We start from the raw sequence: 57,671 nt of genomic DNA, 5'->3' as shown, positions 1-57,671 counted from the left end.
AACGGTTTTAGATAAGAATCCAAAACCGATGAATTTAAAGTATCAGACCAATGATTCGCTGAACTACATTGGTTACGTTATGAGTCAGGTCGCAATGACCCGGTTAAATGAAAAGATTCGGGCGAACGTGACGAACGCATACGCGACGACAATGTTCAAAGAATTGAAGGTGCTGGGTAAAGGAATGACTCAGGCAGCCGACGAGGCGACCCAATTAGACAACGGTTTAGTAACCTTACAAAATGGGGTTAACCAATACGTTGCTGGAGTTTCCCAAGTTAATAATGGGGTGCAAACCTTACGAATGGGAGTAGCTCCACTTGCTGCTGGTGCTCAACAATTAGCTAGCGGCAGTACCACCCTTGCCAACGGAATTGCTCAATACACCGGCGGGGTTGGTCAATTAGCTACGGGGTTAAACACTTTAATGGCTAATTCCGGTCAGCTGAATTCAGGTGCGGGTCAATTAAGTTCTGGCTTGAATACTTTACGGAATAATTCCGGTTCCCTACGCGCTGGTTCCAGTCAACTTTCGGCTGGTGCTAGTCAGTTGAACAACACCGTTAATAGTCAACTGGGGAATTTACCAGTGAATGACTTAATGGGTGCGATGGATAAGGCTCAAGCATTGCAACAAAGTATGACCCAATTGCAGACCGGCTTAACCCAAGCCAAGAGCGCCTTAGCTGGTGTTCAAGAAAGTGCTGGGAAACTAGAAACAGCTGCTGGGTCTCTGGGCGGAGTTAGTCAAGCTGGACAGCAATTAGGTAATGTTGCTAGAAGTGATGCCAATATTGCTGCACAATTAGGCAAACTTGCTCAATTAACGAGTGATAACTCAATTAAGGCGCAATTAGGTTCATTAGCACAAGATGCTGGTAATAATGCTAAGACTCTTCAAGGGGTCGGAACGGCACTGGGTGAATTGAACAGCCTTGGTTCAGCACTTCAAGGAATGCAAGGTCAGCTCAAGAATTTATCATCAATGAATGATTTATTGAACAATGCTGATACCACCATTAGCCAAGCAAATGGTTTGCTAAATACGTTGAATGGCTACAAGCCAATGCTTTCTCAAATGCCAGATACGTTGAAGCAACTTCAAGGCGCAACAAGTCAAATTGCTGCTGGTGCTAACACCTTAAATGGTGGCGTGCAACAATACACTAATGGTGTTGACACTGCCGCTGCTGGTTCAAGTACCTTAGCCAGTGGAGTTAGTCAATACACTGATGGAGTTGCCCAAGCAGGCGCTGGTGCCGGTCAATTAACTGCCAACTCTGGTCAGCTGAATTCAGGTGCTGGTCAACTTGCGAGCGCCCTTGGCCAATTAAATGCCCAAGTACCAACGCTGGTTGGCGGGGTTAACCAATTAGCAGCCGGAACTCAAAAGCTGGTTGACAATTCACCAGCCTTAACCCAAGGGATTACGAAGCTGAACGCCGGTGCCGGTCAGTTGGCTTCTGCTCTTGGTAAGGGTGCCAAGACGGTTAACGGCATTAAGCCAACCAAGAAGACGGCGAAGATGTTTGCTGAACCAACCCGGGTTAAGCACAAGAGTTACAGCTACGTACCAAACTATGGTCACGCTTTAGCACCATATGTACTCTCAGTTGCCCTTTACGTTGGTGCCTTGATCTTTAACTTTGTTTACCCAATTCGGCGGGTGGCAATTCAAGGTCGTTCGCCATTAGCATGGTGGGCAAGTAAGGTAGTTCTCGGGAGCCTCATTATTACCTTGATGGCAATTGCCGAAGGTGGCATTATGATGGCCCTTGGTTTAACGGTGATCCACGTTCCATCATTCTTCGGTACTCTGATCCTGTTTGGGTTAGCTTCGATGGCCGTTGTCATGTTCTTGTCAATGACCTTCGACAATCCGGGCCGGTTTATCGCCATGGTTCTGTTGATGCTCCAACTTGGTGGTTCTGGTGGGACTTTCCCAATGGAAGTCACAATGAAGTTCTACAATGTCATTCACTTCGCATTGCCGATGACCTACTCAATCCTCGGTTTGCGTGATGGCATTAGCGGTGGTCTTGGTGAACACTACGTTGCGTTCTGTAACAGTGTCCTCTTAGGCATTGCCATCGTCTTCTTCTTGCTGTTGTTAGTTGCCATGATTTGGCTGCAACATCACCACTTTGCTGGTAAGTCTGAATTGGATCATAATCAAGAATTACTTGGTGAAGAAAAAGATGATGACGGAATGCACTTGCAAGACCGTGATCAAACAATTTAAATGCAATAAGGATTCGATGATTATCATCGAATCCTTATTTTTATACATGAAATTAAAATAAATTTGAATAAATTTCAAAAAACACTTGATTTTATTCAGATCGCTAGTTATTATATACACATAATTTGAATAGAAATACGAAAACGGGGGATAAAATGATGCTACGACGTATAATTATGAAAATTGAGTTGATAAACATGTAGGAATAATTGCTGGAGGAAGAGAAAAATGAAATTTAAACATTTAAAAAAGTCGGTTTTAGCTGCATTGACCATTATGATTGGGTTGAGTACCGTGTTAGCAGGTTGTGGTGCCAAGCAAGACAATAGTGTGCAATCCATTAAAAATAAAAAGGAACTGGTTGTTGGGACATCTGCTGATTTTGCACCATATGATTTTCAAATTATGAAGAATGGTAAGCAACAGATTGTCGGTTATGACGTTTTGCTGGCCCATGAAATTGCAAAGGACATGGGGGGTTAAAAAGGTCAAATTCGTTAATATGGCATTCCCATCACTAATTAACGAGTTGCAAAATAAGAAAGTGGATATCGCTATGGCAGGAATGGCTTATACACCACAGCGTGCCAAGGTAGTGTCCTTCTCCGAAAGTTACCACGATGGTGGTCAGGTTCTGCTGGTTTCACCAAAAAATAAGGATAAATATGCCAATATTGCCGCTTTAAAGGGTGCAACACTGGGGGCACAACAATCTTCTGAACAAGAAAAGATTGGTAAGAAATTGAAAGGTGTTAAGCTGGTCACCGAAAGTTCTAACAATACCTTAACTCAAGAGTTACAAAATGGTTCGATTGATGGCCTAATCACGGGTGAAGATACTGCGGAAGCTTACGCTAAGGAGCACCCAGACAAGTATGCGGTTGCTAATAACATTAGCTTCAAATACAACAAGAAGGAATCGGCAACCCGGGTTGCAGTTCGGAAGGATGATAAAGCACTTCTCAAAAAGATTAACGCTACCATCAGCAAGGACAAGAAGAATGGTACATTGGACAAACTTTACAAGCAAGCGCAAGATATTCAAGTAGCGAATAATAAGTAAAGAGGGATTAATCATGACGAAGGAAGAACAATTAACGGTTTTAAAGAAGATTATTAGTATTCAAACGGTGAACGAAAATGAAGCCGAACTGGCTAACTATATTGCCAGTCTTTTCCAACCGTACGTGGGCGCGGGGGTTAAGATTGAAAAAGTTAATTATGCTCCTGGTCGTGATAATCTGGTCGTTACCATTGGTAATGGTGGCAAAGTGCTTGGCTATTCAGGACACATGGATGTGGTCGCACCAGGTGACTTAGCGGCGTGGGATACGGATCCTTTTGAACCGGTGGTTAAAGATGATAAGCTGTATGGCCGGGGCGCTTGTGATATGAAGAGCGGGTTAGCTGCACTGGTGGTTGCCCTGCTCGAAATGTTAGAAAAGGGTCAACAACCTGCTGGAACCATTAAGCTGCTCGCAACGGTTGGTGAAGAAACGGGGAACTATGGTGCTGCTCAGTTAACTAAGTTGGGATATGCGGATGATCTGGATGGCTTGGTAATTGCGGAGCCCCAGGATGATTTACAAGCCATTACCTACACTTGCAAGGGGGTTATTGATTACCATGTAACCTCCGTTGGTAAGGCTGCGCACAGTTCCCGGCCAGAAATGGGGATTAACGCCATTGATAATTTGCTTGAATTTGTCCAACAGGCGAAGGCAGCGTTGGCCGAGTTCGATCATTCAGATCCAGCGTTAGGTAAGTTAACGCACGTGATCTCTTTGATCAATGGTGGTGAACAAATTAATAGTGTGCCGTCAGCAGCTACGCTTGGTGGCAACGTGCGGACAATTCCGGAATACCCAAACCAAATTGTTTATGATGAATTAGAAAAGATTATCGACCAGCTTAACCAGCAGCCGGGCTTTGATCTGAAGATTAAGTACACTTTCCCGGAAGAACCAATGGGTGGTGATCCTGAGTCACCATTAATTAAGCTAGCTCAGGCGGTGGCTAAAAAGTCATTGGGAATTACCCCACAGCCAATCGCAAGTACGGGGGCCAATGATGGACAAGAATTTACGCAGGCCAAGAAGGATTTCACCAGTATCATCATTGGACCCGGCAGTAATATGTCGCACATGCCGAATGAATACGTTAATTTATCAGCGTATTATAATGCAATTCAATATTATCAAGATTTTGCCCAATCATTCTTTGCTTAAAACTTCGTTAAGTGAACTGGTTTCTCGTAACTGGTTCACTTTTTTGTTTTCGAAATCGTGGTATACTAGACACTGTAGAGTTTGTATTTTTCTGAAAGGGGAAACATTCATGAAAATCATTATGTATGGCACGAAGCCAATTGAAAAATCATATGTTGAAGCATGGGAAAAGAAGACTGACCACACCGTTAAGATGGTGGCAGACCTGCTCAACGATGATACGGTAGACATGGCGCAGGGCTTTGATGGGGTAGTAACTCAGCAAACCCAATCACTAGGTAGCAGCGATGTCTACAAGAAACTGGCCAGCTTTGGCATTAAGCAGGTTGGTTTGCGGACTGCTGGTTATGACATGGTGGACTTAGATGCCGCCAACGCCAACGGCATCACCATTACCCGGGTATCAATTTATTCACCACGGGCGATTGCCGAAATGGGTGTGACCCAAGCAATGTACTTAAACCGGAAGATTGGTTTGTTTAACCAACGGATGACGGATGACCATGACTTCAGTTGGGCTCCCGACCTCGTTTCCAATGAAATCTTCAACTTGACGGTGGGAATTATTGGTTTAGGTCATATTGGAGGCGCAACTGCCCAAATTTATAAGGCCTTAGGTGCCAAGGTAATTGCTTATGACCCATTCTACGATCCAGAACAAGAAGCCTTTGTAGATTACACTGACTTAGACACGGTACTTCGTGAATCAGACATTATCAGTCTGCACACGCCATTGTTCCCAAGTACCAAGAACATTATCAACGCTGATTCATTGAATAAGATGAAGAAGACGGCGTACTTGATTAACATGGCGCGGGGTGGCTTGGTTGATACTCAGGCATTAATCAAGGCCTTACAAGATGGCGAAATTGCTGGTGCCGGCTTGGATACGTTGGCTGATGAAACCACCTACTTCGGTAAGAAGGTTAGCGCAGACCAAGTACCAGAAGACTACAAGACGTTGGCAGCAATGCCAAACGTAGTGGTTACACCACACGTGGCCTTCTTTACTAAGACGTCCGTTCGCAACATGGTTGAAATTGCGTTGAATGATACAGTCACGATTGTTAATGGTGGCAAGACCCGGAACGCAGTTCGTTAATAAAGATCCTTAAGTACAATAAGGGGGAGCGTGACAGAAGTCATTTATGACTTCGTTTTCACGCCCCCGCAAGCACAAATAGGCCTCCAGAGTTCGGCTTTGCCGAGCACTGGAGGCCATTTGTGTACTGCGCTGTTCGCTTTTTATTAAAGTAATCGGGTTTGTGTCACAGCCTCCCTTACTTTTATTCTACGACATACTGACTAAAACGTTGCAAGTCCCGTGGACTAATTTCAACCTGCAGTAATGTCCCATCATTTTGATAATCGGTATCAGTAATATTGGCGTGTTCATTAAGGTAGGAAACGACATGCCCGTCCGTGAATGGAATCAGTAATTTGGCATCTACGTAGTCATCGAAGAGGTGATCCTTGATTGTCTTAATGAAGAGGTCCAGTGATTTTTCATCCTTTGCCGAGATGACAAGGTGGTCATCACCCTCCATCGTTGGATATTCAAAATCGGTTTTATCAGCTTTATTAAAGACGTAAATCATTGGGATATTATCAATGCCAATTTGGTGAAGCGTTTTTTCCGTCGTTTTAATCATTTCGTCTCGGTGAGGATCGGAATAATCAATAATTTGGATTAGCAGGTCTGCCTTGGCAGCTTCAGTCAAAGTTGATTTGAAGGCTTCGGTTAAATGGGTCGGTAATTTGGAAACGAAGCCAACCGTATCGCTAAGGATGAACCGTTTTTGATCGGGAAGCGTTAACTGGCGCACACTGGTATCCAGCGTGGCAAAGAGCATATCCTTTTCGAAAACTTCCTTTTCCCGGGAAATACCGTACCGTTCAATCATCTTATTCATCAACGTGGATTTTCCAGCGTTAGTGTAGCCGACGAGGGCGGCGGTTGGGATGGCGCTCTTGTCGCGTAAAGCGCGCTTTGTGGCTTCGGATTTATTAATTTCTTTTAACTCGTGGCGGAGGTGGCTAATGTGTTTTTGAATGACCCGCCGGTCCATTTCAATTTGCGTTTCTCCGGCACCACGGTTGGCAAAGCCGGCACCACCACCGGTTTGCTGGTCTAAACGCTGGTTTGCTGCCGTGTGCAGACGGGGAAGTTGGTATTCCAATTGTGCAATTTGGACCTGAATCTTGGCCTCTTTAGTTTGGGCCCGCTTGGCAAAAATTTCCAAGATCAGTGCCGTTCGGTCAATGACCCGGACGCCCACTTCATCATTGAGATTGCTGAGTTGACTTGGTGAAAGTTCGTCATTGGTAATCACCGTGGTGGCTTCTTCAGCTGCCGCAATGTTTTTAATTTCGTCAATTTTACCGGAACCAAAGTAGGTGGCGGCATTTGGCCGATCGAGCACTTGGTCGATTCGGTCGACAACATCCATTTGATTAGCTTGAGCAAGTTCTTTCAATTCCGTCATGGAATAGTCATAGTCTTCTTGACCAGTATTTAAACCAGTCACGATCACTTTTTCGTCAGCTTGTATGGTGGTATCCATTGATGTGTATAGTCCCCCCTTACTTATCTGGAATTTGTAATTGATTATAAAAGTCAACGGTGGTTGAGTCGTTAGTTAAAGTTAGTTTGGTAATCGAACCATTCAGCGGTCCTTCAGAGTAATCGCCGTCACCAAACCGGTCAACGATTGCTGAAATAGTCATACCATGGGAAACAACCACGCTTACACTGCCATCTGGAAGGGCACGCAGGCGGTCGAATCCTTTATCAACGCGCGCCCAAAACTGCTGGTGATTTTCCGCATCATGGAAAGGATCACTTTCGGCAATCATGTTTTGCATCTTGGTTAATCCATACTTGGCAATGATTTCGCGAAAGTTGATAAACTTCTCAGGAGCACCAACCATGATCGCACTTTGGTCATCATCGGCGCCCTCAAAGTAGCCAAAAAACTCTTCACGAAAGGCTGGCTCTTGAATCGGTGCTTGAATTTTTTTCGTCGGATGATTTTTGAGAATGATGTTGGCGGTATCCACAGTTCGTTTGAGGTCACTGCTAAAGAGATAGTCAAAATCTAAATCCGCAAGAGCACGACCTGCTTGAGCTGCGTCGGTCCATCCTTTTTTAGTCAACGGGGTATCAGACCAACCTTGCATTCGGTGATACTTATTGAAAAACGTTTCGCCATGGCGAATAAAATAAACGGTATTTGCCATCGTGCTCCTCCTTTTGCAACCGTAGTATTATTAATATTTTAACATACTACAGGGGAGTTATTTGATCATATTCCGCTTTTTAATTACCCGTCGGCGCAGGAGTCGGTTAATGGTTAAGATCAATGCTGGTAACATTAGAATGATAATGAGCAGTAAGAGCAGCATTGAGAAGTGCTCCTTAACGAACGGAATGGTGCCAAGGTAATAGCCAGCGAGGGCTGCCAGCAAAACCCAGAGGAGGGTGCCGAGAAAATTACCCACCACGAAACGGGAGAATTTAAAACCAGCGGAGCCAGAAATGAGCGGGACAAAGGTCCGAATAAGCGGAACAAAACGACCGAAAATTACCGCCACGATGCCATGGCGTTCAAAGAAATCGTGAGCCATTTGCCAGTTAGGTCCCATGACCTTTTTACGTAGCCAGGGCCACTTGATGAGCCGTGTGCCAATCGTATAATTCACGATGTCACCGATAAAGGCTGCCGTAAAGAAGCCGGCAATCAGGACGCTGATTTTGATGGAATTGGTATTAAGGGCCGCCAGTGAGGAGGCAACGAAAATCAATGATTCACCGGGAAGCCATGGAAAGATGACCAGACCAGTTTCCATAAAGGTGATTAGAAACAAAATGAGGTAGCCCCACGCACCAGTCGCGTTAAAAATTGGGATGATTACTTCTGGAATGTGCGTTAAGCCATAGATTAATTGTTCCATCTGGGCGGCCTCCTTTAAACGGTAATACTAATTCAATTGTACCTTTCTTTTGTCAAGAAAGGTCAAAAGATGGCGAGCTTTATAACTTTTTTACGCTTTTCAGTCTGTCGTTGTTGACAAAATGATATAATAGATAAATTAAAAATACGTAAGGGAGCATGGATTGTGGCAGAACAAATTATTGAAAAAGAACAGGCCCATCTCGACCACGTGGTGGAAGAGATTAAAAAAGCTGAGCAAAAGGCTGCGAAAAACATTTCAACCGCTAAAAAGGATATTAATAACCTGAGCAAGCAGTTTGACACAATCCACATGAATACGACGACTTATTCGGGCATGATGGATACCGCAATGTCCGTGCGAGCACAGCAACAAATGTTGGATGAACGGGAGAACAGCTGGCAGCACGCCGCAGACCATTTGTCGACACTTCAACGTTTGGAAGCCAAACCGTACTTTGCACGAATTGATTTTCAAGAAAAAAAGGGTGGTCAGCCAGAAACAATTTACATTGGTTTAGCCTCATTCTCTGACCAACCAGACCACTTTTTGGTATATGATTGGCGGGCGCCGATCTCTTCAATCTACTATGATGGTGAACTTGGTGATGTGTCCTACGATACGCCGGATGGTCAAGAAACGGTCAATGTCCAACTTAAGCGGCAGTTTCAAATTGAAGATGGCACCATTGTGACCTTATACGATACGGACGAAGCGGTGACTGATCAAATGCTGCTCTCAGCATTAAGCAACCACTCCAGTACCAAGATGAAGAGTATTGTATCGACGATCCAAAAGGCCCAAAACGCGATTATCAGAAACACCAAGGATGACTTGCTCTTTGTTCAAGGGGCTGCAGGTTCTGGTAAGACAGCGGCCGTATTACAGCGGGTGGCATGGCTTTTGTACCGTTACCGGGGCAACTTATCAGCATCACAGGTGGTGCTATTTAGTCCTAACCAGCTTTTTAATGACTACATTGACCAAGTGTTGCCCGAACTGGGTGAACAAAACATGGTTCAGTTAACCTACTACCAATACGTGAACCGGCGAGTGCCACGCTTAAAGGTGGCGACTCTGAAGGAACGGTTTGAACAGAGTGATCAAGATTTAAACGATCGGGCAGTCCGTTTGCTTAGCAGTTTAGATTATTTCCACGCTGTCACCAATTATGCCAAACGCTTAGGTACTGATCAGCACTTACGTTTTCGTAATCTGATGTTTGGCAAGCAGGTATTTGTGCCAAAAGAAAAGATTAAGGAAATCTATTACTCCTTTAATCGTACTTACAAACTTGGCAATCGGTTAGATGGAACTAAGGAAGAATTGACCAAGTACCTCAACCGTCGGATTAGTTCTGAAATGCGTGCTAAATGGGTTGAAGAACAAATTCAAAGCATGAGCAAGGAAGAGCTGAATGCTTTATATGCACAACACCCCAAGGCGTTCGCTAATGATAACGAGGAATATCGCTTCTTATCCCGAATGATTGTTATCAATGCCTTTAAGCCGATTAAGCGAGCCATTGATCATAATCGGTGGTTAAATATTAATGCTCAGTATGTCCACCTTCTACGGGTAACACCGAAGATCATTAACCTTGCTAAATATAGGATTACTCCGGATGAATGGACACGTTACGTGGACCAACAAGTAGCAGCATTAAAGAACCGTCGGATTAGCGCAAATGGCATTTCCGTCTACCTATACTTGTATGACTTGCTGACTGGTAAGCGCGGGGAACGGGAAATTCGCTACGTTTTTGTTGATGAAGTTCAAGACTATGATGCTTTTCAATTGGCATACCTGAAGTTCTGTTTCCCGCGTGCCAAATTTACGTTGCTGGGGGATTTGAATCAGGCTATCTTTACCCATGAAAATAGTAAGACTTTGTTGAAGGAATTGGGAACGATGTTTGATCCAGAAAAGACAAAGGTTGTTCAATTGACGAAGTCTTACCGCTCAACGAAACAAATTACCGACTTTACCCGGGAAATATTATTAGATGGGGAAGCCATTGAAGCGTTTGAACGGCCTGGTGAATTACCGGAAGTGATCATTAGTAAGGATGAAACGGCAGCCGTACAGGACGTGATTACAAGCTTGCAACAGTACCAAAAAGAACACGATAAAATTGCGGTCATTGGGAAAACCTTATCAGACAGTGAACAAATTGCGACCGCTTTAAAGAAGCAGGGAATTGACAATACTCTGATCCGGACAGAGAACCAACGTCTGGTGGATGGCATCATTGTTGTCCCATCTTACTTGGCGAAAGGGTTGGAATTTGACGCGGTTGTTGTTTGGAACGCTAACGATCACAAGTATTCTTCGGACGATGAGCGGCAGTTGCTCTACACGATTGCTTCACGGGCAATGCACGCACTGGTGATTACAGCGGTTCATCAGCCGACCCACTTACTTGATCGAGTCACCCCATCCCTCTACACAATTCGTGACAATTCTTAAACTTTTGGCAAAGACCGTGAGAAGAGCGTTGCGGATCCGCTAGTTTAGGGTATGATGGTAAATGTTGAAAAAGATGACGGAGGAAGAACTTCAATGAACACAGCGTTGAAAAAGATTAGGCGCGGCCTAAATACCAAATTAGGCTTTTTCATATTTTCAGTACTGCTATTCGCGGTCAAAAGTTATTGGGCGTATAAAACTAAGTTCAACTTAGGGGTTAAAGGTGGCGTTCAAGAATTCTTGCTAGCCTTTAATACACTGCCAGCCGCGATTATTTTACTTGGGATTGCCTTGTATTTCCGGGGACGACTGTCTTACTGGTTGATGAGTATCATTAATTTTTTGCTCTCGACCTGGTTATTTGCCAATATCCTGTATTACCGGGAATTTTCGGATTTTATTACTTTTAATGTTATTAAGGGTAGTGGGGCCACTTCCAATAACCTCGGGAAGAGTTTCTTGGGGATTATGCGGCCAAGTGACTTCTGCGTTTATCTGGACGTGATCGTGGTGATCCTGATTTTATTGTTCCACGTCCTGCGGGTAGATATGCGGTATTTCAAGATTCGCTATGCCGCTACTATTACGGTGATTGGTTTTGCACTCTTTGGTGCCAACCTCGGTATGGCCGAGGGCAACCGAAGTCAACTGTTGACGAGAACCTTTGATAACAACTATATCGTTAAGTACCTCGGGCTGGAAGCTTATACGGTCTACGATGGAATTAAAACGACGCATAATAGTGCGATTAAAGCTCAGGCCAGCAAGAAGGACATGGCGCCTGTCCAACGCTGGATTAAGAAGAATTATGCTGGGCCAAACATGCAATACTATGGTAAAGCCAAGGGGAAGAATATTATTATTATTCACTTGGAGAGTTTCCAGCAATTTTTAATCGACTACAAAGTTAATGGTCAAGAAGTGACACCAAATATTAACAAGCTGTATCACTCGGCAAATACTTTGTCTTTTGATAATTTCTTCCACCAAGTTGGTCAAGGGAAGACCGCGGATGCTGAAATGATGTTGGAAAACTCATTATTTGGTTTGCCAGAAGGTTCGGCCATGGTAACTGACGGAACGACGAATACATTCCAATCTGCACCGGCTCTTCTTCATCAGAAATTGGGTTATACAACTGCATCGTTCCACGGGGATGTCCCAAGTTTCTGGAACCGGGATAATGCCTATAAGTCCTTTGGTTACGACTACTTCTTTAGCAAGGAATACTACCCAACCACGAAGAATGGTGAAATCGGGTATGGGATGAAGGATAAGATCTTCCTCAAAGATTCAGTCAACTACCTGGATCAATTGCCACAACCGTTCTACGCTAAGCTGATTACGGTTACGAACCACTATCCATACTTGCTGGACAAAAAGAATAAGACAATTGATGCCCTCAAAACTGGTGACGATACGGTTGATCCATACGTGCAAACTGCTCACTATCTGGACCAGTCTGTTGGGGAATTATTGAACTATCTGGATAAGACGGGGCTTCGGAAGAATAGTGTCCTGGTTCTATACGGAGATCACTACGGGATTTCTAACAATCACCAACCGGCAATTGCTAAGTTGTCTGGAAAGAAGTCCGTTAATAATTATGATTTGGCGATGTTCCAAAAGGTGCCATTTATGATTAATATGGAGGGCCTGCAAAGGGGCGTTAACCACACGTATGGTGGTGAAATTGATGTCTTACCAACGTTGGAAGACTTGTTAGGGATTAGTTCCAATAAGTATATTCAATTTGGTCAGGACCTCTTGTCTAAGCAGAATAAGCAAATTGTACCGTTCCGGAATGGTGATTGGGTCACACCAAAGTATACTAAGTACAATGGCGATTACTATTACACCAAGAGTGGGAAACAAATTAAGCACTTATCAAAGAGTCAAAAGGCCACAGTCGACAGGATCCAAAAGTGGGTTACAACTGATCTTGGACTTTCAGATAAGGTAATGAATGGGGATCTGTTACGGTTCTACAAACTTCCGGGATTTAAGAAAGTTAATAAGAAAGAGTATTCTTACAACCTGAAGAAGGCTTTGAAGAAGCTAAAGACCGATAAGAAACGGAAGAATAGCGTTCGGGCACAGAACGGTGGTAAATCAACCCTTGATGATTACACCACCGATGCACCAGAGCTCCAAAATAGTACTAACCGGAAATTCCCTAAATAATTAATAAAGGCATTCTCGAAGCGAGAATGCCTTTTTATAATTGATCAAATTTAAGTTGATGACGATGATTAAACGGGCGGAAGAACCACCGGTAGGCAGCAATCAGTTGTGCCAGTTTAAAATCCTGGTTCGTTAAAATAGCGTAGGTTAAACCATCCTCAGTGACGCGGTGACGACTATCATAAAAGCCGTGCTTATGATAAAAAGCCATTCGCCGACGCCGTTGTTCTGCGTTGGCGGCTTGGTCGTTTAATGGTTCCGCGTCCAAGACGATTGGGACCTCAGGTCGTTTGGCGTTGATCCAGTCCAGGATTTGCCCACCATAGCCTTGTGAATGTAGATTGGGATTAACCGCCAAGAAGAATAAGAAGTCGAGTTGATGATGGTGGATTACATAGCTGAAACCGACCAGTTGATTATCATCGTAGTAAGCCAGAAATTCTGCATATTTTGACTTTGCTTTCCACATCAACCAAGACCACTTGACCTGCTCCTTGACTGGAAAAGAGTCATGGTAGAGTTGTTTGATTTGTTCGTAGTCCGTTAGGTGTTTACTGACTGTTTGGGCAGTAAGTGACACAATATCCCTCCTAATTTGTCCTACATTCTACCGAAAAGGCTTCAGAAAAGCAAATTCCACCATTGATGAACAAATAATGGTAAAATATAGCTATTGATTTAACGATTCGAGGAACAACAATTATGGATGAATGGCTTAACTATGACCAATTCGATCGGGCAACCTGGCACAGTTTTTTTCCGAGCAAACGGGTCATGCTGACGCAGGAAAATTTGGATGCAATCAAGTCACTGAATGACCAGATTTCACTCAATGACGTCCAAGAAGTGTACTTGCCGTTGATTAAACTGCTTCAGCTTCAATACCAGAATTACATTCAAATGCAGCTTCAACGGCTGACGTTCTTAAAAAAACCGTCCCGACGGATTCCCTATATTATTGGAATTGCGGGTTCGGTGGCGGTTGGGAAAAGTACGACCGCGCGGTTGTTGCAGATTCTCCTCAACCGTTTGATGCCTGATCAGCAGGTTGAACTCATTACGACAGATGGTTTTCTCTATTCAAATGCGGAGCTAAAAAAGCGCGGCTTAATGGCACGGAAAGGTTTTCCGGAGTCATATGATATGGAGCGTTTGTTAACCTTTTTGAATGATGTGAAAGCCGGAGCAGCAAAGGTTGAAGCACCAACTTATTCGCACAATACCTATGATATTTTGCCGGACCAGCCACAGATTATTGAAGAACCAGATATTTTAATTGTGGAAGGGATCAATGTTTTACAATTACCGACCACCCAACGCCTCTACGTTAGTGACTTTTTTGACTGGTCAATCTATGTTGATGCGGACGCTGAATTGGTTAAGCAGTGGTACCTCGAACGGTTTGGCTTGTTACTAGAAACGGCATTTCAAAATCCGGACAACTATTACTATCCTTATACCAAGGGAAAACGAGAAGATGCTTTCGCAATGGCCCGCCGGGTGTGGGATGAGGTTGATTTGCCAAACTTGCGAGACTATATTTTGCCAACCCGCAATCGTGCGGACATCATTTTACATAAAACTCATCATCATAAAATTGATCGCATTTATTTACGTGAAGACTAAAAAAAGCAGGCGTTTGCCTGCTTTTTTTATGCACGGAATGTAATGACAAAACTGATTAATCCAGATTGATAGGATGCCTTAATTTTACCGTGAAATTGAGTCACGATTTGTTGGGCCATGGAAAGGCCAATCCCAAACCCGCTCTGGGATTGAATATGGTGAGCTGTATCAGCGCGGTAGAAGCGGTTAAAGAACTTGTTATAATTAACGTCTTTTCCTGCCGCATAGGAGTTAGAAATTGTTAAAACAACGTTTTTAGAACGCTTGGCTTTACGTAAATTTAGTTTAATCACGCCCTCAGGATCGCAATATTTATTGGCGTTATCAAGGAGAATGTTGATTAATTCTTCTAGTCGAGATTCTTCTGCTTGGGCATGAAGGTGTGGCTGAATATGAACTTGAAACTTTTGGTTGTTTTGCATCGCCACACTCTTGAAACTATCAGCAACCCGTTGACTGATCTCACTGATGTTCACACTGGTAATCTCGATTGTTGGTTGTTCTTGAATCCTGGCTAACGAGATTAAGTTATTGATGAGCCGAGTGAGGCGCGTGACTTGATCGCGGGTACTTTGTGTCCATTCATTTTCGCCAGTGGTCAATTCCTGCATTTCTGTATTTGCGGAAATGACGGTTAACGGGGTTTTTAACTCGTGACCAGCATTCGTAATAAACTCTCGCTGACGATGTTCAGCTTCGATGATGGGCTTGATGGCACGCTTGGAAAAGGCAATGAGAACTGTTGTATAGAGTACCAATACGATCATGCCAAGTAAAATACTGACTCGCAGAATTTCGTGGGCCTCAGACATTAGCAGGGATTCATCCAAGAAAACGACTTGGGTGGCCCGCTGACTTTGTTTGATTCGGTAAGCATAACGGGTTCCCCGATAGGTAATCACGCCCCGTTTATTTGACCGTTTAATCACGCGCCGGGCTAATTTCTTAATGGCAGGGGGCTGAACAGTTAGAATATGTTGGTTATCAACCCGGATGGGATCTTGGTTCGCGGGAATCTGGGCGCTAAAGTAGCGGTATTGAAACATTCCTTCCCGTGTCAAACGGGAACTAAAGAAGCCGCGTGGTTGCTGGGGTACCTTATTATTTTGCAATTTACCGTCATTTTCGACCAGCATATTTAGGATGGCATTGACTTCATTTTGCGAGTGGGTAAAAACAATTGCCGAGATACTGCCAATAATGGTAAATAAAACAACCACGAGCGCGGTTGTCGAAACTACAATAAATTTTCTTTGAAAGTGCCGAATCATGGAATCACTCCTTAACTATTGAGTAATGGTAAATGGTCCCGTTTTATCTCCAGTAATGGTAACTGTCGAACCGACCGACTCGAGCTTACGGCGGAGGTAGGAAATGGTGAACCAAACGTCTTCCGTATCTGCGGTTTCATCATCGTCATCCCAAGTATGGTTGAGAAGTTCAGTGATAGATAGCTGTTTGTTGGCATTTAAAATGAGGTATTGCAGAAGGCGAGCCTCCTTGCTAGTAAGGCTAATTGAGTTATTGCTGACCAAGGTTTGCTGATTGTTATCAATGGTCAAGTCGCCAAATTGCAGAACGTCCTGGTCGAGTCCTTCATTACGCCGTTCGAGTGAACGCAATCGTGCTAACAGTTCCTTAAGGGAAAAAGGTTTGGTCATATAGTCATCGGCACCAGCGTCGAGACCAGTTACTTTGTCATCGACTTCAGACATGGCCGTCAACATCATCACGTAGGTTCGATCTCCTGTGGCCCGGATTTCTTTCAGGGCTTCGAGGCCGGTTTTAACCGGCATCATAATATCAAAAATCATGACATCATAGGCGTTGTCCTTGGCCAAGTCCACGGCACGTTGGCCATTTTCAGCGTGGTCAACGTGGTAACCCGCGTTGGTCATCGCCATGGTCAGGACACGGGATAATTGGGCTTCATCTTCCGCTAATAAAATTCTCATGTTACTCACCTGCTACTTGCTTTCGTTAATTAATTGCCGAATGGTTTGCATCTGAACGTCACACGAGGTGAGCTGATCTGCACACCGTTTTAATTCTTTCCCAATCCGTGCGGCGTTTTGAATATTATGTTTGTATTTCATTTCATGCTCAAGACTGGCCCAGGAATCCATCGCAATGGTGCGGAGCTGAATCTCTGCGAAAAAGTGACCGGGAACTTGACCATCAATATCTTGGTATGGAGTCGTGAGATCCAAAATGACGTGATAGCTACGGTAGCCATTCGGATTTGCGTTAGTAATATAATCTTTTTCTTTCACAATTGAGCACCAATCTGCTTTGCGCAGAAGGCTAAGGCAGTGGTCAATATCATCAATGAAGTTGCAGACAATTCTGACCCCAATTGCATCTTTACACTTACGCAGGGCGGAAGTAGTGGTAACGGGGTAACCTTTACGTTGGCATTTTTCTGCCATGCTGGCGGGTGTTTTAATCCGGCTAATCAGATGTTCGTAAAGTTTAGGTTGATGAAGGTCGATCGCCTGTTGATTTAATTGTTGAATCTTGGCGAGAAGGTCCTCCATGACTTGATTGAGTGTATCTTCATAATCACCATAAATATTCATATACTGATTCCCCTTTTAATTTGGCATTATTATACCAAGAAAAATCATTTTACGATGACCGGAACGATGATTTAAGATGAATTTAGGAAATCCCAAACAAGGGGCCAAGCTTGTATTGACCCGCTTGGGTAAACACCGTACAATAGTTTTAAGTTTTGAATTCAATATAAAGGAGTGGGACAAGTGGCGAACATCGATTTAGATGCTTTTGATAAAATCTTAGTGCTCGACTTTGGTAGTCAATATAACCAATTGATTACCCGGCGAATTCGTGACTTTGGGATATACTCAGAGCTGATGTCGCATAAGGTCAGTGCGGAAGAAATCAAGAAGTTGAAGCCAAAAGGGATTATTTTCTCTGGTGGGCCAAATTCCGTTTATGCAAAGGATGCCTTTAAGGTAGACCCAGAAATTTATCAGTTGGGGATTCCGATTTTAGGTATTTGTTACGGGATGCAATTGATGGCGTATGATCTGGGCGGTAAGGTTGAATCAGCAGATGATTCTGAATACGGCCGGGCAGATATTGAAGTAACAGATGCACAAGCAGCGATGTTTAAGGACTTGCCAGACAAACAGTTTGTATGGATGAGTCATGGTGATCGGGTCACAAAGGTGCCAGATGGTTTTACTGTTACAGCAACCAGCAAGAATTGTCCAATCGCGGCGATGGCGGATGATGATCGCAAATTATACGGTCTTCAATTCCATACTGAAGTTCGGAACACTGAGTATGGCTTAGATATTTTAAAGAACTTTGCCTTTGGTGTTTGTGGTGCGGAAGCTAACTGGTCGATGGATGACTTTATTGACATGCAAGTCGACAAGATTCGTGAAGAAGTTGGCGACAAAAAGGTCATCTTGGGTCTTTCCGGTGGGGTTGATTCTAGTGTGACCGCAGTCTTGCTGCATAAAGCCATTGGTGATCAGCTGACTTGTATCTTTGTTGATCATGGTCTACTTCGGAAGAATGAAGCGGATCAAGTGATGAATGCTTTGAGCCGTGACTTAGGGGTCAACATCATCAAGGTCGATGCGAGCGACCGTTTCTTGGGTAAGCTTAAGGGTGTTACTGATCCAGAGCAAAAGCGGAAGATTATTGGTAAAGAGTTCGTTGAAGTCTTTAACGAAGAAGCCAAGAAGATGGATGACGCTGAATTCTTGGCCCAAGGAACGCTATATACCGATGTAATCGAATCCGGGACGGACACTGCACAAACGATCAAGTCTCATCACAATGTTGGTGGATTACCAAAGAAGCTTGGGTTTAAGCTGATTGAACCACTCCGGAGTCTCTTTAAAGATGAAACGCGTGAGCTTGGTGAAAAAATAGGAATTCCGCATGAATTAGTATGGCGGCAACCATTCCCTGGCCCCGGATTAGGAATTCGGGTAATTGGTGAAATCACTCCGGAGAAGTTGGAGATTGTTCGAGAGAGTGACGCCATTTTACGTGAAGAAATTGCTAAGGCTGGCTTGGACGAAAAAATTTGGCAATACTTTACGGTTCTGCCGGGAATCCGTTCAGTTGGTGTCATGGGTGATGGTCGGACTTATGACTACGCCGTTGCTATTCGGGCGGTAACCTCGATTGATGGGATGACCGCTGACTTTGCGAAGATTCCATGGGACGTCTTACAAAAGATTTCGGTTCGGATCGTTAACGAAGTAGAGCACGTTAACCGGATCCTTTATGATGTCACGAGTAAGCCGCCTTCGACAATCGAGTACGAATAGTTTTCGTACTTTAAGAGTCTTATTAAGTTTAAAAAGCAGCAACAGGAATTCCTGTTGCTGCTTTATTTAATGAATCCAATGTCACTTACCAATGTAATCCAACCCCGCCTTAAAGAACTGACAAATGTTCAAGACGATCAACATTCGAAAGAATAATCCGCCACTGATGGGATGCAGGTGAAAATGAATCACTTCAAAAAGAATTACGAGAATTAGATATAAGAGATTCGCTCGTAAAATATCTTTTGCCCAGTGGTGGTTTAAAATGTAGTACCAAGTTCTAATTAGATAGTTTTTCATTTAATTCATCCTAGTTTAAATTAGCTAAAATTACGGTAATAATAAAGAAAATGATGGCGGTTAAGTAAGAGATTTTTAAATTTTCACGCATTGTATGGGACTCCGATTGACAAACGAAAATACTTTCATAAAATTGAATAACGTATATCAATTATCACATATTCAGAAATAATAAGAAAGTTGTTTATTCTATGACAAACTGGAAGAAAAATCTAATTTACTGCTGCTTCTGTGTGGTAGTGCTTTACTCTGGCGCGGTACGACCGTTGACTCATCAAGCTTCCCATGTTGCGAAAAGCCGGACCAGTCAAACTGCTAATGAAAAAACGCCGCGCAGTCACCACTCAAAACATCATCAACAGGCAGCGGTCGAGCGATCGATGCGCCGTCCTATTAACTGGAAAAAGTCATCGGAAACAAAACCATACCCCGATTTAACGAAGGTTAAAAATTTTAACGTCTTAGTTAAGATCAAAAAGAACCGAACCTATCTGCGGGATGGCAAAAAGGTTATTTACACTATGTATAGTTCGGCGGGGAATTACCACCGTGATGCGCAAACAGGTAGGCAGACTAGTGATACGCCGACGGGAACCTTTTATGTTCAGGCTGAACGGGGCGCCAACTTTTTTAATAGCAGTTTAAATGAGGGCGCTAATTATTATGTTTCGTGGCTGAATCATGGTGAGTACCTATTTCATAGTGTCCCCACCAGTGCGGATGGTTCATACAACCTTAAAGAAGCCAAAAAACTCGGTAAGTCAACTGGCTCCCATGGGTGTGTCCGCCTATCAGTGGCTGATGCCCAATGGATGATGGAACATTTGCCGGTTGGCACCAAGGTAACAATTGAAGATTAAGAAAATGTGAGAGTTTCAGAGTTCGGTAACGCCGGACAATGGGGCTCTTTTATTATGTTTGAAGTGGATGAAATGATTGATGGTACCGCCCCTTTCATAATGATAGTAATGCTTTACAATTTAATTAATAGAACTATAATTATCAATGAATAAGTAATTACGCATTTCAAAGGGAGGAGACCAGTAATGCTCTCAAAAAATAATTTACGGTTACTGGGTGAAAGAAATGCCCAGCAACACCAACGGTTCGGCTTACGAAAACTGACGATCGGGGTCGCATCTGTCCTTTTAGGAACCACCTTTATGATTGGGACGGCACATGCCGCGGTTAATCAGTCATCAACACCGACAGCTACACCTGTCGCACAGCAGGTTCAACCAACGCCAATTACAAATGATCGAACGATCAATTATGACAATGATTTATCTAAAAATGATCATCAACTGGGGACAACTACGCTCCAAACGACTACCACTCAGCCAGCAACCGTGCAGGCAGTTACAGAAAACAAGACGCAAGACGTGACAACGCCAACCTTTTCTGGAATGACTAATTGGGAACCAAATAATACTGCTAAAAAGTGGACGGGAAATGCGGTCGATGCTCAATATAAGGCCGGTGACCAATCGACAATTAACTATGTAATTCAAAGCTGGGGTGGGACAAATGTTGCCAACTCTACTGACTTTCAGGGATCTAGCAAATATTTAATTATGATTCCAGCGGGCTTTGATACGCAAACTCTCACACCAAACCGTCGTGATGCCGCTTTAGGTTACCAACTGCAAGATTTGGGTTTAGTTGGTCCAAATGGCGAGCGAACGTTTATGCTGACTTTAGCGCAGACCCCCAGCTATAGTGCACCCTTAAATATTTCTGCCACTATCAGCCCATTAGCAACGGCGGGCGGTGCATACACTTTATATAACCAGTGGTCACCATTACTAATGCCCCTTAATGACCACATGAATGCCACTGGCGAAAGTGGCACTGGAGGTGGTACGGGCACAATCACGCTTAAAAATGGGACTACTTACACGTATGTTCGTGACCTAACAAGTTTTAATAACGTCCAGTGGTGGGATAATGATTCCAAGCCTGCCTATACAATCGTACCCGGAGCACAGCAACTAGCTGCGGGTAATTACAAGGTTACCGGTGTTAAGTCTAATAAAGTTGATGCGACTCAAACTGGCCAGGCGGGGTATGAAGAAATTGACCCAACTATTCAAGTTACCGGGACGGTTCAAAATGGCGATTATATTGATTTCCACCTCGGGATTCCTTACCATGATGGGCAAACTGGCGCAACCAAGTACGTTGCTTATGACCATAATCTGGCTAAAGAATTTAAGGTTGCCAATGTTGGAACTGTTTATAACATGGGTGATTACTACCGATTAGTTTTTGACAACCAACTTGGCTTGCTTAACAACCCAACCTTTACCCTCCAATTAAAGTGGGGTGCTAATGGTCAGCAGGCTTCTTTGAATAATTGGCAATCAAACTATGTTTATCAAACTACCACTGATCCAGAGAAAGATCACACTCAATTTAAGTACACGCCAACCAATGACGTCACCATTAATGGCCAAACGATGGCCAGTGGCTTTACCGTCAATGGGCAATACATTTATACTGCGCAACCAATTGGGGTTGGTAACGCACAAATCGGTGCTGGGACCTCCTATTCTACTAACCGGACGTGGAATCAGAAGGGTGATGTGCGAATCAACACTCAGTGGAATAACGTTCAAAATGCCAGCCTCTCAACCAAGGACTTGGGTGACGAATTTGACATTCGGACAACCATTAATAAGGACCCAACTGGACAGATTAATTTTACCTTTACCAGCGCCAATGATTTAGAAAGGGCAATTGAAAAGTCAGTTGCGGCAAATGACCAGCAATCGTTGGCAAATGAAGTCGTTAATGATGGACAAACCTATGTCAAAATGAACAGTAAGGCTGGTGAAAAACCAAAAATTAAGGCGACAGTTACAATGACGGTCACCACTGACGCCAAGAATCCAAATCAAGAGACGGCGATTTGGCACGTTAAATTGACCAACTTGGAACCAGAAAAGAACCCGAAGATTGTTTTGAAGGGTTCAGTACCTGTCGTTACAGCTTCTGCCAATAACTTTACCATGCCAGATGGGATTACTTCCTATGATCAAGATATGGCAGCAGCCAAAACGGTAGCAACAGGTACGTATAATGGTGCGAAAACGAATAATACAGCTTTGATGAAGGCTCTGCAGACTCTTCCGGTCGCCTTGCCCCAATTTGTTTCATATCAAAATGGTCAACCCAAAGATTACTCTGGACAATTTGGGGCGCCATGGACTGCTGGCATTGCTTATGATGGTAACAATACCGTTGATGGTGGAGGCTCGGCAGCCGACCTCGTCACCAATACACTCAGTTTCAAAGATATTGATTCAGGTCAGGCCGTGGCCAATGATGTTTCATACCAAGGCGCGACTGGCGCGACGGTTAAGTTCGAAGGTGGGCAAACCGTTTACGATGGCCTGAAAGGGTATCACTTTGTAAAAGCGGTGAGTGTGCACAATGGTCAAGAAGCGGTCTTAACAAACTTTGATCCGGATAAACTAGCGGACTTTAGTTTTGGAACTGCTGGTAAGAACCAACCACACGAATTCATTATTTACGTTCAAAAAGACCAACCGGTTCAACAAACGGCGAGTGTTACTGAGGTTATTTACTATAAGTTTGGTAATAAAACTGGTGAAGATGCCAGTCCGTCATTTAAGAAGACTGTTAACTATACTAAAACTGGTGATGGCGACTGGCAGGCTGATAGTACCTTTACTAAGGTAGTATCGCCGACAATCACGGGTTACACTGCTAACCATGATTACGTTGACGCACCAAAGCCAACTGATTTGAAAGATGGTGCACAAGAAACTGACACGTACTATGTTATTTACACGGCTAATGAGCAAACGGCCCAAATTAAGTATGTTGATGATACGACTGTGAAGACGTTAAACACAGATCGTGCCACTGGTTCATATAATTCACTAATCAATTTTAAGAACGATCCCACTCAACAAATTGCGGACTACCAAAAACAACACTATATTTTGGTTAGCAAAGACTTTAATAATAGTCCAAAGTATCAAGTAGATAACCAGAAGAATTGCTTCACAGTTCACTTGAAACATGATCTCCAGAGTGTTACTAAGACGACCGCTAAGACCCGGGCAATCAATTACTTCTTTGCGAATGGTAAATCTGCAGCTAATTCAGTCGAACAAACGGTTACGTTTACGGGGACTGCTCAACGTGACTTGGTTACTAACCACACTAGTGATTACACGTGGAAGGTGACTACCGGGGATGCCAACTTTAAAGCAGTAACGTCGCCGAAGATTGCTGGCTATCATGTTTCAACTGTTGAGAGTTCTACTCCTGATCAAGTTGACGGTCAGAACGTTCGTGCAATGGTGATGACGCCAAACTCAGATGATGTTGGAGTAACTGTCTATTATGCCGAAAATCAGCAGGCCAATTTAAACTTTGTCGATGATGAGACGGGGAGCTCCATTCACCCAGCCATTGCCGTTAATGGTGAAGCTGGTAAACCAATTGATTTTGGTGATGTTCAATCAATTGTCGATCAACTTGCTAAGCAGCATTATGTATTGGCAAATGTGACGAACGATACACCGGCTACGACTGCGTTGATGGTATTAGCAACAGTGGATGCTCAGCAAATTGCTGGTGCCACCGTTACGAACTGGCAAACCCTCTTTGGTAACTTTACGGATGCCGATCAGAGTTTCACGATTCACTTTACCCATGCCCATGGTCTGTTAAGTGCTCAACACCAGCGGACGGTGGCAGAAACGGTTAACTACCAAGACCAAAAAGGGCACCAGCTGGCAACGCCCCACAAGATGACATTGAGTTTTAACGGTACTGGCTATCGTGACCTTGTCACAAATCAAGATATCATTAGTGGCTGGAAGCTTGCTACCGGTGAAGAGGATAACGGTAGTTTTGCGAGTGTTGCTAATCCACAAATCAATGGTTACCACGTTGTAGCAGCAACCGATGACCATGGTAATGATGTTTTAGATACCGCGACTAACCAGGTTAAGGCGCAAACCGGGATTACACATACTTCACCAGATATTCAGATACTGGTGACCTATGCTGCCGATCCGCAACCGACTCAGCCAACTAAACCTTCAGAACCCGTTCATCCAACTGAACCAACACGACCAGTTGCTAATGAGCATCCTGAAGAGACGCGACCAGTAGTTGTCCATGCGCAAGAAACACCAGCTGCCATATCCCGCCAGAATGTGGCTCAGCGCGCTTCTGCTCTGCAGAAGAAATCGACTACGAAGACGAAAGTGAGTGTGAACAGCCTACCGCAAACGGGAAATAGTGATTCAGTAGCAATTATTGGCTTAGGAATTGCCTCATTGCTCGGAACATTAGGTTTAGCAAGCCGGAAACGTTCAACAAAGTAATTTCCTTAAGAGGAAAAGTCACGAATGTGAAATAGGAAAATGATGAATGAATTAGTCTGCTATCATCAAGGTTAATTAATGATATTTGTTATTAATTAACGGATGAAGTAAAAATTGATTTATTATTCAAATTGCCATATGATAGATAAAACACGCTTTTTAACGTGTTTTTCTTTTGAAAAAATTAAGGTGTTAATATGGATAATAAAGCAACCCATCGAAAAATTGAAATTTTACGAATGATTCGTTGGTTCTTTTTTTGCTGGATCTGGATGTTTGCCTCAATCATTAATAGTTTGTCAGCTTTACGCGGCCCTAGCCTTGCAGAACAAATTACACCACTGATTTTAATTTTTGCCCTGCTCCTTCTGATCCCGTATCTAATTAAATGGTTGCCGGCAGAGATAGTGTTGGTCGCTCAAGCGGCCGTGATTATTTGGCTCGGCTCGACGATGATTGACCAAAGCCAGGTTATCTTTGAAATGGCATGTTTACCAGTTTTACTCTTTCAGGAATTAACGGTATTAGGGAACTACAAATATCCACCAGTGGTAACGATTTTGTATGTTGTGCCGTTTTTTACTGGTCACAAGGATTGGAATATTTGGCTCTTATTATTAGAAGCAGTGTTGACCGTTGTAGTTTTGACGTATGCGGCCTATTACAGTGTCTATCGCCGTTTTTATCAAGCTGAAGAATTGACACAAACCAACCATAAATTGAACCAGGCCAATGCCAAGATTGCGGAATTAACTTCGCAACGGGTGCGACAGGAAATTGCGCGTGATTTACATGATACGTTAACCCAAGATATTGTGGGGATTAACATGCAATTAGCGGTAGTTAAGCACTTGGCTGATCAGCAGGATTATCCGAAAATGCGTCAAATGCTGGAACGGACAGAAGGGATGACATCATCAGCGATTAAAGAATCCCGTCAGTTAATTCAACAATACCGGAAGACAACTGAAGATCAACCGCAGCGGTCGTTGAAACAGGCGATTGTGCGGTTAATTAACGATATGCGGGAGAATTACCAGTTGCAAACAAAACTGCAATTTACGCAGGATTTGTTAATCGAGAATGAAAAACTGCATGATATTAGTCAGGTCGTTAGGGAAGCCTTGATGAATGTGGTTAAACACGGTCGGACTACACAAGCGGTGGTTGAGGTTCACCATGATCAGAAATGGTTAATAATTACGATTATTGATCACGGTCGTCGTTTTGTTCCACCAACAAAATTAACGAATCACTTTGGATTGAAAAATATGGATGAACGCGCTACTAAACATGGCGGCCAGGTTACGGTTGAATCTCTTAACGATGGGGTCAAGGTCGTGACCCGGTTTAAACTTGAGGAGGAAACTTTATGAAACACACAATCATGATCGTTGATGATCATCCCATTGTTCGAGAGGGACTCAAACAGGTCATCGAAAGTTACGATGATTTAGCAATTGTTGCGATGGCCTCGGATGGTGAGGAGGCCCTGAGAAAACTAGATGAATTAGATAGTTTCCCAGAATTGGTAATTGTTGATTTATTGATTCCCAAGATGGATGGAGGATCTTTAATCGACCAGTTAGTCGGTAAGACTGAAATTATGATTTTATCAACGGAGATTGATCCACGGATTGCACGGCAAGTAGTTAAGAAGGGAATTCGTGGTTACCTATTAAAAGATGAAGATCCCTACAAGATTGCGGACAGCATTGAAGATATTCTCAGGGATCCAAACTATATTGCGATCAGTCGGGAAGTTTTGTCATCAGTGCTGAAGGATGAAGAACACGGTGGTGACGTCGAACTTTCCGCCCAACAGATTAAGTTGCTGAAGATGATTGCGGATGGTAAAACAAATGCTGAAATTGCGGAAAAACTCTTTGTCACCACCCGGACGGTCAAAAACTACCTTTCTTCCGTTTATGAATTGCTAAAGGTGCATAATCGGGCGCAGGCAATTGCGGTTGCAGTGAAAAAGGGTTTGATTTAAGGGCATTGCAGTTCTGGTCATTAGTGGTATATTAATAGTTAATCTATGCCGAAAAACGGGGGAATTATAATGAGTAAGTATGTTGTTGAATTAAGTGCAGAAGACTTACAAATGTTGAAGGATTGCCATTCCAAGAATCCTTCCATTATGAAGTCATTAAATAACGCAGAAAAGAAAGACTAATGCCAACGACAATTTCCCGGGAAATAACGGGGAATTGCGTTTTTTTATTTGAGGTGAGGAATAATGCGCCGAGTCTTTGCGGTCGCATTAGCGGTTGTTTTAAATTCAATTGGTCATTCGATGACGATCGTTACAAACATGGGAAGTATGCCATGGCCGGCTTCAATCGTTAATATCATGCATACCCTGCAGTGGACCATGACAGAAACTATTTTTTCCGAGGGACTCGTGGTAATTATTTTGAATGCGCTTATTACTGGCCGGATTATTTGGATAACCCTTGGCAAGGAATTTGCTTTTTTGATTCCGTATAGTATTTTAATGCAGTGGTTTGCTGGATGGTGGCGACACTTCGGGATTGATCGTTTGCCAATGGCATGGCGCTTCGTTTTTGATCTGTTGGGTTTGGTGACGGCATTTGCTGGTTTTGCCATTTATCAACGTGCCCGTTGCTGCCATCCGCACGATGATTTATCAGTCACGCTGAAAAAACATTTTAACGTTCACTTTACAATGGGTTTTAACATGGTCTTACCCATCATCATTATTGTGATCTGTGTACTGCATAACCATGCCTTGTATGCAGTGCATGTGGGGACGATCGTTGGTTTACTTATTCAGGCTCGCATCGTTAATTTTTGTGATGCGCATATGCCAGCCTTTTGTCGATGTTAGGGAGTGAAATCATGATTCCAATGTATGTCGTGGATGCCTTTACTGATGAACTATTTAAGGGTAATTCTGCTGCGGTTTGTTTAGTTAAAGAGTGGCCACGGGAACAACTAATGATGAATATTGCTAAGGAAAATCGTTTTTCTGAAACTGCCTTTGCAATTCGTCGGGATGCAAATCACTATGCATTACGGTGGTTTACTCCCGGTGGTGAGATTGACTTATGTGGGCATGCCACTTTAGCGACGGCCTTTGTGATTTTTCAAGAAGCAGCCCCAGCAGATAGTGATACCATTATTTTTCAAACGAAGAAAAGTGGTCAGCTCGCAGTGACTAAAAAGGCTAATCGCTATGAAATGGCATTTCCATCGTATGATCTTAAAGCAATCCCAGTGACTGCTGAAATGACGGCCGCATTTGGTGCTCAACCACGTGAAGCTTATCTTGGTCGTGACCTGTTATGTGTGTATGAAAATCCGGAAACGGTTATTAAAATGAACCCTGATCAAACGAGGCTGGCTCAACTACCCGGTCTTCTTCAAAATGTGACGGCTAAAGGGCAAAAGTATGACTGCGTCTCCCGCTCCTTTGCACCTAAATTGGCGGTGCCAGAAGATCCAGTTTGCGGCAGTGGTCATTGTCATATTATTCCGTATTGGGCACGCAAGTTAGGCAAGAATGAACTAGTGGCTTATCAAGCTTCTGCCCGAAGCGGCGTTTTGTATTGTACATACGCTGGGAAAACCACTAAATTGGCGGGAAAAGCAGTTCGATATTCTACAGGCCAATTAAACTTGTCAGAAAAAAGTTAGGGTGGTCCTTTGCTTTTATATAATAATTCAGGTAAAGTAGAATTAAAGAGTTCAAGCTATGGCAGAGCAAATTGCCGTAGCTTTTTATTTTGAGGAGGGGATTTTTTGGCAACAAATCAAAAAGTAAGCGGACGAACGTACGGCGCCATTTTTTCGGTCGCCCTACTAAGTTTTATTGGAATTTTAACGGAGACCGCCACCAATGTGACCTATCCAGAACTGTCGCGGGTATTCAACATCTCGCTGGATACTACCCAGTGGATTACCGCCGGCTACCTATTAATGGTTACGATTGTAATGGGTACCACCTCTTTTCTACTCAAACGGGTTCTTGTTAAAAGACTGCACTTGATTGCCGTAGCCGCTTTTATTATCGGTGACATTATTTGTGCAGTGGCAGGAAACTTTCCGGTTTTGCTGTTTGGCCGATTTGTGCAGGCGGCCGCGACTGGTTTGTCGACCCCGATGATGTTTCAACTGATTTTCACTAACATTCCACGGTCCAAATTAGGCTCAATGACGGGAATTGCTGCGATGGTAATTTCGTTTGCGCCGGCATTGGGGCCAACATATGGTGGATTAGTTGCCACGGCGCTATCATGGCGGATGATCTTTTGGTTAGTGCTGCCCCTTGCGATTATTTCTCTAGTATTAGGGCAGTGGTTGATTACTAATATTCCGTTGGCAGAGACGAAGCCATTTAGTACGGGGAGCTTTATCCTCTTGGCACTGGCAATGATCATCTGGATTTATGCTCTGTCAATTATCGGTAAAACTGGGTTCGATCTTAAGTTCTGGGCATTCTTGTTAGTCGCATTAGTACTCTTTGCTGGATTCGTGAAGGCCAACGGGAGTGGGACAACGTCCTTAGTAGATCTAGGGATTTTTCGGAATTTGCCCGTGGCCCTTGATGGCTGGAATTACTTTAATTTGCAGTTCATCAATATTGGAATCTCCTTGGTGATTCCAGTTTATGCTCAATACACGTTACACGCGTCTGCGTTTGTCTCGGGGGTTATTTTGCTGCCGGGGGCAATATGTGGAGCGATTATCTCACCATTTGCTGGTCATCTGGCAGATCAGTATGGTTTTAAACTGCCAGTGCTATTAGGGAATGTTTTATTCGTGATTGGTGGACTGGTTTTTTGGCTACTTCAGTCTCACCTAACGCCCCTGTTAATGATGGTATTGTTCATTATTCTGCGAACCGGCTTTAACTTTGCCTTCTCAAACACGATTTCAAATGCAACGGTCAATGTGGCTGCGGAAAGTGCCGCGGACGTCAGCTCACTTTTTAACATGATTCAACAATTCGCTGGTGCAACGGGGGTTGTATTCCTCGCATCGTTAATGGCGATTTTTCAGAATCATGGGACCGGATCGATGGCCCAACGGACCTATGTAGGTGGACAACTTGATTTTATTATGACCGTAGTTTTGACAATCCTCACATTAGTGATTTCATTCATTAATTATCACCATCAAGATCAGCACTAATAATGTATTTTGGTTATAAACATTAATCAGTAATAGGTATTTCACATTTGTTAACCAACGAACTATAATGTAGTCAGTAATGTTGATAGCAGTTGATAAATGACTATGGTTAAACAAAGAAAGGAAGCTCTAATCATGAAGAACGCGATTTTAGCTCAAGCTGGCGAAATGAAGATTATTGATTCACCAAAGCCAACCATTCAAAAGGATGACGACGTGATCTTGAAGGTCGTCCGGGCCTGTGTTTGTGGATCTGACCTGTGGAATTTCCGTGGCATTAACAAAGTTGAACCAAATTCGGAAAACTCTGGGCACGAAGCTTTAGGAATTGTTGAAGAAGTCGGCGATGCTATTACCACCGTTAAGCCAGGCGACTTTGTAATTGCACCATTTACCCACGGTTGTGGACATTGTGCAGCCTGTCTTGCTGGTTTCGATGGCGTTTGCCAAAGACCATAGTGATAACTTCTCTACTGGAACCCAAGCGGAATACATTCGTTTCCAACACGGTCAATGGGCATTGGTCAAGGTTCCTGGTCAACCGAGTGATTACAGTGAAGGAATGCTGAAATCTCTATTAACACTTGCCGATGTTATGGCGACTGGTTATCATGCTGCACGGGTTTCAAATGTTAAACCTGGCGACACGGTGGTTGTCATGGGTGATGGGGCCGTTGGCCTTTCCGCAATCATTGCGGCTAAGCTCCGTGGTGCTAGTCGAATTATTTCAACTAGTCGGCACGAAGATCGTCATCAGTTAGCGGTTGAATTTGGTGCCACTGATAATGTTGCTTCACGTGGTGACGATGCCGTTAAGGAAATCATGGACCTTACTAATGGGAGCGGCGCAGATGCTGTTCTTGAATGTGTCGGGACAGAACAATCAACTGAAACGGCAATGAAGGTCGCTCGCCCAGGAGCTGCCGTTGGTCGAGTTGGATTACCACACATGCCAGCAATGGATATGACGCAATCCTTCTATAACAACACCACGATTGCGGGTGGACCTGCTTCTGTTACTACCTATGATAAGCAAATCTTATTAAAGGCAGTGTTAGATGGTAAGATTAATCCTGGCAAGGTCTTTACAAAGACCTTTACCCTTGATCAAATTAATGATGCTTACCAAGAAATGGCGGACCGGAAAGTCATCAAGTCATACGTTAAAGTTAGTGATTAATTAAATAAGCTTAATCGGCTTTCAGGGGCGCGGTAAACCGTGACCTTGAAAGCCTTTTATGTATAGTGCTATACCGACTTGCGATCCTCACAAAATTTTAATTTGAGAATTGTTTTTTACCCCAATCCCGTGTATGCTGATTAGGCATTAGAAAAAGAGGAGTAAAAAGTGAGTCGAAAACAAAAATTTTTATTATCAATCATGGTTCTAGGAACGTTCTTTGGAATCATGTGTTCTACGATGATGAACATTGCCCTGCCGACTTTAATGCGGGACTTTGATTTATCATCTGCGCGGGTTCAGTGGGTCAGCAATGGGTATATGTTGGTTAACGCCCTTATGATCCCGGTAAGTGCGTACCTGATTAAAAAGTATTGCTACCGCAACCTGTTCTTAATTTTCACCGCGATTTTTGGGGTTGGAACGGTGATTGGTGCGGTGGCGCCGACATTTAATATCATTGTTGCAGGGCGAATGATTCAGGCCATTGGTTCTGGAATTATGATGCCACTGGTGAATGTGATGGCTATGAAGTATGCCACGGATGGTCATCAAGGAGCAGTAATGGGGATTGTTGGTTTAGCGTTTAATTTTTCACCAATTATTGGTCCTTCGGTGGCTGGGTTAATTTTGGACTTCTTTAGTTGGCGCTATTTATTTATCTTAGTGCTACCATTTATCTTGATTACGTTAGTATTATCGTGGATTGAGATGCCAAGCTTGGCCACAAAAGAAAACCCGCAATTTAACATTACGGGTTTGATCACTTGTAGTATTAGTTTATGGTTCTTGTTAAATAGTTTCTCTAATTTTGGTAGTCAGCCATTCCTGAGTTTCGGTGTTGCCGGTGCACTATTCATTGGCTTATTGGCCTTAGTGATTTTTGTGGGTACCCAGTGGCACAGTCAACACCCATTCGTCAACTTACGGATTTTCCGTCACACCCAATTTACGTTAGCGGTGATGGTCAACTGTCTATTAGTTTCAACGATGTACGGGAATACGATTTTGCTACCATTGCTGGTACAAAATGTAATGAACCAGAGTGCCTTTGTTTCGGGACTGGTAATTTTGCCAGGCGCCTTGTCAACTGGTTTACTATCACCAATTAGTGGAAAGTTGTTTGATCGCTACCCCATTCGCTGGATGGTGACCTATGGATTGGTAGTGGATCTTTTTGGGACCGCCATGCAAGCGTTTATTGGTGTCCATAGCGGAGCAGCTTTTGCGGCGTTCTGGCAATTTGTCCGGCAATTTGGGATCGTAATGTTATTAATCCCGCTCCAAACGGAAGCATTGGCGATTTTACCGAATGACCAATTACCGGATGGGGTAGCGATGTTTAATACGACCCGGCAAATCGCCGCAAGTTTCGGCATGGCGTTTGTGGTCGCAATGGTTAACTTGACGGATCACCATTATCATATTGGAACATCTGCAGTCGGGATTCAGGTTGGGTTCATTACCTGTTTTGCAATTCTATGTTTTGCGCTGGTCATTGCCCAATTTTTCCACACTAATCGTCAGGAGTTTCAACATTCAGAAATGGGAAGGGAGTAATGAGATGATGAAAAAAGGATCGTTAATTGGAATTGTCGCAGCTGTGATCGTACTGCTTGGTGGTGGTGTAGCGTTCGCTAAGCAACAAGCTGCTAAGCAGTGGGTTAACTCGACAACACCAACCATTTTTATTCATGGTTACGGTAGTAGCTATCATGCCGAAGAGTCGATGGTAAAGGCTGCTCAAAAGGCCGGAGTAACAAAGAATGTGGCTCTAGCACGAGTTGATAAAAACGGGCAAGTCAAAATTTCCGGCGATAAGATCGCGGGACAACGTAACCCAATCGTAGAAGTTAATTTAGCCAATAATAAACAATCAGATATGGCTGAAGGCGCGAAGTACATTCGCAATGTTATTCAAGCATTACAAAAGCGGGACCACATTACGAAATATAATTTTGTGGCGCACTCCATGGGTAACATGGACGCCTTCAGTTACTTAAATGACTATGGTACGCAGTCTGGAATGCCAGAGCTGAAGAAACAAGTAGTCATTGCCGGTGGTGGTTTATCTGGTTGGACACGTGACAGTGCCAACGTTGAAAAGATGCGCTCGCATATGGATAACTTAAAAAATGTTTACCCGCATGCGGATGTCCTCGTCATTGGAGGTAACACTGGTAATGGGTCAGATGGACGGGTACCAAATGCGGCAACGCGTTCAGTCCGGGAGATGCTCGGTGACCGGCCAGCTTCATTCCGAATTAAGATGTTTGAAGGTAAGCAGTATACGCACAGTGGCTTGCATGAAAATAAACAAGTCTTTAAGTTGATTAATAATTTCCTTTGGAAAAAGAACTAAATAATCAGGGGTCTGAAACCGATTAAGCTTCAGACCCCTTTTAGTTATTCATTATTTTTCAAATCTTCAAGGAAATCTAAATGTTTCTGCACGAACTTTGGATCGACATCAATGAAGAAGTAAGCGGCCGCAGATGCGAGAGCAACGAAAGCACCAAGTAATAGTGTTTTAGCAGTAAAGTTTGTGACCATATAGCAGGAAACTAACAGAGCAAATGCAGGAATTAAATATTTCCCGGGTAATGAAAAACCATGGTTAGGAAATTCATTTGAATGTTTGAACTTAATTACCGCGAGGATTGATGGAACATACTGGATAAAGGAAGCTAGAACAGTACAGTTAACCAGGAAAAGGTAGCTTTGGGTACAGAAGAGGAGACAAATAATAGCGGTTACCCAGATTCCAGTGACTGGAGCATCGTGCTGGTTCTTTTTTCCAAAAACCTTTGTAATCATACCGTGTTCATTGGCGAGTGAAGCTACTAATGACGGCGTATTAAATGATGCACTGAAGGCCACGCCAAAGATACTAATGAGCATTCCACAGATAATGAGGTAAAAGCCCCATTTACCAACGCCCATCCCAAAGGTATTCGCTAACGGGGTGGAAAAACCACCGAGTTTTTGACCAGCGATACCGACGGCGACAAGCATCATTAAGGCATCAAGAATGGTAACACTAACCATGACTGCAATGAGGACCCGTGGAATATTCTTTTCCGGATTATTCATTTGCTTGGCCGCAATTGGTAAAAATGAAAAGCCCGTAAATAGGTAGAAAATTGGGGTAAAGGCGGCACCAAAGTGTTTCATAAACGGTAAGGGACCCTTGAGCGCCGCAGTTGGAATTACCGGATTGAAGTGCGTAACGTGGATACAAAACGCGCCAATTAAAATAAAGACGAGGAGTGTTAAAATTTTGGCCGCTGCGGAAATATTGTTAACGGCTTTTACTAAACTGCGACCAAAATAATTAATGATCGAAAATAGTAAAATGAGGACGATTACCGAGCCAGCGTAGACCCATCGGTTGTCAAAAACTGGTAAGAAACTTTTGAGAGTTGTTAGCAGCGCCACAATTTCTGCAGATAGGGTACAACAACCGAAGAACCAAGTAAAAATTCCCAATTCGTATCCGGTAAAACGACCAAAAGCATTGTAGCCGTAAAACCATGCAGCGCCAGATCCTTTAAAGCGGCTGGCTAAATCAGCGTAGCAAAGCGCAATTAACGAAACGGTAACTGCTGTACACAAGAGGACCCCGACTGAAGCAAGGTTCATATCACGATAAATAACTGCGGGTAACAGGAATGTTCCTGAACCGATAACACCATTAATACCAAGAAAGTAGATCGAAATAAAGGGCAGCTTTTTTGGTGTTGATTGAGATTTCATCATCAAAACACCTCTGATTTAAAATTAGACACCCTCATTATAGTCATCAAATATTGATTCGTTAATTAAAAACCAGGATCGCGCTCTAGGCAATCCTGGTTTTTAATTATTTTGGTAATTGGTTTAATCGCGTTCGGCTAAAGGCACGCAGGACAATTAGAACGATTAAACTTTCTATTGGCCAAGTGATGACTTCTTTTGGCAGTCGAATTGCGAGTAACGCAGTGAAGGCCCGGCTTGTTGAGCCAGCATTCAGGCTCATGATGTAGATCCAGAGCGTAGTAAAAATTACATTCGTAATCAAAATCTGGAAGAATTCATAAACAAATACGCGTTGCCACGTTAGTTGTTGCTGATAAAGAAACATTCCGGCAATCACGCCTGAAATAAAGGCCGAAAAAGTAAACCCGGGAAAGAAAAGACTACCGGTATTAAGAACGGTATTACTGATTAAATCATTAATGATCATTACCATTCCGCCCATCCAAGGACCCAAACAATAGCCAACTAGTGCGGTTGCGATAAAGCCCAGCCCGATTTTTAAAACGGCTGGGTCACCAACTGATAGTTTGCCGAGAATTACTTCCAAAGCCGTTAACATCGCGGCAAGTGTTAAATGACGAGTGGTCCACCTGGGACCAGAAAATGATAGAATTGACATGGTCAAACATCCTCCCTGAAGATTAATTTGTTAGGGAACACATTGACGATTGGTCGAGTGGTGAATGCGGAACCACAAGGCAGCCGAAGCCTTCTTCCACCGTTCACATTCCGTTCCGGTGGACAGTAACCCAGTCGTTCCTACCCTAACACCCGTTAACATATCCTATAAGCAAACATTATGCAATAGTAATTTTATATAATTAACGATTTCACAATCTTTATTGGCTAATTACAGAAAAATAGTTCGAAAAAAGGAGCAAATAATGCAAATTATCATTTCACCCGCGCGGCGTATGCAGACGGATACGGATTCATTCCCGGTTGCTGGCCAGCCGCAGTATTTGAATAAGACCAAGCAAATTCTCGAATACCTTCAGCAATTATCATATCCCGAAATTCGTAAATTATGGTGGAACTGTAGTGAGCGGATTGCCCGTCCTAATTATGAATGGGTTCATCAAATGAACCTCCAGGAGAATTTAACTCCAGCTATCATTGCATTTACCGGGTTGCAGTACCAATACATGGCACCCGACGTTTTCACGGATACCGAATTAGAATATGTTCAGGAACATCTGAAGATTATGTCAGGTTTTTATGGGATGTTGCGTCCGTTTGATGGCATTGTTCATTACCGACTGGGGATGGGCGATCGTGCTCAGGTTGCCGGTACCCAAAATTTGTACCAGTTCTGGGGTACCCAACTTGCGGATGACCTTTACCGTCAGGATCAGTTAGTTATTAATCTGGCATCGCAGGAGTATAGTAAAGCGATCCAACCATTTGCCATTGGAAAGCGGCAGTTGGTTACTTGTCGGTTTGTGGAAATAATTAATGGGCGACCAAAGCAAAAAGCAACTTTAGCTAAAATGGCGCGGGGCAATATGGTCCGTTTTTTAGCCAGACAAAATGCGACAACTCTTGATCAGGTGCGTCAGTTTAACCTTGGATATCAGTATGATTCAGCACTGTCGACCACTGATTTAATCACTTTCGTGAAAAATAAATAAAGTGGCAGGTTGAAAATTTTCTAAAATCATTAATAATAAATAAAGATAATTGGGAGGAGTTTTATGAATGAAAAAACTAGGTTTAGGCGCTGTGGCAATTTGTTTAGGTGTTTTATTATCAGGGTGTGGGCAACAAAGTTCACCAACTAACCACCGTAATCCGGCAACTGAAAGCAGTTCGCCAACCCAGGCCAGTCAAAGTTCCGTCACCGCTGGTCAAGAAAATGCTAGTGAACAAACGGGAGAACATCAAAATAGTTCATTATGGAATGGTGCTAAAGATCGCCAATTAGAAGAGTTTATTAATTCGTGGGCACCCACGATGCACCAGTCGTACCAAAAGTATGATGGCAGTAACCAGCTGCACGTGTCCGTTGGTGGTAATTATCCGAGCGACTTAAAGCGCGAAATTACCCCAGATGGTGGATCAATCGGCTGGGCGCCGTCTGGTAAGGGGCCTTACGACTACAATGTGGTTGCCATTTATAACTACGATGGGACGGAACCACCACTTCCGAATCGGATTACCTATTTCTTTGCCTTTCATCATGGTAAACCAGTGGCGTTAGTGGACCAGAGTCGGGATGGAGATCCGCGCTGTCATCCAACTGCCAATACTGATGTGGCTAGCAATTTTACCCGAATTGCGGATGGTAAGTAGCTATTTACAAAATCATGATTTGTAGTAAAATAACGTCAATCTTAGGTATGTGCAGGCGAAACCTATGCCAACTTTGCCGTTGATGGAAAGGAATACTATGAGAATCAACGTTTTGCAGCACACCCCAAATGAAGGACCAGGTTCCATTCAAGAATGGTCACATGCGCGTGGTCATGAGATGTATGTTTATCATCCAGCTCAGTTTCATAAGTTACCGATGGCGGATCAGACTGACATGCTAGTCATTTTAGGTGGACCAATGAGTCCGAATGATGATGACGAATGGATCCACCAAGAACGGTCTCTGATCCGTCAATTACATGCTCAGCAGACGCCAATATTCGGAGCATGTTTTGGTGCACAGCAAATTTCCAAGGCGTTTGGTGGCCAGGTTGGCGCGGCGCCACATAAGGAAGTCGGTTGGGCACTACTATACCGGAAGTCGACCGTGATTGAGGGAATACCGGAACAACTAACGGCGCTTCATTGGCATCAGGAAATGTTTTCCATTCCCGATGGAGCAGAGTTACTCTTTTCTAGTGACTTAGTTACTAATCAGGGCTTTGTCCTTGATAATATGGTGGGCCTTCAATTTCATTTTGAGCCACTGGCGGATAATGTTCGCGAGATTGTTGTCAACGATGGTGAATATGCACTTGATCATAATGACCTGCATCAAACACCGGCCGAGATTATCGACCATGGGGTGCCAGCTGAGAATCAACGGGTAATGTTTACCATTCTCGATTATCTTTCGCATCAATAAAAAATGGACCGTGATTAATTGTAAATCATGGTCCATTTTTGTTTTAAAACGCTTTATAATTAGGGTATGAAATCATTAAAGGAGCAATAAAATTATGAGCGGTAACTACCGGAGCGTGTTTGACATTATCGGTCCGATTATGGTTGGCCCCTCTAGTTCGCACACTTCAGGGGCAGTGGCGATTGGTAAGGCGGCGCGAACAATCTTTCAAGAGCTACCGAAAAAGGTGACAGTTCACTATTATGAATCATTTGCGCAAACCCATCGGGGGCACGGGACCGATTTTGCGATCGCTGCTGGGATCATGGGCTTTCCACCGGATGATGCCCGAGTTCCGATGGCGCCAGAATTAGCTAAAAAAGCTGGAATTGATATTCGTTTTGTCGAAGAGCAGGGCCCTAGTCCCATCCAACACCCGAATATTGCGATTCTAGATCTCTCCGATGGTGCACATCACAACACGCAGGTTGGTGGATGTTCAGTTGGTGGCGGTGCGATTGAAATTCGCTCGATCAAAGTTCAAGGGGTCGAATTACATCCTACTGGTCCACTACCGATTGTGTTATATCTTGATCGGGATAAAAATAAACCGTTAGTGAATGGTCTTGCTAAGATGCTGGACCAGAGTGCCAAACTAAAAAAACGGCAGACTAAGCTGGTTCATGATGGCGAACTGTATGAATTTGACATGTTTAAGTATCTGAAACCGCAACAAATTGCCGAACTGAAGGAAAAGTTCAAGGGCATTGTTTGTCTAAAGTAGGAGCAATGTGATGTTTGATAGTATTAAAGAAATGGTCGATGCGGCCAACGAAAGTGGTAAGCCGCTGTCTGAGTTAGTGATTGAGACAGAAGTCGCAAATTCAGGTGTACCACGGACTGAAGTTTGGGATAAAATGAAGCGCAATTTAAATACGATGCGCCAAGCGGTCACAAAGGGTGAAACCGGCGAAGGAGTTCATTCACCAACAGGATTGACCGGTGGTGAAGCAGTTAAGATTCGTGAATACCGAAAGCACCATCGGACCCTATCTGGAGATACGATGATGGGTGCGGTTCAGGCTGCCATGGCGACCAGTGAAGTTAATGCATCGCTGGGCGTTATTTGTGCGACACCAACAGCAGGATCAGCCGGAACTTTGCCGGGCGTAATTGAAGCATTACAGGAACGGCTCGATTTAGATGAAGCGGCCTTGATTCGATTTTTATTTACCGCCGGGGGCCTTGGCTTGGTGATTGCTAACCACGCCGGCATTGCCGGAGCAACAGATGGATGCCAAGCAGAAGTTGGTAGTGCGTCAGCAATGGGGGCAGCCGCAGCTGTGGAAGCAGCGGGTGGTACTCCTCAGCAGAGCGCGGAGGCCCTTTCGATTGCGATTAGCAATTTACTTGGCTTAGTATGTGATCCCATTGCGGGACTTGTTGAAATTCCGTGTGTGAAGCGGAATGCGATTGGGACTGCCAATGCACTGGTTGCTGCCGATTTAGCCCTGGCCGGGTGCGTTAGTAAAATTCCTGCGGATGAGTGCATCATGGCGTTGGATAAGGTAGGTAAGCAAATGCCAACATCACTGCGCGAAACAGGGATAGGTGGCTTAGCTGGGACCCCCAACTGGTCAAGCGATTAAGGCTAAAATCTTTGGTCACGATGCTTAGTGGTGGTTGGTATGCGAACACCAGAAATTATTAAGAATGATATTGTTGCTGAATTAGCCACCGTCATTGATCCTGAACTAGGGATGGACATTGACAATATGGGCTTTGTTTACTGAATTGATTTGGATGATGACGGGATTTGTTTGGTGGAATTAACGCTCGAAATTCTCGGTTGCCCGTTAACTGGGATCTTAGCAAAGTTAGTTAAGGAAGCTGTGCTGCGGGTTCCGGAAGTAAAGAACGTGGACGTTGAGTTTATCACGACTCCGCGGTGGACGCGGGATCGGATGACAGATTATGCTAAATTAACGTTGGGCGTATATTAAAAAGGAGTTGGGCGGTTTTACGCCCAACTCCTTTTAAAGTTGCTGCAACACCCGATCTAGCAGGCTGACTGCTTGCACTGCGTCATTCAATTTAATGTTTTCGTTAGCGCCGTGGGCCCGTGAATTAGCATTGCCAATTCCGAAGCCAAGTACCGGAAGACCTAAAAGACGGCCGAAGGCATATGCGGGACCGGCGCCGGCACTATTCAAGACATATTCGATGCCATCATCACCATAGATTGCCTTGGCGCTCTCGTTAACAAGTTTAACAAAGGGGTGTTGAACATCGCTACGGTATCCTGGCTGACCAACTAGATAGTTAACTTTAACATCCTCAAAGCCGTTTTTGACGAGCTGCTTGCGAACTAAGTCAGGAATTCTGGTTGGATCTTGACTAGGGGCCAAGCGGAAATCTAATTTAGCGGTAGCCAGCCGTGGCAGAACGGTTTTAACTCCGGCTTCTTGGTAGCCCGCGGAAATCCCTTCGATATTGATAGTGGGTTCATTAGCGAGGGCTTGCTTAGGTTTTGCCGTTAGAAGGGGCCGCGTTAACCCTTCTGCCTGTGCGACTTGGTCAGGATCAAAGTTCAATTGCTCGACAAAATCATTCTCAGCAGCAGTTAAAGCAGTGACGTCATCATAAAGTCCTTCAATCTTAATTTGTCCAGTCGTGTCGTCCCGGAGAGATGCTAACGCCTTGGTTAACCGCCATGGAGCTGATTCGGCGTAAGCAGCCTTGGAAGAGTGGAGGTCAGCGTTAGCCGTTGTGACGGCTAGTTCAATACAGGAGATGCCCTTGAGGCCACCAGTAATGGCTAATTGGCCGGCGGCGTTTTTTGCGCCTCCTTCCCAGATCACCGCGTCAGCTTGGAGTTGTTGCTGGTGAGCTTCAGTGTATTTGATTACGTGCCGGCTGCCAATTTCTTCTTCGCCTTCAACGTAGAATTTTACATTGACCGGTAAACCGCCGTGTTCTTGATAATACTTAAGCAGCGTGAGCCGGAAAATGAGTTCTCCCTTATCATCGTCGACGCCGCGGGCAAATCGGGTACCATCCTTGACAGTGGGTTCAAAAGGATCTGTTGCCCATTGATCCAGTGGTTCTGCCGGTTGGGTGTCATAGTGGTTGTAAAAAAGTACCGTCCGATCACTGTTACCGTTAAAATCGGCGAAGATGACCGGATTGCCACCTTGATCGGTCCACTTTTCAACGTGGTCCGCGCCCAATTGCTTAAATTGCTGAAAAATCCAGTCACTAGTTTCTGCAATACCGATATCTTGAGCGGCAATCGTCTTGAAACGTAAGAGATCACTGAAGTCTTGCCAATGGTTAAGAGTATATTCTTTTAATGATTCTGTCATGCTGGTTTCCTCCTTGAAATAAAAAAGCCCCACAAACTGCAGCTGCAATTTGCGGGACGTTGATTGACAACGTGTTACCACCCGAATTTAAGACGACTTCACAATCGCCTTCTTACTGAGTACCCAAATGGAGACTCGGCCGCGTTAACGGGCGGACCCGTGCTTAGTTAATGATTCGCTAGGCAACAATTACCAGACCATCTTCGTTAAGGCTGAGTGACCGCTTTTCATCAACCGCGGCTCGCTGGGCAATCAGGCCATTAATTACTCTTCTGGAAAATTTAGGATTTAAATTGTCATCATAATATTAAAAAAAGATGAGAAAGTCAACCGTTATTTTTAATTTACATCAAGTATTTTTCATAATTAATTGATGCACCAGCGACAGTGTCAGGACCACCTTGAAACTCAAAGGTGAGGCCGGCATCCGGTGAATAATCGATGTGGGTTTCTAAATTGGAGAAGAACCAGTCATCATCAAAGTTGACATGGTAATTAATCCCGTCTTTTTGAATTTCATAAATCGGCCGATCGGGATGGTTGTCTTTAGCAAACCCTTGCTTCGGACCATGTTCAGCGGGAATCTTGGTTGAAGCAGCAAAAAACTTAACACCGTCACCAGGCTTGAGAGCTAGCTCTTTAATTAACCATTGACTGGCGGCATCAGAAATTTTGATAATCATGAAAATTCTCCTTCCATAATTAAAATGAATGGTAAAATACTCAACAAGTATTTCACAACTAGGGTTTAATCTGGCTATAATATTAGCATATGAAAAGTAAATTGAGAGGGTGATTATATGGGAAAAACAAAGAAGTTTTCACTTATCATTACAGTTTTGGTAATTATCGTGGCGGCTTTGGCTGGTGTTCAAGCACATCAACGCCAGGTACGAGCGGCCAAGTATGTTGATAATCGGACCACCACGTTCTTCTTCCATGGTTGGGGAAGTAGTTACCGGGCAGAACGCCAGATGGCAAATGCTGCTAAGTCAGCTGGAGCTACCAATACAATCATTCGGGCAAACGTGGATAAGAATGGCAAGACTACCCTGCAGGGACGAATCACCAAGCAATCACGCAATCCAATCGTGGAAGTTAATTTTGCGGACAACCGTAGCATGAACTATGCCAAATGGGGTGACTATGCTGAATCAGCAGTGAAGGCCGTCCAAAAGAAATACCAAATTAAAAATATTAACTTAGTGGGTCATTCGATGGGAAACATTGCGATTATGTACTACTTGGTTAATAATGCTCAAAAGACTAACATGCCGACCGTTCGGCACCAGGTTGCCATTGCCGGCCATTTTGATGGTGGGATTGGCTTTGGTTATAACAAGAAGACGACGCTGGATAGTCAAGGCAAACCATCCATTATGGAAAAGCACTATCGCGACTTCTTACCACTCCGAAACACATACCCAACAACGTCGCGGGTGCTGAATATCGCTGGTGATCTGGATGATGGTTCCAAGTCAGATAGTCAAATTCCACTCAACTCGGCATTCTCTTTGAAATACTTAGTTGCTAACCGGGCTCGGTCTTATCAAGAAAAGACGATTCATGGCAAGATGGCCCAACACAGTAAACTACATGAAAACAAGCAAGTTGATAGGCTCTTAATTAACTTCTTGTGGGGAAAAACACAAAATAATTAATTGATCCAGATCCCGGATTTTCTGTTAAGGAAAGTACGGGATCTGCTTTTCATTAGTGTAAATTTCCCGTACAATGGATTGAGTGACTTTAAAAGAAAGGACGTCAGGGACGAAAAATTCGTCAGGCGAGGGCGAGAAAATGTCGAAATATCGAATGCAAGCAATCTTGTTTGTCTTTGTGGCTTTTATGCTGGGATGTAATGAATATATGATTGTCGGGGTGCTTCCCGATGTGGCCAGTGAATACCATAGTTCATTATCATCACTTGGTTATTTGGTCACAATGTTTGCAATTATCTATGCGGTGTTTACACCGATCATTACTTCATTGGCCAATCGGTGGCAACGTCACCATGTGTTGCTAACGCTGATGGTAATCTTCTTCATCGGAAATACGTGGACGGCGATGGCCACTAATTATACTTCGCTCCTGTTGTCACGGATGCTGACGGCATCGGTTGCCGGGGCCATCATTTCAATTGTCTTGGTGCTTGCCAGCTATGTTGCGCCGCGTGAAAAACGGGCCAGTTTGGTCTCATGGGTTTTTGCTGGGTTCAGTATTGCCTCCGTTATTGGGGTGCCATTAGGAACCGTTATTAGTCAGCGACTAACATGGCACGATAGTTTTTGGATGATCACTGTATTGACGATCGTTGTCTTCGGTCTCTTAGTTTGGTTAGTCCCACATAATACACCGCAAGTGGCGGGTCACCTGAGCGATCAATTTTCCCTTTTCCGGGACAAGCGTGTCGTGGTTGGATCGCTGTTTGTAATTACGGTTTGTGCGGCTGACTATACTTTCTATACTTATATCCGGCCGTTAATTACTAATTTGATGGGCTTTGATGATACGTGGCTGAACTGGATATTATTCATGATGGGGATTTTCTTCATTGTTGGTAACAAGTTTGGTGGTTATTTGGCAGATAATGGTGGGGTCCACCGTTTGCCATGGGTGTACGTCGTTATGACGGTATTGCTGCTTGGCTTGGCTCCAGCATTCCACATGAAATGGTTGGCGATCGCAATTGTCGCGGTTTTGTGTATTACCTTTGCCAGTTACGGGGCATCGACTCAGTTGATGTTCCTCGACATTGCCGAAAAGAATTACCCGCAATCCCTTGATTTGGCTTCATCGTTAAACTCGATTTTTGCCAATATTGGGATTTCGTTGGGGTCCTTAGCGGCTGCGGAAACTGTTCGCTTCTCTTCACTAGGGAACGTTGGTAACGTTGGGGCCGTCTTTGGAATTTTGGCAATCTTATTAATTACTTTTGTTGGTCGCCATTATCAAGTAGAGCGACGTTGATCGACAGTCGACCAATTAATGGTCGGCTGTTTAAGTAGTGTGGCCTATGCTAAAATAATTGTTCAAACACAAATTATTGGAGGAAGAGTTCATGGAAACAACAGTCACTTTGGCTGGAAAGCAATACGTTGATGTTACGGCAAATGAGACGATTGCTCCAGTGCGAGCTTACATTCAATGCTCATGGTTTAGCCCAGAAGAAATTAAGTTTATGGAGGAAGGGTTAACTGCTTTAGGGAAGAACCCGACCGTCTCTTTAAAATATAGTCATCATCCGCTCAGTCACCAATTTAATGATATTAACGTGAATGAGCACCCAGAAGTGATGGATGATTTAACCTGGCAGCAAAATACCTATCAGATGGACATGCACGCAATGTACGGTAACGACATGGGAATTGGTTTTTTTATGCCAAGTAAGCCGGACGTTGGTCAAGCTTATGAACAAGGGGTGCTATATGCATTGCACAAGCCAAATGTGGTGGTGGTTCCTGATGATGAGATGACCATCCCCTTGAACTTAATGGTGGGGTGTGGGAATACCCAGATTATTAAAATGAGCGAAGTCGCTGAATTTGATTTTCATGATGTCGTCTTTAAACCCTACCAGGGAAAAGTTTTTTAGAAAATGCTTGCCTTTTTTGAAAAATGGTTTATATTATTTACTAACAAGTTAATTAAAAAAACGATTAGAAAGACGAGTAAATATTAACATTCGTTTAGTGAGCTAAGGATAGTGCAAACTTAGCCGACCCTGTAATATTGAAAAACCCTTTCCAAGTTGCTAACCCAAATGGTCACCAAAGTAGGCTTAGTCGTCTCCAGCACGTTACCGCTGGTTGAGTATGTTAGTACTCGAATGAAGTGGTCTAGTGCAAACTAGATAACTTGGGTGGCACCGCGGAAAGAAGCCTTTCGTCCCATGATTGCAGGGACGGAAGGCTTTTTATTTGCGCCCCGATTTAGCAATATGAAGGAGTGCATAATAATGACAGAGTTAATTATTCCTAAGGACTATGATCCACGGTTGTCCATTCGCGAAACTGAAGCAGCGATTCGCTACATTCGGGAAACATTCCAAGATGAATTTGGTAAGGAACTGAACTTGCAACGGATGTCGGCACCAATGTTTGTAGAAAAGAGTACGGGTTTAAACGACAACCTGAATGGGGTGGAAAAGCCAGTTTCTTTCACAATGAAGTCATTACCAGATGAGATCATTGAAATTGTTCATTCTTTAGCTAAGTGGAAACGACTGGCGTTAAAACGGTACGGATTCGGCATGCATGAGGGCCTTTATACCAACATGAACGCCATTCGTAAGGACGAAGATCTGGATAACTTCCATTCTATTTACGTTGACCAGTGGGACTGGGAAAAGGTTATTGCTAAAGAAGAACGGACTGAAGAAACGCTCAAGGCCACGGTAAGAAAAATTTTCAAAGTAATCAAACATATGGAGCACGAAGTCTGGTATAAATTTCCCCAAGCGGTTTACCACTTGCCAGATGAAATCCATTTTGTGACGACCCAAGAGTTAGAAGATCGTTGGCCAGATTTAACGCCAATGGAACGCGAAGATCGGATCGCTAAAGAATTAGGGTGTGTCTTCGTGATGAAAATCGGCGATAAATTAAAGCGGTCTGGGAAGCCACATGATGGCCGAGCACCAGATTATGATGACTGGGCATTGAACGGTGACATCATTTTCTGGTATGAACCGTTGCAACGCAAACTGGAAATTTCTAGTATGGGGATTCGGGTCAGCCCTGAATCAATGAAGTATCAGCTAGAGCAAGCAGGGGCCGTAGATCGAGAACAATTACCATTCCATAAAATGCTTTTAAACGGTGAATTACCATACACGATTGGTGGTGGAATCGGTCAATCCCGGCTCTGCATGTTATTGCTTGGCAAGGCACACGTTGGCGAAGTGCAAGCAAGTATTTGGCCAGAAGAAATGCGCGACAAATGTGCAGCGGCAGGCATCCAATTACTGTAAACCAGTGGTTGGGTGGTCGGGTTTGAATTTTTTATTAATAACAATGACTGCTAACGGTTTTGTCACAATTCCTACTTCACACTTTTAGTTAGCAGCATCGGAATAAATAAGCAATGGGACTCGAGAGTTCGGCTTTGGCGAACGCTGGGTCCCATTTGTGCGTATTGGGGTTAGTGAAACATTTGCCAACTGCAAAAATTAGAGTATAATGATAAAAATTAAAAAAATCTAATTAAGTAGGTGGTGCTATGTTTAGCAAAGTTGGACAACTAATCTTTCAAAATGAAGCAGTCGCGCAAACTGCTGATTTTACAATGGGCATTGAAATTGAAATGGACCGGATTGATAGTCAAGGAAATCTTAGTCAAGAACCTTATCCAGCTAGCATTGGTGATGAAAAAACCAACCCATGGATGACCAATGACTTTTTAGAAGTGATGTCTGAAACGGTCACTCCAGCAGCCGATTATGCCCTGGAAGCGATGCACTATCTCTACGCATTAAACACCACGCTCCGCAATGCGTTGGCGCCCGGAGAACTATTGTGGCCACTTTCAATGCCACCCCGGTTACCAAAGGATAAATCAAAGCTAGTGTTAGCGAAGATGGGTCCCAAAAAGGAAGCCTATTTACATGAGTGGGTCAAACGACACGGCTATTCGCAAGGGACGCCGTGTGGTGTTCACATTAATTTGAGTATTAAACCACACATTGTGGACTTGGTCCGCAAGCAGCTACCAGATCGTTTTCCAGATGAACGTTCCGCGATGAATTATCTGTATACGGTGGTGGCCCAAGGTTTTGTGCGCTATCGGTGGTTATTGACTTACTTATTTGGGGCGAGTCCAGTCGCGGAAGCTAATTATTTGGAACCCAATCAGAAACTGGCCCACCCAATGCGAAGTATGCGACAAAGTTCATACGGATTTGGGACTAAATTCCGGGGTGATTTTACTAATCTCGATCGCTATGTGGCCCGGATCGAAGAATGGGTTAAGGAAGGAATCTTGACCTCGGATTATGAATTTCACGGTCCAGTCCGTTTTAAAGGTAACGCAGAGTTAAAACGGCTGCATAAAGAGGGAATTAAGTATGTCGAATTGCGGATGTTAGATCTTGATCCGACGACTGCGGTCGGGGTGAAGACGGTGACGTTAAGGTTTATTCGGTTATTAGCTAGTTATTTCATTATGCATCCAGCAATGCCGGAAGCGGAAGTAGACGATGTTTTGAAACAAGCTGATGAACGAAACCGGATAGTGGCGGAAGAAGATCCACAAGAAAAGACACAATACCAGGCAACGGCTCTGGCAATGATTAAGCGTTTGGCGCAATACGCTAACCAAATTCAATTAGGACCGGAATATACGGAAATTTTAGATGAATTGGAAGATCGGATTTTGAATCCACTGATGACTCCAAGTGGCCAGTTAATGAACTATGTTCAAGATGGCTCACTAGAGGCGTACGCATTACAACGGGCCAAGCGATAACAAGAGGCAGCGCTAGAAAGCCTTCATCCGTTCCATGGATTTGAAGATGGTAAGATTTATACGACGAAAGAATTAAAAGCAGCGTTGGATGCACTATAATCAGAAAGCGGCAGCCCAGTTTGGACCGCCGCTTTTTACTATTCAAATAAAGCTTTTATTTCATCATCGGAAAGGTGAAATTGTTGCTTGATTTTTTGTTGTAATTGATTTTTTAGTTTCGTTCAGCCACCTTCGTAGCCCGTGCCACGAGGTCGTGGAAGATGTTTTGGGCCACTTGGTCGTGCTTGTACATGTTTTCGGGGTGCCATTGAACCGCTAGAATTTGATCGCTGTCAACGGATTCCACGGCTTCAATCACTTGGTCGTCTGCCGTTGCCGTGACCTTTAACGATGGAGCCAGTTGATTCAGACTTTGGTGGTGACGGGAATTAACGTATGGACGGTCACCAGCTAGTTGCTGAATCCGACTACCGGCAACTGTTGTAACGTGGTGGGTTGGTAAGTTACCCGGTGCCTTTTGTGAATGTAACAGCTCAGCGTAGGGGTTTTCTGCCATGTCTTGGTAGACGGTACCGCCTAAACCGATATTAATCAGTTGCATTCCTCGACAAATCCCCATCACAGCTTTACCCGACTTAACGGCTTCCTTTAATAATTGGAGTTCAGATAAGTCACGTTTCCGGTAGGTCATTCCTAGACCAGGATGGGGCTCTTCACCATAGAAGGTGGGGTCGATATCCTCACCGCCCGCGAAAATGATGCCGTCAAACTGATCGACATAGTTTTTTGCTAATTCCGGCGGTACACTAGGTACGATGATTGGAAGAGCATGTGATTTAATGAGAGCTTCAATAATAGGACGGGGTGCAAACGATGCATCACGTTCGTTAATGATATTGGTGGCCTCAGTTAATGTGTCAGCAGAAATTGCAATTCGTGGAATCATACGCCTCATCCTCTCATCTAAATTTAATAATAATAAAATACCATAAATTACCAGACTTTGTATAGAATCAATACTCAAATTCCGGAAACTTTGGTACACTAATGAAGTTACGGTAAAGGTGGTGGAATGATGCATCCGCAATTAACGATTGGCTGGCTATTGCAACTACTGATGACGGGATTAATCTTTGGCAGTTTATGCTGGGGGATTCGTTATTCGCCACAGTTTAGTTTAGTTGAAGAACGGCTGCAGCATCGGATCATTCGACAGCAAAACAATTGGTGGTGGCAGCTGGTTGCCACCGTTTTTGACCCTAAGACCTTGGTCATGTGGGATTTTTTGCTTGCGGGTTTATTGGTGGTGCAGGGACGCTCGCTTCGAGCAATTTATGTTTTAGTAATGCTGGCCTCTGTCGATGCATTTGGTATTTGGATAAAACATCATCTCAAACGACAACGACCAGCAACATTTGGTAAGTCTACCCCTACGTATAGTTTTCCTAGTGGCCATACGTTAGGAACTACCATGATGACGCTGATGATCGGAATGCTATTCCCAAACTTACTGATTCGTAGTTTAGTATTATTGGGCTGGCTTTTGGTAATCGGCTGCCGACTGACTCTCCATGCTCATTATCCATCAGACGTGCTCGGCGCAGTTGTGTTAGCTTATGGCTGGTGGATTGGTGGCGAGTTGTTATACATATTGATAACGAGGTAAAAAATGATGGAAGCACGTTTAATTCAATTTCACATTAGTCCACAGGTTAAGCAGCCTGCTGATCAAACGAAACAGCAGCTAACGCAAAATGGTTTTAACCTTGAATTTGTGGCTAAGAATAAGTACATTTCAGAAGATATGCGAGGTGTTCCGCAGTTTCGCCGTGAATTGCGGCATAAGATGCAACACATTGTCGATCAATTTAATGAATACTATCAGTGGAATATTGATAAGACTTCTGAAATGGAGGCAAACACGGAAAACTTCGGGGCGTTAGAAAACCTCAATGATGCCGCTAAGTATTTGGTTAGTCTGCTTAAGAACGACTTTTTGGTACCGGACGAATTGGAATTAACTGCAATCCACTTAGTTGGTGATTTCAACGTATATAACCCGGGAAATAATACGAAGTTAAAGAAGAATGCGGCGAAGATTCGCCAAGAGTCACTCGAACGGTTCCGGGCGAGCCAGCAACCCCGGCCAATGCCAGCACCCATGAACATGGGTCCGCAAAAGTAAGAGGAGGATTATTTTGAAGAAACGATTAATGCAGTTAGGGCTACTGCTTGCAACATTCGTGATGGTTTTCAGCTGCTTCACAGCGGCCTTTACTTCAACGGCCCAGGCTGATCAAACTAAGTTAGAAGCCAAAGCGGCTATTACGATGGATGCGCAAACTGGTCAGATCCTGTTTCAACAAAATGCTAATCAGAAATTAGCGGTGGCTTCATGTACCAAAATTTTAACCTTAGCGGTGATTGAGCAAGACATTGCGGATGGAAAGCTGAGTTGGAATCAAAAAATCAAGATCAATCGTAAGGTTGCTAAAACGTCAACGGACTGGCACTTTTCTAATGTGGAGTTAAAAGCCGGGCATCGTTATACGGTTCGTTCATTGTGCGAATCAATGATGATTGTGTCGGCGGATGGTAGTGCGGAAGCCTTGGCATTAGCTTCAGCCGGCAGTACCGCAGCCTTTAATAAAAAAATGCAGGCAGTGGCCAAAAAGGCTGGTGTTCATGATGCTAAAATTTATAATATGATCGGGTTATCAAATGGTGAGCTTGGCTCTAATGGGATCAAAGGTGTCTCTAAGAAAGCGGAGAATGCCTTTTCAGCTAAGGATATGGCGTTGATTAGCCGGTATTTAGTAACTAAGTATCCGGATGCATTGAATATCACTAAGGCCACGAACGTTGAGTTTAAAGTCGATGATAAGCAAAGTTATAATATGCTGAATATCAACGGAATGTTGCCTAATAATGGAAATGCACCGAAAAATGGCACGATGGATGGCTTGAAGACGGGGTCAACGGATAAAGCCGGTAACTGTTTTGTGGGGACTGGAATTTTCAATAATCGCCGACTAATCACGGTCGTATTGGGAACCGATATTCATGATTATAGTAAGCAGTTTAAAGAAACTAACAAGATGTTGGAAGCCGTTCAAGGTGCTTACCAACCGGTAACTTTGAAACAACTTAGTGATTTGAAAAAACTCACTAATCAAGTGCGGGTTGCGCATGGTAAGCGTAAGACGGTAAAGATTGGTTTGAAACAAACAGCAGCATTGTGGTTGCCAAAGGGAAGCAAGATCAATCAATTTAGTGGACAATTAACTTTGGCAAAGGGCAAACGGACCATTGGGAAACACAAGCTTCGTGCGCCATTGAAGAAGGGCGAAACGGTTGGTCAAATTAAGATGACTCCGATTACGGGCCAGCCAAGTTTGCAACTACCAGTGGTGAGTCAACAAAATGTCACTAAAAAATCATTAATGAATTAATTTTAAGGGAGACCAGATGAATTGGTCTCCCTTTTACGTCTTTAAATAATGGGCAGCAGAGTCTGCACTAATTATTTGGAGGATAATTAATGAAGCGAGAGACGCAGTTAACACAGTATGAACAGTTACGGAAGAAATGGGAATCACTTGGAATTGCGAGCGATGTGATGTTTGGAATGGTGATGCAGAAAAAGGAGTTATGTTTGGAACTAATTCAACGCGCTGTTCCTGAACTGAAGGTCCAAAAAAATGAATTTCACCAACATCAGTATACGGTGGATGGGCCATTAGACTCACGAGGATCACGATTTGATATTTATGCTCGTGATGATCAAGGGCGGATTTTCATGATTGAAATGCAGGTAGCAAACCATCATAATTTGCCGTATCGATTACGGTATTATTTGCGGCAGTCTGATTTTGATATTTTGAATCCAGGGGACGGTTTTGAGAAACTGGCGGCTTATCCTACGTACGTTATCATTTTCTGTGATTTTGATTATTATGGTAAGGGACGGGTCCGTTACCAATTTGAAAATCGTGATTCTCTAGACCATGATTTGAAGGCAGGAGACGGTCTTCATGAAATTATTTTTAATGCCAAAGCTGCAGTAATTCATGATAAGATGAAAATAAAGAGTTTTCTTCAATTAATGGAAAATAAGGTTAATTTAAGAGACCCATTTGTGGTTAAAATTATGGAAACGATGCGAGAGATTAAAGCAGATCCAGAAAGGAGAAGGTGCTTTATGACATACGAGATGAATCTAGCGGATGCGCGAGCCGCGGGTCGTGAACGGGGACTTGAAGAAGGAATCGCAGAAGGTCGTAAGGAAGGCATAACAGAGGGCCATAAGCAAGGCATGGTGGAAGGTCATAAGCAAGGAATGGCGGAGGGTCATAAACAAGGCATGGCAGAGGGTCATAAACAAGGGATGGCAGAAGGCCATAAGCAAGGAGTTGTGGAAGGTCGCAAAGAAGGGTTAACGGAAGCCGCGAAGAAGACAGCAGCAATATTGAAAAAGTATGAACCAAATCATAATGAGGCGGTTCATACATTGATGAATCAATTCGATTTATCCGCCGCGGAAGCTGAAGCCTACCTTAAATAATTAAAGTAACGTCCTGGATGAAATGCCATTCAGGACGTTTTTCAGATCGCTGATCAATCTTGATGACGGTTGACTAAATCAGTTATACTAACAGTGCCATCTTAGCTCAGCTAGGTAGAGCACATCCATGGTAAGGATGAGGTCGTCGGTTCGAACCCGATAGATGGCTTACAAATATAGTTATAACGTTTGTTATTGATAATCACTTGTCAGTATCAAACGCTTTTTTATTTAATGTTAAAAGTGAAAAACAATGACAATTAAACAAATAATTCTAATTCAATGAATAACTTAATAACCAATTAAAAAAGGGCTACAATAAGAATGTTAATAATAATTATAAAGATTATTTTTTATGTTAGGGGCTTTAGTAATGTTATCAAAGAATAATTCTAAAGAACAAAGTTTACGTAATCAATCGCGTAAACAGCGGTTTACTATTCGAAAACTAACGGTTGGGGTAGCTTCTGTTCTCATTGGTTTTACATTTATGGGACTGAATACTATTAAGGCAGACACCACAACTGCTGAACCTAGTGAAATGATTTTCCAAAAGAATTCCACTGAGACAATTGACAATGATCCGAAAACTGCAAATATAGACGATAACCAAACTAAAACCGATGATTTAATAAATAACTCTAAGTTTTCATCAAATAATAATGCAATGGACTCTTCGAAGACAAACAGTGGTTCTACTACTGCTGCTACATCTTCTAACGATCAATCATTAACTACTAAATTAAATTCGAATATTACTCCGGCCCACTTTACTGGAACAATTACAATGACTGATGCTGATAGTACAAGTCATGTATTTGGTAATCAAGACGGGATGACGAAAACTGCAACCATTACGTATCGGTTATCTAGTTGGGGAGGAGATTGGAAAGAAGTTAATGTTTCTTTTAAGGGAACTAGCCAATATATTATCTATATTCCTCAAGGTTTCACAACTGACAATTTAACATTAATGCAGGGTGGTAAAGCGCTTAGTGGTAACTATGTTCAATCGTTAGGGAAAATTGGTCCTAATGAAGAGCAGGCTTTTATAGTAACTCTTCCATGGATACCAGCTTATGTTTCATCCACTTGGATTACCGCTGTGGCGAAGTTAACAGTAGAAAATAGTGCTACGCAAAGTCAATATACTGCTTCTACTGATACCTTACTTCGCCCAGTTGCTAATGGTGCATTTGTTACTGGTAGTCAAATTGATACCGTAGAGCTCAATGGAACGAAGTATCAAGTTCTTCATTCTGTAACCGATGGAGGCAGTACTCAACCTAATACTTCAGTTTCCTATACCATCGGAAGTTATCAAGAAAAAGTTAACTTTACTGGGCAAGTTACTTTTGACAATGGCAATAGTAATAATTTTGGAACGAAATCTAATGATACTAAGTCAGCAAAGATTACATATACAATCCAAAATAATATTTCAGGTCAACAAGTTGATTATTACTATGGCTCTGGGGATTATCTAGTATTTATTCCTCAAGGGTTTAAAGCTAATTCGCTGGAGATTGATCCTAATTATAAATATAAGAATGATGTAACAATTATTGATCGTGGTTCGGTTGGTCCAAATGGTGAACAGGTATACGAAGTTAAAACCACAATTAAGCCTAATTGGAGCTTGCCACTAATATTAACTGCAGCCATCCAAGCTCAACCAGGCTATGAAGGTAAAAATTTTACGGTTTGGGGCGCAGATTTACTAAAGGTAATTTACGATAAAGATAATTACCAATCATCAACCGGTGAAAAAGTAAAGGTTGGTGGTGTTGAATATCCTGTTTTCAATGCAACCTATAATGCAGTAGTTTACCATTATGGCTTTCATGCAGATCAACCACAAACTTTTACAGGAACTACTCAATGGAGCGATGGTAATGATCAAAAGCTAACTAATTCGTCGACCTCTAAGATTAGCTATAAAATTCAAGGATATGGCGTTAGTGATCAACAGGCTAGTCTAGGCCAAGGACACTATCTGGTATATATTCCTCAAGGTTTTACTACTACCGGACTTAAAGTTGATACATCCCAATTTTATGGTAAGTCGAATTCTGACAATGTGAAAATTGAATCTTTAGGAACCGTTAACGGTCAACAAGCGTACTTGGTGACGGTAACTGAAAAGCCTGTCTGGGCTAATCCGCTCTATCTGACTGCTAATTTAACTGCTAATGCGGATGCTGGTGGTAGCTACAATTCTGGTTCATCTAAACTGATATATGCGATTGATGATAATGGGAATTTTGTTGGTAATCCACTTACGATAACTATTAATGGGATAACTTATTCTATTATCAAAACTGCTGCTACTACTAGTCAAAGCGATCCTACCAACCGGCCTCAAGAATACACCTATATGTTTCCTAATGTTGGTACTACTCCAATTAGTAGTAACGATTATACAATTACTAAAGTTAGTGGACGAGGGATCACAACTAACGATATATCTAAAGATTCAGGCTATGAACTATTAAATGTTAATGGTATGGTTTTTAAACGCGGTTCCATTAAAACTGGTTCATATTTGAATATTCAATGGGGATTACCGACTGCAGACGGATTAATCCCGTATGATAAAACACTTTCATCATCGGTACCAGTTATGTTCCACGGTAACCAAATTGGAACCATTTATAGTATGGGGACGGCTTATCGGCTTGTCTTTAATTCTAAAGCTGCTGAATTAAATCAAGATCGGGACTTAAGTGTTGATTTTAGCATTAAATGGAACAATGCTGGCTCACATACCCCATCAGCAAATACTGGCAACTTAGTTTACCGTTATACTAATGATCAATCACAGAATGGAAAACAATTTACGTTCACTCCAGCTAATGATATTCAAATTAATGGTACGGGTATAAATAGTTATAGTAGTGGTTTGCAGGTTAATGGAACCTACATATGGCTACCATTATGGTGAACAGGCATATATCCCAATTACCGCTTCTGCGCAAGTTTCAAAACGTTACTGGGAGACAAATACTGTTCCAGCTGCTGTTCCTAACTGGGGTTCTACATTTTATATCACCCCAAGCATCAGTGCGTTAGGTAAGGACTTTACCGTCACGATTGATGTCCCAGTTTTTGCAACAGATAGTGGAATTACTGTTAAGCCACATACGGAAAATAACCAAGATGCAGAAACAACGATCGCTAATAATATCAAAAAGGCAGAAGCTCCCAGAATTGATTTATCTAATACGGTAACTGGTACTAATGATATTTATCATGTTGCCACCTCCGTTCCTAACGATGTTGGGGTTAAAGTCACAATTAACCACGAAAATTACACAAATAGTGATGGTAAGAAACGAATAAAATATACCTTTCATATTGTAATGGATAGCGAAGCAGCCTTAAATGGCTCGTTAATTGATTTACTTGATGTATCTTCTCACTCACCATTTACCATTCCAGATGGTATCAAAACCTATCAAGAAGATAATGCTGCTGCAAACCAAATTACTAAGGGTTCGTATAGTGGTGTAAACACAGGGAACAAGAATTTACTAACAACACTAGAAAATGCTGGGTTATCTTCTGTATCTATTACGAGTGATAAGCTTACGACCCCAATTAAGAGCGAAAATTTACTATGGGGTGGTTTCACTGGGATTAATAATAATACTGATCTCAATATTTCTGGTAATTCGGGGAATGCTTCGCAACGTTCTGATGCTGAAATGTATAATCCGCAAGGGACTGCCATGTGGATATTTAGTGATGATGATCAAATCCTACAAAAGAGTTTGGAGGGGAATGCAGATTTCCGTCACGTTAGCCTTCGGTTCAGAAATGGTTTTGCACGGAGTGGTCAAGGAATTGATAATATGTATACGATTATCAAAGAATTACGTAAACAAGACCCAAACGCCATTCTTCGGGTTCATTGGGATTTAACAGGTCTCTTTTTGGGGAAGAAAACTGCTAACGTAACGATTACATATCCTGATGGTTCAACTGATATTACCAAAATGCAAGTCTTAGTATTGCAGGAACCTTATTTCATCAATCATTACCAAACACGCCCTGATGATAAGGAAACGACGGAGTATATAGATCCAACAAGCGTACTAGGAAACCTTGATAAGGATAATTCTAAGGCCCTGGGCCGTCCTGTTGATATCAAATGGACATCAAATGGACGGACGGACAAGGACCAGCGATAACTGCAGATACGCCATTAGGAATTTATCCTGAAAACGCCGCACGGGCGAGCGTTACTTATAATGACGATGGTTTGTCATTAGTTAGCTGGCCGAAGGATGGAGCCTTTATTTATACCGTTCCTACCATCTTTATTACGCATAATCTGCAGACGGATGTTTCTCGGGGACAGAAGCAGAGTACAATGATTGTTCAAGACCGGGTAACTAATCAAATCGACAGTGCAACGACCTTTGATCAGGATGGGCACCAATTACAAACTTATTTAAGGCAAACAGATGGGACTTTAAAGAGTGCTGATGGACTGGTTTATGGTCAGTTAGCAACATCAAAAGTAGCGGCTACCACTTCAAATTTGCAAAATTTGGTTAATTTGTCTGCTTTGAATCCAGCGGATTATACGTTAAGCTGGTCAATTTTACCGACTCGTGTGGGTAACCATTTACATGGTTTAGCAGCAGCTCAATTAGCACCAGCGATGTTTATTAACATTCCGGTTGATGTTCAATTACAAACTATGCCGAATGTACCGATTGATCAAAAGCCTGCCGAAACAGCTCATCAATCATCTGTAGTTGAACGGCCATCTAAGCATCCAGTAGTTGTGGATCAAGGTAATTCTCAATCTAAGCCTGATGAGACTTCAATACCAAAGAACTCGTTAACTGAGAATAATCAAATTAATACAGTTTATATAACGACACATCCGGTTGTGCGCCAAGATGACTTTCGATCTCAAACACAATCATCAACACCAGCAAAGGTATCAGTGATCGAAAATCATCGATACAATCCATCAATAACTTATTCGGTAAGTGATCACACAAAACGGTTACCACAGACAGGTCGAAAGGCGAATACTTCGTTAATTTTGTTTGGTATGGGTGGAATGCTAACATTAGCTAGTTTAGCTGAAATTCGGAAAAGAAAACTACATTAAAGTTTGTTGATAAAGATATAGCGTCTAGAGCTCAAAAAAGAACTCTAGACGCTATTTTTTAGTAATTCCCCATTGGGTAAATATTTAATCTGTTATCAGCTGACGCAACTTGGATTTCCTGATGTTTTAACGTTTCTTCTTCAAAAAATAAATAATTATTAAATTGCTTAATTGATATTTAGTAATCAAATGAAAAATAGTATGATATGAAGTGAACCCTGTAAGTTGGACACTTTAATTTAGACAACTTTTTCTAAGGTAAGATTTCGATATTCAATCGGAG

Annotated in this window: 46 protein-coding genes, 1 tRNA gene, 4 pseudogenes, 1 riboswitch and 1 other annotated feature (1 of these 53 running past the window's edge); of the genes and pseudogenes, 38 read left to right on the top strand and 13 right to left on the bottom strand. The window is 43.1% G+C overall.

All coding sequences use genetic code 11. The features are described from left to right. From AC1EKL_RS07275 to AC1EKL_RS07255, 5 genes are all read left to right on the top strand, one after another. Nucleotides 1-2,242, top strand: partial view of a YhgE/Pip family protein gene (locus AC1EKL_RS07275; RefSeq protein WP_480189359.1) — the 3' portion only. Its footprint begins 353 nt before the window's first position; only the last 2,242 of its 2,595 coding nucleotides appear in the window; its start codon lies off the left edge, out of view; the stop codon is at nucleotides 2,240-2,242. A 228-nt stretch (nucleotides 2,243-2,470) separates the two neighbouring features. Continuing rightward, nucleotides 2,471-2,725 (top strand): hypothetical protein, encoded by a 255-nt coding sequence (locus AC1EKL_RS07270; RefSeq protein WP_480189358.1) that lies wholly within the window; start codon nucleotides 2,471-2,473, stop codon nucleotides 2,723-2,725. Further along, nucleotides 2,655-3,305: an ABC transporter substrate-binding protein gene (locus tag AC1EKL_RS07265; RefSeq protein WP_480189357.1), complete on the top strand. Its 651-nt coding sequence runs from the start codon at nucleotides 2,655-2,657 to the stop codon at nucleotides 3,303-3,305. Before AC1EKL_RS07270 ends, AC1EKL_RS07265 begins: the two co-directional genes overlap by 71 nt. A gap of 13 nt (nucleotides 3,306-3,318) precedes the next feature. Next, complete coding sequence (locus AC1EKL_RS07260) at nucleotides 3,319-4,470, top strand: ArgE/DapE family deacylase (protein WP_480190262.1); 1,152 nt, start codon at nucleotides 3,319-3,321, stop codon at nucleotides 4,468-4,470. A gap of 109 nt (nucleotides 4,471-4,579) precedes the next feature. After that, nucleotides 4,580-5,572 carry a D-2-hydroxyacid dehydrogenase gene (locus tag AC1EKL_RS07255; protein ID WP_480189355.1) on the top strand — a complete coding sequence of 331 codons (993 nt, stop codon included), beginning with the start codon at nucleotides 4,580-4,582 and terminating at the stop codon, nucleotides 5,570-5,572. A 184-nt stretch (nucleotides 5,573-5,756) separates the two neighbouring features. Here the strand turns inward: AC1EKL_RS07255 and hflX are convergent, their stop codons facing one another. From hflX to AC1EKL_RS07240, 3 genes are read right to left on the bottom strand one after another with little or no spacing between them, the layout of a single operon-like run. Beyond that, nucleotides 5,757-7,034 carry a GTPase HflX gene (gene hflX / locus AC1EKL_RS07250; protein WP_480189354.1) on the bottom strand — a complete coding sequence of 426 codons (1,278 nt, stop codon included), beginning with the start codon at nucleotides 7,032-7,034 and terminating at the stop codon, nucleotides 5,757-5,759. Nucleotides 7,035-7,053: 19 nt separating this feature from the next. Then, the gene (locus AC1EKL_RS07245; protein ID WP_480189353.1) at nucleotides 7,054-7,710 is read right to left on the bottom strand and encodes a histidine phosphatase family protein; all 657 of its coding nucleotides are present in this window, start codon (nucleotides 7,708-7,710) and stop codon (nucleotides 7,054-7,056) included. Between the two features lie 57 nt (nucleotides 7,711-7,767). Next, nucleotides 7,768-8,424 (bottom strand): VTT domain-containing protein, encoded by a 657-nt coding sequence (locus tag AC1EKL_RS07240; protein WP_480189352.1) that lies wholly within the window; start codon nucleotides 8,422-8,424, stop codon nucleotides 7,768-7,770. 165 nt (nucleotides 8,425-8,589) lie between these two features. Between AC1EKL_RS07240 and helD the strand changes: the two genes are divergently transcribed. Next, entirely contained in the window at nucleotides 8,590-10,893 is a 2,304-nt protein-coding gene (gene helD / locus AC1EKL_RS07235) for an RNA polymerase recycling motor HelD (protein ID WP_480189351.1), read from the top strand. Between the two features lie 93 nt (nucleotides 10,894-10,986). Then, nucleotides 10,987-13,077: an LTA synthase family protein gene (locus tag AC1EKL_RS07230; protein ID WP_480190261.1), complete on the top strand. Its 2,091-nt coding sequence runs from the start codon at nucleotides 10,987-10,989 to the stop codon at nucleotides 13,075-13,077. Between the two features lie 34 nt (nucleotides 13,078-13,111). Here AC1EKL_RS07230 and AC1EKL_RS07225 read toward each other — a convergent pair whose 3' ends face one another. Then, nucleotides 13,112-13,657 carry a GNAT family N-acetyltransferase gene (locus tag AC1EKL_RS07225; protein WP_480189349.1) on the bottom strand — a complete coding sequence of 182 codons (546 nt, stop codon included), beginning with the start codon at nucleotides 13,655-13,657 and terminating at the stop codon, nucleotides 13,112-13,114. 122 nt (nucleotides 13,658-13,779) lie between these two features. On the opposite strand from AC1EKL_RS07225, the gene coaA reads away from it, so the two are divergent. Next, on the top strand, nucleotides 13,780-14,703 hold the full coding sequence (gene coaA / locus AC1EKL_RS07220; RefSeq protein WP_480189348.1) for a type I pantothenate kinase: 924 nt from the start codon (nucleotides 13,780-13,782) through the stop codon (nucleotides 14,701-14,703). A 26-nt stretch (nucleotides 14,704-14,729) separates the two neighbouring features. Here coaA and AC1EKL_RS07215 read toward each other — a convergent pair whose 3' ends face one another. Genes AC1EKL_RS07215 through AC1EKL_RS07205 form a run of 3 tightly spaced genes read right to left on the bottom strand, consistent with a single transcriptional unit; the run spans nucleotide 14,730 to nucleotide 17,282 of the window. Further along, nucleotides 14,730-15,974: a sensor histidine kinase gene (locus tag AC1EKL_RS07215; protein ID WP_480189347.1), complete on the bottom strand. Its 1,245-nt coding sequence runs from the start codon at nucleotides 15,972-15,974 to the stop codon at nucleotides 14,730-14,732. Nucleotides 15,975-15,989: 15 nt separating this feature from the next. After that, nucleotides 15,990-16,658: a response regulator transcription factor gene (locus AC1EKL_RS07210; protein WP_480189346.1), complete on the bottom strand. Its 669-nt coding sequence runs from the start codon at nucleotides 16,656-16,658 to the stop codon at nucleotides 15,990-15,992. Nucleotides 16,659-16,670: 12 nt separating this feature from the next. Beyond that, nucleotides 16,671-17,282 carry a GTP pyrophosphokinase gene (locus AC1EKL_RS07205; RefSeq protein ID WP_480189345.1) on the bottom strand — a complete coding sequence of 204 codons (612 nt, stop codon included), beginning with the start codon at nucleotides 17,280-17,282 and terminating at the stop codon, nucleotides 16,671-16,673. 183 nt (nucleotides 17,283-17,465) lie between these two features. On the opposite strand from AC1EKL_RS07205, the gene guaA reads away from it, so the two are divergent. Then, complete coding sequence (guaA, locus tag AC1EKL_RS07200; protein WP_480189344.1) at nucleotides 17,466-19,019, top strand: glutamine-hydrolyzing GMP synthase; 1,554 nt, start codon at nucleotides 17,466-17,468, stop codon at nucleotides 19,017-19,019. Between the two features lie 81 nt (nucleotides 19,020-19,100). Here the strand turns inward: guaA and AC1EKL_RS07195 are convergent, their stop codons facing one another. Then, a complete protein-coding gene (locus AC1EKL_RS07195; RefSeq protein ID WP_480189343.1) occupies nucleotides 19,101-19,319 on the bottom strand; it encodes a hypothetical protein in 219 nt (72 codons plus the stop codon). A gap of 191 nt (nucleotides 19,320-19,510) precedes the next feature. Here AC1EKL_RS07195 and AC1EKL_RS07190 point away from each other — a divergent pair, with 191 nt between their 5' ends. The 10 genes and pseudogenes from AC1EKL_RS07190 (at nucleotide 19,511) to AC1EKL_RS07145 (ending at nucleotide 33,390) form a co-directional block, all read left to right on the top strand. After that, the gene (locus tag AC1EKL_RS07190) at nucleotides 19,511-20,179 is read left to right on the top strand and encodes a L,D-transpeptidase (RefSeq protein ID WP_480189342.1); all 669 of its coding nucleotides are present in this window, start codon (nucleotides 19,511-19,513) and stop codon (nucleotides 20,177-20,179) included. A 186-nt stretch (nucleotides 20,180-20,365) separates the two neighbouring features. Further along, nucleotides 20,366-24,688 (top strand): mucin-binding protein, encoded by a 4,323-nt coding sequence (locus tag AC1EKL_RS07185; protein WP_480189341.1) that lies wholly within the window; start codon nucleotides 20,366-20,368, stop codon nucleotides 24,686-24,688. 197 nt (nucleotides 24,689-24,885) lie between these two features. Continuing rightward, nucleotides 24,886-26,064, top strand: coding sequence for a sensor histidine kinase (locus AC1EKL_RS07180; protein WP_480189340.1), 1,179 nt, complete (start codon nucleotides 24,886-24,888; stop codon nucleotides 26,062-26,064). Continuing rightward, entirely contained in the window at nucleotides 26,061-26,684 is a 624-nt protein-coding gene (locus AC1EKL_RS07175; protein WP_480189339.1) for a response regulator transcription factor, read from the top strand. Before AC1EKL_RS07180 ends, AC1EKL_RS07175 begins: the two co-directional genes overlap by 4 nt. A 246-nt stretch (nucleotides 26,685-26,930) precedes the next feature. Further along, nucleotides 26,931-27,542 (top strand): DUF6198 family protein, encoded by a 612-nt coding sequence (locus tag AC1EKL_RS07170; RefSeq protein ID WP_480189338.1) that lies wholly within the window; start codon nucleotides 26,931-26,933, stop codon nucleotides 27,540-27,542. Nucleotides 27,543-27,562: 20 nt separating this feature from the next. After that, nucleotides 27,563-28,351, top strand: coding sequence for a PhzF family phenazine biosynthesis protein (locus AC1EKL_RS07165; protein WP_480189374.1), 789 nt, complete (start codon nucleotides 27,563-27,565; stop codon nucleotides 28,349-28,351). A 105-nt stretch (nucleotides 28,352-28,456) separates the two neighbouring features. After that, nucleotides 28,457-29,848: an MFS transporter gene (locus AC1EKL_RS07160; RefSeq protein ID WP_480189337.1), complete on the top strand. Its 1,392-nt coding sequence runs from the start codon at nucleotides 28,457-28,459 to the stop codon at nucleotides 29,846-29,848. 135 nt (nucleotides 29,849-29,983) lie between these two features. After that, nucleotides 29,984-31,028, top strand: a pseudogene (locus AC1EKL_RS07155) (zinc-binding dehydrogenase). A 168-nt stretch (nucleotides 31,029-31,196) separates the two neighbouring features. Further along, nucleotides 31,197-32,588, top strand: a complete 1,392-nt coding sequence (locus AC1EKL_RS07150) for a DHA2 family efflux MFS transporter permease subunit (RefSeq protein WP_480189336.1) — start codon at nucleotides 31,197-31,199, stop codon at nucleotides 32,586-32,588. Between the two features lie 4 nt (nucleotides 32,589-32,592). Further along, on the top strand, nucleotides 32,593-33,390 hold the full coding sequence (locus tag AC1EKL_RS07145) for an alpha/beta hydrolase (RefSeq protein WP_480189335.1): 798 nt from the start codon (nucleotides 32,593-32,595) through the stop codon (nucleotides 33,388-33,390). A gap of 44 nt (nucleotides 33,391-33,434) precedes the next feature. Here the strand turns inward: AC1EKL_RS07145 and AC1EKL_RS07140 are convergent, their stop codons facing one another. Beyond that, the gene (locus AC1EKL_RS07140) at nucleotides 33,435-34,787 is read right to left on the bottom strand and encodes an APC family permease (RefSeq protein WP_480189334.1); all 1,353 of its coding nucleotides are present in this window, start codon (nucleotides 34,785-34,787) and stop codon (nucleotides 33,435-33,437) included. Between the two features lie 103 nt (nucleotides 34,788-34,890). Continuing rightward, nucleotides 34,891-35,445: a folate family ECF transporter S component gene (locus tag AC1EKL_RS07135; RefSeq protein ID WP_480189333.1), complete on the bottom strand. Its 555-nt coding sequence runs from the start codon at nucleotides 35,443-35,445 to the stop codon at nucleotides 34,891-34,893. Nucleotides 35,446-35,501: 56 nt separating this feature from the next. Beyond that, nucleotides 35,502-35,595: riboswitch (THF riboswitch) on the bottom strand. 115 nt (nucleotides 35,596-35,710) lie between these two features. Between AC1EKL_RS07135 and yaaA the strand changes: the two genes are divergently transcribed. The 6 genes and pseudogenes from yaaA (at nucleotide 35,711) to AC1EKL_RS07105 (ending at nucleotide 39,866) form a co-directional block, all read left to right on the top strand. Continuing rightward, on the top strand, nucleotides 35,711-36,457 hold the full coding sequence (gene yaaA / locus AC1EKL_RS07130) for a peroxide stress protein YaaA (protein WP_480189332.1): 747 nt from the start codon (nucleotides 35,711-35,713) through the stop codon (nucleotides 36,455-36,457). A gap of 67 nt (nucleotides 36,458-36,524) precedes the next feature. After that, on the top strand, nucleotides 36,525-37,118 hold the full coding sequence (locus AC1EKL_RS07125; RefSeq protein ID WP_480189331.1) for a DUF4767 domain-containing protein: 594 nt from the start codon (nucleotides 36,525-36,527) through the stop codon (nucleotides 37,116-37,118). Nucleotides 37,119-37,215: 97 nt separating this feature from the next. Then, a complete protein-coding gene (locus AC1EKL_RS07120) occupies nucleotides 37,216-37,884 on the top strand; it encodes a type 1 glutamine amidotransferase (RefSeq protein WP_480189330.1) in 669 nt (222 codons plus the stop codon). Between the two features lie 94 nt (nucleotides 37,885-37,978). Next, complete coding sequence (locus AC1EKL_RS07115; RefSeq protein ID WP_480190260.1) at nucleotides 37,979-38,647, top strand: serine dehydratase beta chain; 669 nt, start codon at nucleotides 37,979-37,981, stop codon at nucleotides 38,645-38,647. Nucleotides 38,648-38,657: 10 nt separating this feature from the next. Beyond that, nucleotides 38,658-39,540 (top strand): annotated as a pseudogene (sdaAA, locus tag AC1EKL_RS07110) (L-serine ammonia-lyase, iron-sulfur-dependent, subunit alpha). 11 nt (nucleotides 39,541-39,551) lie between these two features. Next, a pseudogene (locus AC1EKL_RS07105) lies at nucleotides 39,552-39,866 on the top strand (metal-sulfur cluster assembly factor). A gap of 33 nt (nucleotides 39,867-39,899) precedes the next feature. Here AC1EKL_RS07105 and AC1EKL_RS07100 read toward each other — a convergent pair. Together AC1EKL_RS07100 and AC1EKL_RS07095 are read right to left on the bottom strand one after the other, a co-directional pair. Then, complete coding sequence (locus tag AC1EKL_RS07100; protein WP_480189328.1) at nucleotides 39,900-41,228, bottom strand: M20/M25/M40 family metallo-hydrolase; 1,329 nt, start codon at nucleotides 41,226-41,228, stop codon at nucleotides 39,900-39,902. Nucleotides 41,229-41,572: 344 nt separating this feature from the next. Further along, nucleotides 41,573-41,911 (bottom strand): HesB/YadR/YfhF family protein, encoded by a 339-nt coding sequence (locus AC1EKL_RS07095; RefSeq protein WP_480189327.1) that lies wholly within the window; start codon nucleotides 41,909-41,911, stop codon nucleotides 41,573-41,575. Nucleotides 41,912-42,028: 117 nt separating this feature from the next. Between AC1EKL_RS07095 and AC1EKL_RS07090 the strand changes: the two genes are divergently transcribed. From AC1EKL_RS07090 to AC1EKL_RS07070, 5 genes and pseudogenes are all read left to right on the top strand, one after another. Next, complete coding sequence (locus AC1EKL_RS07090) at nucleotides 42,029-42,889, top strand: alpha/beta hydrolase (protein WP_480189326.1); 861 nt, start codon at nucleotides 42,029-42,031, stop codon at nucleotides 42,887-42,889. 139 nt (nucleotides 42,890-43,028) lie between these two features. After that, nucleotides 43,029-44,198, top strand: coding sequence for an MFS transporter (locus tag AC1EKL_RS07085; RefSeq protein ID WP_006917250.1), 1,170 nt, complete (start codon nucleotides 43,029-43,031; stop codon nucleotides 44,196-44,198). A gap of 91 nt (nucleotides 44,199-44,289) precedes the next feature. Continuing rightward, entirely contained in the window at nucleotides 44,290-44,823 is a 534-nt protein-coding gene (locus AC1EKL_RS07080) for a nucleoside 2-deoxyribosyltransferase (RefSeq protein ID WP_480189325.1), read from the top strand. 54 nt (nucleotides 44,824-44,877) lie between these two features. Continuing rightward, nucleotides 44,878-45,124 (top strand) — a binding site (T-box leader). A gap of 62 nt (nucleotides 45,125-45,186) precedes the next feature. Next, the gene (gene asnA / locus AC1EKL_RS07075; protein ID WP_480189324.1) at nucleotides 45,187-46,200 is read left to right on the top strand and encodes an aspartate--ammonia ligase; all 1,014 of its coding nucleotides are present in this window, start codon (nucleotides 45,187-45,189) and stop codon (nucleotides 46,198-46,200) included. Between the two features lie 248 nt (nucleotides 46,201-46,448). After that, nucleotides 46,449-47,792: pseudogene (locus AC1EKL_RS07070) on the top strand (glutamate--cysteine ligase). Between the two features lie 112 nt (nucleotides 47,793-47,904). On the opposite strand, the gene AC1EKL_RS07065 reads toward AC1EKL_RS07070, so the two are convergent. Continuing rightward, a complete protein-coding gene (locus AC1EKL_RS07065) occupies nucleotides 47,905-48,639 on the bottom strand; it encodes a gamma-glutamyl-gamma-aminobutyrate hydrolase family protein (protein ID WP_480189323.1) in 735 nt (244 codons plus the stop codon). A 126-nt stretch (nucleotides 48,640-48,765) separates the two neighbouring features. Here AC1EKL_RS07065 and AC1EKL_RS07060 point away from each other — a divergent pair, with 126 nt between their 5' ends. The 8 genes from AC1EKL_RS07060 (at nucleotide 48,766) to AC1EKL_RS07025 (ending at nucleotide 57,388) form a co-directional block, all read left to right on the top strand. Next, nucleotides 48,766-49,359: a phosphatase PAP2 family protein gene (locus AC1EKL_RS07060; RefSeq protein ID WP_480189322.1), complete on the top strand. Its 594-nt coding sequence runs from the start codon at nucleotides 48,766-48,768 to the stop codon at nucleotides 49,357-49,359. A 3-nt stretch (nucleotides 49,360-49,362) separates the two neighbouring features. After that, complete coding sequence (locus AC1EKL_RS07055) at nucleotides 49,363-49,878, top strand: hypothetical protein (protein ID WP_480189321.1); 516 nt, start codon at nucleotides 49,363-49,365, stop codon at nucleotides 49,876-49,878. 13 nt (nucleotides 49,879-49,891) lie between these two features. Beyond that, a complete protein-coding gene (locus AC1EKL_RS07050) occupies nucleotides 49,892-51,145 on the top strand; it encodes a D-alanyl-D-alanine carboxypeptidase family protein (RefSeq protein WP_480189320.1) in 1,254 nt (417 codons plus the stop codon). A gap of 89 nt (nucleotides 51,146-51,234) precedes the next feature. Next, nucleotides 51,235-52,257 carry an Rpn family recombination-promoting nuclease/putative transposase gene (locus AC1EKL_RS07045; protein WP_480189319.1) on the top strand — a complete coding sequence of 341 codons (1,023 nt, stop codon included), beginning with the start codon at nucleotides 51,235-51,237 and terminating at the stop codon, nucleotides 52,255-52,257. Between the two features lie 95 nt (nucleotides 52,258-52,352). Further along, nucleotides 52,353-52,426: transfer RNA gene (locus AC1EKL_RS07040), tRNA-Thr, on the top strand. A 204-nt stretch (nucleotides 52,427-52,630) separates the two neighbouring features. Then, nucleotides 52,631-55,201 (top strand): YSIRK-type signal peptide-containing protein, encoded by a 2,571-nt coding sequence (locus tag AC1EKL_RS07035; RefSeq protein ID WP_480190064.1) that lies wholly within the window; start codon nucleotides 52,631-52,633, stop codon nucleotides 55,199-55,201. Next, nucleotides 55,170-56,450: a hypothetical protein gene (locus tag AC1EKL_RS07030; protein WP_480189317.1), complete on the top strand. Its 1,281-nt coding sequence runs from the start codon at nucleotides 55,170-55,172 to the stop codon at nucleotides 56,448-56,450. The genes AC1EKL_RS07035 and AC1EKL_RS07030 overlap by 32 nt, the downstream gene beginning before the upstream one ends. Beyond that, nucleotides 56,411-57,388: an LPXTG cell wall anchor domain-containing protein gene (locus AC1EKL_RS07025; protein ID WP_480189316.1), complete on the top strand. Its 978-nt coding sequence runs from the start codon at nucleotides 56,411-56,413 to the stop codon at nucleotides 57,386-57,388. Before AC1EKL_RS07030 ends, AC1EKL_RS07025 begins: the two co-directional genes overlap by 40 nt. The last annotated feature ends 283 nt before the right edge of the window (nucleotides 57,389-57,671 follow it).

The organism is Limosilactobacillus sp. C0001E2, from assembly GCF_056590915.1.
This window is presented reverse-complemented; position numbering and strand designations above follow the sequence as displayed.

What these genes read in the sequence shown, in the direction of transcription:
- hflX (WP_480189354.1), bottom strand. Translation starts at nt 7,034, where the DNA reads ATGGATACCACCATACAAGCTGACGAAAAAGTGATCGTGACTGGTTTA.
- AC1EKL_RS07190 (WP_480189342.1), top strand. Translation starts at nt 19,511, where the DNA reads ATGACAAACTGGAAGAAAAATCTAATTTACTGCTGCTTCTGTGTGGTA.
- AC1EKL_RS07125 (WP_480189331.1), top strand. Translation starts at nt 36,525, where the DNA reads ATGAAAAAACTAGGTTTAGGCGCTGTGGCAATTTGTTTAGGTGTTTTA.
- AC1EKL_RS07195 (WP_480189343.1), bottom strand. Translation starts at nt 19,319, where the DNA reads ATGAAAAACTATCTAATTAGAACTTGGTACTACATTTTAAACCACCAC.
- AC1EKL_RS07215 (WP_480189347.1), bottom strand. Translation starts at nt 15,974, where the DNA reads ATGATTCGGCACTTTCAAAGAAAATTTATTGTAGTTTCGACAACCGCG.
- AC1EKL_RS07245 (WP_480189353.1), bottom strand. Translation starts at nt 7,710, where the DNA reads ATGGCAAATACCGTTTATTTTATTCGCCATGGCGAAACGTTTTTCAAT.
- AC1EKL_RS07100 (WP_480189328.1), bottom strand. Translation starts at nt 41,228, where the DNA reads ATGACAGAATCATTAAAAGAATATACTCTTAACCATTGGCAAGACTTC.
- AC1EKL_RS07135 (WP_480189333.1), bottom strand. Translation starts at nt 35,445, where the DNA reads ATGTCAATTCTATCATTTTCTGGTCCCAGGTGGACCACTCGTCATTTA.
- AC1EKL_RS07165 (WP_480189374.1), top strand. Translation starts at nt 27,563, where the DNA reads ATGTATGTCGTGGATGCCTTTACTGATGAACTATTTAAGGGTAATTCT.
- AC1EKL_RS07260 (WP_480190262.1), top strand. Translation starts at nt 3,319, where the DNA reads ATGACGAAGGAAGAACAATTAACGGTTTTAAAGAAGATTATTAGTATT.
- AC1EKL_RS07210 (WP_480189346.1), bottom strand. Translation starts at nt 16,658, where the DNA reads ATGAGAATTTTATTAGCGGAAGATGAAGCCCAATTATCCCGTGTCCTG.
- AC1EKL_RS07035 (WP_480190064.1), top strand. Translation starts at nt 52,631, where the DNA reads ATGTTATCAAAGAATAATTCTAAAGAACAAAGTTTACGTAATCAATCG.
- AC1EKL_RS07045 (WP_480189319.1), top strand. Translation starts at nt 51,235, where the DNA reads ATGAAGCGAGAGACGCAGTTAACACAGTATGAACAGTTACGGAAGAAA.
- AC1EKL_RS07230 (WP_480190261.1), top strand. Translation starts at nt 10,987, where the DNA reads ATGAACACAGCGTTGAAAAAGATTAGGCGCGGCCTAAATACCAAATTA.
- AC1EKL_RS07170 (WP_480189338.1), top strand. Translation starts at nt 26,931, where the DNA reads ATGCGCCGAGTCTTTGCGGTCGCATTAGCGGTTGTTTTAAATTCAATT.
- AC1EKL_RS07265 (WP_480189357.1), top strand. Translation starts at nt 2,655, where the DNA reads ATGGTAAGCAACAGATTGTCGGTTATGACGTTTTGCTGGCCCATGAAA.
- AC1EKL_RS07240 (WP_480189352.1), bottom strand. Translation starts at nt 8,424, where the DNA reads ATGGAACAATTAATCTATGGCTTAACGCACATTCCAGAAGTAATCATC.
- AC1EKL_RS07120 (WP_480189330.1), top strand. Translation starts at nt 37,216, where the DNA reads ATGAGAATCAACGTTTTGCAGCACACCCCAAATGAAGGACCAGGTTCC.
- AC1EKL_RS07270 (WP_480189358.1), top strand. Translation starts at nt 2,471, where the DNA reads ATGAAATTTAAACATTTAAAAAAGTCGGTTTTAGCTGCATTGACCATT.
- asnA (WP_480189324.1), top strand. Translation starts at nt 45,187, where the DNA reads ATGACAGAGTTAATTATTCCTAAGGACTATGATCCACGGTTGTCCATT.
- yaaA (WP_480189332.1), top strand. Translation starts at nt 35,711, where the DNA reads ATGCAAATTATCATTTCACCCGCGCGGCGTATGCAGACGGATACGGAT.
- AC1EKL_RS07175 (WP_480189339.1), top strand. Translation starts at nt 26,061, where the DNA reads ATGAAACACACAATCATGATCGTTGATGATCATCCCATTGTTCGAGAG.
- AC1EKL_RS07025 (WP_480189316.1), top strand. Translation starts at nt 56,411, where the DNA reads ATGGACATCAAATGGACGGACGGACAAGGACCAGCGATAACTGCAGAT.
- AC1EKL_RS07205 (WP_480189345.1), bottom strand. Translation starts at nt 17,282, where the DNA reads ATGAATATTTATGGTGATTATGAAGATACACTCAATCAAGTCATGGAG.
- AC1EKL_RS07145 (WP_480189335.1), top strand. Translation starts at nt 32,593, where the DNA reads ATGATGAAAAAAGGATCGTTAATTGGAATTGTCGCAGCTGTGATCGTA.
- coaA (WP_480189348.1), top strand. Translation starts at nt 13,780, where the DNA reads ATGGATGAATGGCTTAACTATGACCAATTCGATCGGGCAACCTGGCAC.
- AC1EKL_RS07115 (WP_480190260.1), top strand. Translation starts at nt 37,979, where the DNA reads ATGAGCGGTAACTACCGGAGCGTGTTTGACATTATCGGTCCGATTATG.
- AC1EKL_RS07140 (WP_480189334.1), bottom strand. Translation starts at nt 34,787, where the DNA reads ATGATGAAATCTCAATCAACACCAAAAAAGCTGCCCTTTATTTCGATC.
- AC1EKL_RS07095 (WP_480189327.1), bottom strand. Translation starts at nt 41,911, where the DNA reads ATGATTATCAAAATTTCTGATGCCGCCAGTCAATGGTTAATTAAAGAG.
- AC1EKL_RS07180 (WP_480189340.1), top strand. Translation starts at nt 24,886, where the DNA reads ATGGATAATAAAGCAACCCATCGAAAAATTGAAATTTTACGAATGATT.
- AC1EKL_RS07060 (WP_480189322.1), top strand. Translation starts at nt 48,766, where the DNA reads ATGATGCATCCGCAATTAACGATTGGCTGGCTATTGCAACTACTGATG.
- AC1EKL_RS07085 (WP_006917250.1), top strand. Translation starts at nt 43,029, where the DNA reads ATGTCGAAATATCGAATGCAAGCAATCTTGTTTGTCTTTGTGGCTTTT.
- AC1EKL_RS07065 (WP_480189323.1), bottom strand. Translation starts at nt 48,639, where the DNA reads ATGATTCCACGAATTGCAATTTCTGCTGACACATTAACTGAGGCCACC.
- AC1EKL_RS07090 (WP_480189326.1), top strand. Translation starts at nt 42,029, where the DNA reads ATGGGAAAAACAAAGAAGTTTTCACTTATCATTACAGTTTTGGTAATT.
- AC1EKL_RS07255 (WP_480189355.1), top strand. Translation starts at nt 4,580, where the DNA reads ATGAAAATCATTATGTATGGCACGAAGCCAATTGAAAAATCATATGTT.
- AC1EKL_RS07030 (WP_480189317.1), top strand. Translation starts at nt 55,170, where the DNA reads ATGGAACCTACATATGGCTACCATTATGGTGAACAGGCATATATCCCA.
- AC1EKL_RS07185 (WP_480189341.1), top strand. Translation starts at nt 20,366, where the DNA reads ATGCTCTCAAAAAATAATTTACGGTTACTGGGTGAAAGAAATGCCCAG.
- AC1EKL_RS07055 (WP_480189321.1), top strand. Translation starts at nt 49,363, where the DNA reads ATGATGGAAGCACGTTTAATTCAATTTCACATTAGTCCACAGGTTAAG.
- AC1EKL_RS07080 (WP_480189325.1), top strand. Translation starts at nt 44,290, where the DNA reads ATGGAAACAACAGTCACTTTGGCTGGAAAGCAATACGTTGATGTTACG.